Here is a 55,445-nt window from a genome sequence, read left to right as displayed (position 1 = left end):
TACTCACCGTCACCGCGCAACTCGGCAGTGATCCGGGGCCGGCCGTAGGTGCCGTCCCACTCGGCGTGCACGGTCCTGATCCGCTCGGCGAGCGCTGCATCGGCCCGCTCACGCGCGGCGCGGGCCTGACGGCCGGCCCGCCATGTGTAGAAGCTGGAGCGGGCGACCTCCAGCACGTGACACAACCGCTTCACGCCCCAGGCGTGGTGGTGGTCCTCGATGAACGTGAAGCGGTTCACCAGTTCATCTCGGCGGCGAAGAACTTCGTCGCCTTGCGCAGGCTGTCCCGTTCGGTGGCCAGTTTCTGGTTCTCCTTGCCCACGGTCTTCAGCTCCGCGCGCAAGGCCGCTATCTCGGCCTCCAGCTCCTGTTTCGTGGCCTCGCTCACCGAGACGTCCTTCGTGTTGGTGCTCGTCGTGCCGCGCTCACCACAGCGGGCCCGCTCGGCCCGCACCCAGTTACGCAGCGTCTCCCGGCTGACGCCCAGGTCCTTGCCGATGCCCTCGAAGGTGTGGCTCGGGTCCGACGGGTACAGCGCGACGGCGTCCGCCTTGAACTCGGGCGAGTAGACCTTCATCACCATAAGAGATCCCTCCTCCCCGGCCCCTACCGGGCCGGGTTCAGAGGTGTCCACCACTCGGGGACAGGTCCCGTTCTGGGCTGGGGGGCATAGCTGCCAAAGGGTGACCAGGATGCATGCAGAGAGGCAGTGCGCGCGATGACGCGGGCGTGTCGGCTCGCGGGGGACGCAGGCAAACATTGCGTGGCGAGTAAAGTGGATCATGCTGGCTGACTTGTCGTGCCCCTGACTTATCGTCACAATCCCGTATGGCTCCATTCAGCGCGCGTAGATTCGCGCGCCCTCGCGCGCCTCCGACACGGGAGTGCCAATGAAGAGATCGAAGAAGTTACTGCTGCCCGGTGTCGCCAGCCTCGCCCTGCTGTTCGGCGGGGTGGAGAGCGTGGCTCACGGCGTCGGGATCGCTGACGCCGCCCACCACGCGACGGGTGTCGGCTCGTGCACGCTGAAGGGGTACAACCCGGCGACGACCCCCCCGAACGCCAAGAACATGCCGCTCGGCAAGCGTCCGATGACGTACAAGCCGGACGACTTCGACTGCTCCGGCGCGAAGTTCGCCGCGCCCGGCGTGGAGTTCGCGAAGTTCCCGCAGCCCAAGAACTTCAAGATCACCGACAAGAGCGTCGTGCAGACGGTCGGTGGCCATCAGACGATCATAGGGAAGCCCGCAGCGGCGGTGAACCCGCTGGCGCCGTACTTCCCGCCGTTTCAGCACTTCGTGATCATCTATCGCGAGAATCACACCTTCGACGACTACCTCGGCGACTGCGCGACAACGATCGCCGCCGGCTGCAACGGCCAGGTGGAGAGCACCAACCACATGAGCTCCGTTCCGGACCTGCACCAGCTGGCAAAGACTTACTCGCTGTCCGACTCGTACAGCACCGGCGTCCAGCCGCCGTCCGGCCCCAACCACTGGTTCCTGTTCTCGGGGCAGTCCTCGTCCAGCAGCCAGCAGCAGTCCTACCCGTCGAACGGCACCCAGTTCGACCGGTTCCTGCAGAGCGACCAGGGCCCCACGGACGAGGGCACCAGTGCCTGCACCGCTCCGTCCGGCACCAGCAGCGGCACCAGCCCGTACTCGATGATCGTGAACGGTGACATCTACTGGATGCTCAACAGTGGCAGCGGCTACTGGAAGAACCCGGCCGACGGCAAGATCGAGGTCCTGCCGCCCAACCGTCCGGGCACGACCATCCCCGAAGAGCTGCACACCAACGAGTACACCTGCAACAACCAGAGCATCCCCGACAGCACCGTCTCCGGCGACTACCTCAAATTCGTCAACCAGTACGGGATGCCGGCCTACAACTACGTCGAACTCTTCAATGACCACCCCGGCACGTACCAGGACATCGCCGGGAACGACACCGCGACGAACAACATCGTCAGCTCCATCATGAGCAACCCGACGTACAAGAACAACACGCTGATCGTCGTCACCGAGGACGACACCCAGAACGGCAGCAACGGCCCGGACCACGTCAGCAACACCTACCGCGTGCCACTGCTCGTCATCGGGAACCCGGCCTACGTCAAGCAACACTACGTCTCGCACGTGGCGTATACGACGGCCAACGTCCTCGCGGCGATGGAGCGCACGATGGAGAACGTGCACTCCGGCGTCATCGACCCGAACAACAACCTGGGCGCGTCCACGTTCCCGATGACGACCGCGGACCAGGCCGCGCTCGGCGACCCGCTGGAGGACTTCTGGGTCCAGGGTGCGACCCCCCTGTCCGCGAGCGCCAAGGGCTCGCCGACCACCGGCAACGCGCCGCTGACGGAGAACTTCACCGGCTCGGCGACCGGCGGCACGGCCCCGTACACATACAGCTGGAACTTCGGTGACGGGTCGACCAGCATGTCGCAGAACCCGAGCCACACCTACAGCACCGCGGGCACCTACACAGCGACACTGACCGTCACCGACAGCGCCTCGCCCGCCAACACCGCGACCTCGCAGGTGACGACCACGGTCAGCGCCGTCGGCAACCCGCTGGCCGCAAGTGCCTCGGCCACCCCGACGTCCGGCCAGGTGCCACTGAACGTCGCCTTCACCGGCACGGCCACCGGCGGCACTCCGGCGTACAGCTACAGCTGGAACTTCGGTGACGGGGCGACCAGCACGTCGCAGAACCCGAGCCACACCTACAGCACCGCGGGCACCTACACAGCGACACTGACCGTCACCGACAGCGCCTCGCCCGCCAACACGGCATCCTCGACGGTGACCGTCACAGCCGACCCGATTGCCGCGACGCCACCGGGTGCGCCCACCGGCCTGACGGGGACCGCAGGGACCGGACAGGTCTCGCTCAGCTGGACGCCACCGGCCAGCACCGGCGGCGAGAACATCACCTCGTACAAGGTCTACCGCGGCACCTCCAGCGGCACCGAGTCGCTGCTGACCAGCGGCGGCTGCAGCGGACTGGGCGCGGTGACCTCGTGCACCGACACCGGGCTCACCACCGGGCAGACCTACTACTACAGGGTCACCGCGGTGAACGGCGTGGGCGAGGGGGCACAGAGCAACGAGGCGTCCGCCACCCCCACCGGAAGCACCGGGTGCCAGGCGAAGCAGCTGCTCGGCAACCCCGGCTTCGAGAACGGCAGCTCCAACCCGGCTCCGTGGACCGCGTCCTCCGGCGTGATCAACAACTCCTCCTCCGAGCCGCCGCACTCCGGCAGCTGGGACACGTGGCTGGACGGCTACGGGACCACCCACACCGACACCCTGTCGCAGACGGTGACTCTGCCGAAGGGCTGCACCTCGGAGCAGCTGAGCTTCTGGCTGCACGTGGACACGGCGGAGACTTCAACCACAACTGCCTACGACACGCTCAAGGTGCAGGTGCTCAACAGCTCCGGCACGGTGCTGGGCACCCTGCACACCTACTCCAATCTCGACCGCATCACCGGATTCGCGCAGCACACCTTCGACCTCTCCCCCTACGCGGGACAGACGGTCACGCTCAAGTTCACCGGCGCGGAGGACTACGAGTACCAGACCTCCTTCGTGCTCGACGACACCGCGATCAACGTGCAGTGACCAGCGCCACTCGGTAACGGCCCCCGTTCCCCCAGCGGGACGGGGGCCCACTCGCTCGCCAGCTGAGGAAGGAACGGATGGACACGACGATCGCAGTGAGGGGACACGGCATCACCAAGGTCTTCGGTGACGTCGTCGCGCTCGACCATGTCGATGTAAGCGTCGCGCAGGGTCAGATTTACGGCCTGGTCGGCCCGAACGGTGCCGGAAAGACCACGCTGCTGGGCCTGATGCTGGGCCTGGCCGTCACCGACGAGGGGGATCTGGAGATCCTCGGCACTTCAGTGGGCCGTGGGCTGCCGGCGCCTGACGGTGTCTCCGGATTCGTCGACGGACCCGGCCTCTACCCCACTCTCACCGCGAAGCAGAACCTCGCGACGCTGCTTTCGCTGCAGCCTGATGACTCGCTCGCCGGTGATGTCGGCGATGCTCTGGAACAGGTCGGACTCACCGAGGCCGGCGATCAAAAGGTCCGCGGCTTCTCCCTGGGCATGCGCCAACGACTGGGACTGGCCGCGGCCTTGCTGACCAAACCGCGCCTGCTCGTGCTCGACGAGCCGTCCAACGGCCTGGACCCGGCGGGCAAGAGGCAGGTGCACCAGGTCCTGCGACGGCTCACGGCCCAGGGCGTCACGGTCGTCCTGTCCAGCCATCGGATGGACGATCTGGAGGCGCTGTGTTCCGAGGTCACCATCCTGGCCAAGGGGCATGTGGTGTTCTCCGGCCCGCCCAAGAAACTCACCGATGACAACCACGAACTCGACTACCGGCTGCGCGCCCTGGATCCGTCCGCCGCGCACGCTGTCGCGGCCGCAACGCCCGGCGTTCGCGTCGTCCAGGACTCCGACGGCGTGGCGCGACCGGACAACGACGTGATCGTCGTACGCGCGCGAACGGCTGCTCTGGACGAACTCCTGGCGCGGATCGTGCGCGCGAACATCCCCGTGCGCGAACTCGCGCCCGTCGTCTCGCCGCTGGAAGCAGCCTTTCTCTCCCTGACGGACCAGCTCGCCCTCACCGGGCAGGAGACCGACCAATGACCACGCCCCTCGCCGACGCCCCCGCCGCCGGAGCCGGCGCCGCGCTGAAGCCCGGGACGGCCGGCAGACGCCCGGTTCCGGTGGTCCGGATCCTGCGGATGGAGCTGGTCAAGCAATTCTCCGCCTGGCGGGTGCGCCTGCTGGTGCTGCTGTGCTGGCTCGGTCCAGGCCTGCTGGTGTTCGCGATCGACCAGCAGAACACCCTGCCGTCCGATACCCTCTTCGGCCGGTGGATGCACGCCACCGGCTGGGCCGGACCGTTGGTGGTGCTCGGCGTCGCCGGCACATGGGCCCTGCCGCTGGTCACGTCCGTGGTCGCCGGCGACGTCTTCGCCTGCGAGGACCGGCTGGGCACCTGGCGCCACCTGATCATCGCCGTCCGCTCGCACCGGCGGATCTTCGCAGCCAAGGCGATCGCCAGCGTCACCGTGATCGGACTGCTGGTAGCCGGCCTGGCCGTCTCCAGCATGCTCGGCGGACTGCTCGCGGAGGGGAACCAGCCGCTGGTCGGCCTGGACGGCCACCTGCTCACCGGCGAAGACGCGGCCGGCAAGGTCCTGCTGGCGTGGGTCTGCGTACTGGCGCCGACACTCGCCCTGGCCGCCATCGGGCTGCTCGGGTCGGTGGCCCTGGGCCGATCCCCGATGGGCCTGCTGCTGCCCGTGATCGCCGCCCTCGGGATGCAGACAGCGCAGATGCTGCCGCTGCCGGTCACGGTGCGCCTGGCACTGCCCAGTTACGCCTTCATCTCCTGGAACGGCCTGTTCACCGATCCCCAGCAGCTGGGGCCGTTGCTGATCGGCATCGGGGTCAGCCTGGTGTGGGCGGTCGTGGCGACGGCACTGGCCTGTCTGCTGTTCCTGCGCCGGGACTTCACCAACCTCAACAACGACGGCGCCGGACGCAGGGCGCTGACCTTGGGTGTCCTCCCACTGGCGGGCGTGCTGGCCGCGACGGTCGGTGCCGTCGCCGTCGGGACCGGGGCGGGCGGCTCCGGCATCACCCAGGACAAGGTGCAACGCTCGGTGGCCACGGTCTTCTCCCACCTCTACCCGTCCCAGCAAGAACAGATGCACCAGCCGGCGGTCACCGCAGCGCAACTGCAGACCACAGCGGCCTGCGACAAGAGCGAGGGGCTCGGAGCGCAGGCAGGGCCGGGGAACGACTGGCGCTGCACCGTCTCCTGGAACGTCCCCGGTTACAACGTCACCGCCCAGGCCATCTACCAGGTCGATGTCACCCCCACCGGGCGCTACATCGCCGACGGGGACGGACCGGTGCAGGTGAACGGGTACTTCCTGATCATCAATGCCGGCAAGCCGACCCCCAACCCCCTGTGGCAGTTCGACGGCAACGTCGACCTGATCTCCGATCACTGAGTCAACTGGTCACCGAGCCAGCCGGGCGCGAGAGCCCACCGGGTCTCGCGACCCAGCCGGCCCGCTTCCACCGCCGCGACGGCAGGCTCGGTACCGCGTCCGGCGCGCAGCAGCGAGGCGGCGGGGTTCGGCACCAGCGAGATCAGGCCCGGGTCCCAGTTGCCGATGGCCCGCCGCCCTACTGATCTCTTCGGATTGGTGGCGGCTGGTGGGTGAGTGTGAGTCCGGTGCCGGCCAGGCAGCCGTCGATCAGGTCGGGGCGGAGTTGGATGTGGCGTAGGCCCCGCCGGAGGGTGCGTTCGAGGTGTTCGTCGTCGGTGAAGGCGGTGTTGGCCAGCGGGCCGCGCCGTAACAGCGACCAGTCGCCCTCGACCGGGTTCAAGCCCGGTGCGTATGAGGGCAGTTGGATGATGGTGAGCCAGTCGTGCGCGGCCGCGTAGTCGCGCATTCCGGCGGCCCGATGGGTGTTGAGATTGTCCCAGATCAGCACGATGGGTGCCTGGAGCTGGTGAGCTGTCCAGGATCTCGGGCTGTTCCAAGGCCGCGAAGTGCCCGCCCTTGTCGGCCTCGCCGTAGTGGATCAGATTGCTGTAGGTGTCTTCGATCCAGCTACGCGGCACGCGTGGGATGTCCCTCGGGAAGACGGTCACCGCGACCGGAAGCGTCACCCGCTACCGAGTGCTGCTGGCGCTGCGCCGTGGCGAGTACGGCGAGGCGATCCACAGCCTGCTCGGGCCAGTCGATGAGCTCCTCGCCGACCTCGTGAAACGAGGCCAGGACACCGACGTGTTCGCACAGCACCTGCCGGCGGGCAGTCTGAGTCAGGTTGCCTACGGCGTCGTGTTCGCCATCGCGGACAGCGACCTGTCCAACGGGACCCTCGGCGCCCAAGCAGCGACGATCACCAGCCTGCTGATGCTGGGAGTTCCCGAGACGCACGCAATCGCCCTCGTGGGCGACCAGCCCTGACCCGCAACACGCAGAATAATGACTAATTAGATTAGGCTGGCGGGAGAAGTCAGCGACGCAACGCAGCGCGCCCGGCCAGGTTCACGACCGCAGGGATCTCGGTTCCCACGTGGGCGCCCACCGAAGTGGCAGGCAACACCATGCGGTGGACTGTGGGATGAACCCGGCGAGACGCCACAGGTCTGCAGCCACCAGGTACAACGATCTCGCGGTCCGCTACGGAGCGACCGCGCTGCTCGCAGCCATCACAACAAATGGCTGAGAGCAGCACTTTCGCAACGAACCTAGAAGACTGCGAGAGGATTGGCCGGGAGCCCGGTCGCGCCGTGCACGGGAATCGTGCCAAGCGCGAACAGGAAACTGTATCGCCCGATTTCGGCGCATACCCGCGCCAGCTCACCCACGTTGACGCAGTCGATCAATGGCATTCCAAGCTCGGCCAGGGCGATGTTGTGCAGGACGGGCGATCCGCCTGACGGTCCAGGGAGCTTGTCGCCGATGTCGCCGGCGTACAGGCACACTTCACGTTCCGCCATCCACTCGACGGCGCTCAGCGAGGTGGTGGGCAGGGGGCCGAAAGGATCGTCGGCTGCGACCCATCCCCCGCGCACAACCAGCGCATCACCGGACTCGACCCGCACTCCCTGTCGCTCCTCGGCCGCCGCGAGGTCGTCCGCGGTCACGACATGGTTCTCCGCGAGCCGCTCTCCCGGCGCCAGGTCGAGAAATACCCCCCGGGTCACGATTCCGTCGACGAACGCTGACGATGAACTCCGGCTGACCGTCGCCCCGGCAGTTGCCTCGGCGACTGAAACACCGGGGTAGACGGTGCCGTCGACCGGTATGTGCGCCAACGCGTCGATGTGCGTCGAACGCGCATGGTGGACGTTGATCAGCAACACATCGGTCAACGCCGGGGCGGGCGAACCGGTGAACGTCATCGTTTGCAGTACTGCGGCCGGCATGCTGTGCTCGGCGAAGGCGACCGGCGCGGCTATGGGTACCGGTGTGATCGGGTGAGCCAAGGAGACAACACGACCCGTCATGGCTTCGGCCACGCCGCGGACACGCGCAGCGGCCGTGATGAAATTCAGGGTGCCTCGGTCGTCGTCGGCGCCCCAGCGGCCCCGGTTGGTCAGCGGCCTCTCTCCTTGCGGCCGGGCAACTTCGTTTGTGTCCATCTTTCCTCACAGTTCAGAGTTGACTTCGTAGAGGTGCTGGCTCAGTGCGGCTCAGCCGACCTCGTGAATGTCGGGGACATCACTTGGCCCACCGGACAGTGGTCTGTCTTCCCGCTCCAGGCAGGCACGCTTGGTGCCGTGTCAAGGAGTCGACCCCGAGTTCGGCCTGCGAGTTCACGCGCGGGCAGATCACGTCGTCCTGCTGCTTGTCAGCCCGCAGCCAAGAGTCGCCGGACCCAGGCCCTTCGGGTCGCCGATGCGGTCTGCGAGAGCGCAGCTTGTGGCGCGATGCCGTCGAACCCGTGGAAACCGCCCGGCCAGACGTGCAGCTCGGTCTGGACGCCGGCCTGCAGCAGCCGAGCGGCGTAATCAATGTCCTCGTCGCGAAAGGTCTCGACAGAGCCGACGTCGATGAAGGAGCTGGGCAAGCCGGTCAGGTCGGTCGCCCTCGCGGGCGCCGTGTAGATGCTGACGTCACTGCCACCTCTGCGTTCGCCGAGCAACGCGTTCCATCCGGTCATGTTGCTGGTGGTGTCCCAGAGGCCCTCGCCGTCCAGTTCCTGGCTGCTCGGTGTGAGGAACCGGTCGTCGAGCATCGGGCACATGAGCAACTGACCCAACAGCTTAGGGCCACCGCGGTCGCGTGCGAGAAGCGCCACGCCAGCCGCGAGCCCGCCGCCGGCGCTCGCTCCGGTGACCACGATGCGGTTCGGGTCACCGCCTATCTCCGTGGCGAGTCTATGGGTCCCCAGCAGACCCGCGTAGCAGTCCTCGATCGGCGCCGGGTCGGGGTGCTCCGGTGCCAGGCGGTACTCCACCGACACCACGATGGCGCCGATGTCGACGGCCCAGTCCAGCACGCCGCCGGCTACGGTGCGGTTGGTGCCGATGATCAAGCCGCCGCCGTGCATGTAGTAGAGGATGGGCGCTCCTGCCGCCAGACCCACCGGCTTGAGGACGAGGAGCGAAACCTCCGGAGCACTCTCCGGGCCGGGTACGGACAAGTTCTGCAGTTGGACCGTCCCGTTGCGCGTCAGGAGCTCGTCCGGGACCGCGAACATGGGCTTGGTCCGCAGTTCCTCGATGTCCTCGGGGGTAATGGTCGGTGATAGGTGCTCGTGTACCACCGTCAGCACTGCGGCGAGCTCAGGGTCGAGCGGCGGGTGCGTCCTGGCCATCGGCGATTCCTCGGTTCAGGGGGCGGTGATCTTGTCGGAGAGAGGGGCGATGATGGTGTCGGCAACCCAGCGTGCGACGCCGGTCGGGTAGGGCGCGCCTAGGCCGAGCACGATGTGGCTGAACCCGCCATCGAGCGCCGCGCGGATGGTGTGGCGGGTGTGCTGAGGCCGATCGTAGGAGACGGGCAGGACGATGGATCGGGTGATCTCAGCCGGGTTACGGCCAGTCTCCTCGCACAGCCGGTCGAGCGTGGCGCTACGTTCGATCGCCTTGTCGATGCTGCCGCCGGGCATGTTCCACCCGTCCGCATGCTCGGCAACCACGCGCAGCGTCCGGGTGGCCTGGCCGCCGACCAGGATCAGGGGGCGGGATGCTGGACGGGTTTGGGACTACAGAACGCACCCGTCAGCTGGTGGTACTCGCCGTGGAAGTCGAATGGTGCGGTTTCGGTCCAAAGTCTGCGGATGATCGTGCACGCCTCGGCGAAGCTTCCGACCGCGTGGGCGGCATCGTGGAAGGGAAGGCCGTGAGCTGCGTACTCACGCCGGGCCAACGGCACGTCGGTGCGAGAACCCGCGCCGATACCGAACTCGAGCCTGCCGCCGGAGACGGCGTCGACAGTGGCGGAGATCTTGGCCAGCATGGCCGGTGGGCGGAACCTGTTGCTGGTGACCATCACCCCGAGCCGCAACCGCTCGGTTTGGGCCGCGAGAGCGGACAGCAGTGTCCAGCCCTCGAAGGTGGGCCCGTTCGGGTCGCCACCGAGCGGCATGAGGTGGTCGAACAGCCAGGCATGCTCGATTTGAGGGATGCCGTCCGCCTCGTGCCAGACCCGCAGGATGTCGTCGTAGGCGACCTGCGCCGGGGCGGTCATGATTCCGAAACTGGATTTACCGGCCAGTGCTTCGAGTCGATGCTTCCCAGCGGGTCGGCGGCCGCAGCCAGAGTCCGACGGGCGGTAGGCCACGCGTCGTTGTCCAGGCCCAGCGCGGTACGCAGATACGCCAGGGTGGCGTGCTGGACGAGCGCGACACGCTCGGAGCTTTCGTCGGTGGTGCGCGTGTCGTTGGCTCCCTGGATGCCGCCGAGTCCGTGTTCCGCGCCGAACAGGGTCAGCAGATCGGTGGCGCCCGGGCTGAGGCGGTAGCCGTCGGTGAACCAGTCCGGACCACGCACCGTGAGCGGGGACTGGTCCGCGTCGCCGGCGACCATAAGACTGGGTGTCTTCAGCTCGGCGAAATCAGGGTTCATGAACGGGAAGTACCGGGTGGCGAGCGGGCTCAGGTCGGCGCTGCCGGTACCGGGCAGGCACAGCAGCACGGCCGCGCTGACTCGCGGGTCGGCCATGCTCTCACCGGGAGTGCCGTCGGCGTCGACGACCCGTGCGCCCGCCAGGGTGCTGGCGGTCTGTGCGCCCCAGGAGTGTCCGGCGACCGCGATGCGGTCGTGGTCGATGCGGTCGGCCAGCCCGGGCACGGCGGCTTCGATGGTGTCGAGCTGGTCGAGGACGTGAGTGAGGTCGTCGGTGCGGATGCGCCAGATGAGCGGGGTGCGCGGGTCGTCGGGGGCGAGGCCGAGGGAGTCGAGATGTGTTGGCTGGATGACGACTAAGCCGCGGGCGGCCCAGAAGCCGACCAGTGGTGCGTAATCGTCCATGGTCAGGGTCATGCCGTGCGAGAGGACGACGACGGGCAGGTTGTGGCCGGCCGTGGGCGCTGTGACCCGTACCTGCACGTCCTGGCCGCGGTCCGGAGCGGGCAGCGCGATCGGGCTGACAGAGATGACTGAGGCGGTGAAGGCGTTGCCGCCGTCGACTGACGTGGTGCCGCTCATGTGGTGGATGCCTTTCTCAATATGCCCAGTGGGCTCGTGCGGCGCGGCGTCTGGCATCATTGAAAAAGTGGAGCGCCGCTCCGGATCAAAATACGGAGCAACGCTCCGTTTTGCAAGTAGGAGGTGTTCACGATGTCCACAGCCGACAGTCCGCCAGCAACTGCAGGTCGCAAGCGAGCAGACGTCCGCCGAAACGAGCAGAAGCTCCTGGACGCAGCTGCGGCCGTGTTCGTCCGTATGGGGGTCCACGCTCCCGTACGGGAGATCGCAGCAGAATCAGGCCTCGGCATGGGCACCATCTACCGCCACTTCCCCACCCGGGCGGACTTGGTGGTCGCGGTCTTCCGGCACCAGGTTGACGCACTCGCCGCAGCTGCCCACGCGGCGCAGACTGCCGATGCCCCCTACGAACTCCTGCGGCAGTGGGTCCATCAATTCGCCGACTTCCTCGTCACCAAACACGGCCTCGCCGAGGCGCTGCACTCGGACCGAGCCGGATTCGAGAGCCTGCACAACGAGTTCGTCGAACGCCTGCTGCCCGTGCTCGACCAACTGCTGAAAGCGTCCGCCTCCGCTGGCTACACACGCGCCGACGTACGGGCCTACGACTTCATGCTCGCCATCGGCAACCTGTGCATCGGAATCGAAACCTTCCCCGACTACCAGGCCCGCCACATGATCGACCTGATGCTCGCCGGCCTTGCCCAGCCCGCCCCGGCACCGACAGGCAATGAGGTGAGGTCAGCAACTCGGCCTTGACGTGCTCCCTGCCTAAAAGAGGTCATCTCACTTAGCATGACATTCACTTGGAAAAACCAAGTATCACGGTTACGCTGCCGCTCCATGATCACTAGCGGTGGAAACGACGGGTACGAGTTCTCTACAGACCCGGATCGCCTCGACGTGGAACTAGTGCACCGTTGGCTCTCGACGGACGCGTTCTGGGCCCTGGGGCGTTCCCGGGAAACCGTCGAAGAGTCGGTGCGCGGGTCGCTGAACTTCGCCATCTACGACGCCAGCGGCGACCAGGCTGCCTACGCTCGCGTGGTCACCGACCGTGCCACCTTCGCTTGGCTTTGCGACGTTTACGTTGCCCCCGCCCACCGCGGCAAGGGACTCGGGACGTGGCTTGCGACAGCGGTTCGCGACCACCTTGCTCCCTATCGGCTCAAGCGCGTCCTCCTGTCGACCCTCGACGCGCACGAGATCTACGCGAAGGCCGGTTTCGCCCCGGTACCGCACCCGGAGAACTTCATGATTCTGAACGCCGAGGGGTGAAGGGAGCGGACAGCCTGCGGTAGCAGATGAGGGTGCAGGCGATGCTGGTGAAGGCCAGGAAGTGGGCGGCCTGCGGAAGGCCCAGTAGTCGTCGAGGTCGCCGTTGCTGGTCACGGCGCGGAGTTTGAGGACGGCTTCGGCGCCGTGCAAGCCCCAGCGGGCGCCGGTGATGTCGAGGCGGTGATCACTAGCCGTGAGTGTCGGGCAGGCGCCGCGGGGCTCCGCGGCCAGCCGTCCCTGCAGCGTAGGTGCCCCGCCGACGGGGGAAAGGCGGGGCAGGATCAGTGTCGCAGCCCAAGCCCCGCCCCGCGCGGTATTCGCCGCACCCGTGCTTCTCAATGGCTGAGTCCGTGCGCTCGATCAGCCGTCTTGCTGCCGTCCGAGGATGGCGGCGAGCTGGTCACGCTGCTGCTCTTCCTCGGCCACGACCTCGGCGAGGATCTCCCGGTCGATGTAGCCGTCGACGGCCTCCATCACCAGGCGCTTGAGTTCGGCCGGGTCCAGTGCCTCGACCTCCCACTGCACGGGACGACCGACGTCGAAGCCGTAGTGGCGGGCGAATCCGGGCCAACGCGGATCGTCCCGTTTCCCCTCGGCCGGCGGCAGCTGATACTCGCGAACCTGCCCGTCTGTCGGCAGGACTCCGCTCCACCCGTTCCCAGCAGCCGGTGCGCTGTACCCAGTCGCGTTCGATGTCGGAACCGCTGGCGTCGAAGTCGCCGATGTTTCTCCGGGGCGCCGCGAGCGTGCGGTTGGAGTTCACGCAGCTCAGAAGCAGTCGAGACGACCATAGCGGGTGCAACACGTGTGGTGCACGCAAGCTCGCCGGACGTTCAGTCTCAGAGTCGCCACTAGCGAAGGTCGCGGCCGGTATGGCACATCGGTTGCGGTTGATGCCAAGCCCATGATCATGGACCTGATGCCAGTTGCGGACGAGCTTGTCGCATCTCGGTGTTCGGCATGGGTATGGCCGCGATCTCCGCGGAGACGGTCTCCTCGCGGACCGGAGCGGCGCGCTCCCTGATTCCCCCGCGTCGCGGCCTCGCAGACCGCGCGGCGTTGGTTCGGGGCGAGATTCTCTCGACGACGGTTCACATGGCGGCATGGATGCCCGCCGGCCTCTTCCTTGGACGCCTGACCCCACGCCGCACGGTCTTCGTCGTTGGCAGCTGTCGCGCTGTGCGAACAGTACCGCGTCACCACGCGCGGCCGATCTGGAAAGGAGAGGTCGGCGCCGGTCAGGCCGTGGCGTTGACGTCGGCCCAGTGGACGGCGTGTCCGGGGTGGCCGTGCTCGCCATGGGCGGCTGTGATGTGGCCGATGATGTCCATCCCGCGGCCGTGCTCGTCGGGGGTGCCGCTGGCGGCCCAGTCGCCCTCCCTGTCGGCGGGGCCTCCGTCGGAGACCTCGATGTGCACCCGGCGGGTGTCCGCGTCGCGGTTCAGCGCGAGGTTCAGTGGGGGCTGGGCGTGCTCGACGGCGTTGGTGACGAGTTCGGAAACGGTCAGCAGCACTGAGTCGGCCGCCTCCTGGGGGACACCCCACCACGTCAGGAGCCTTTGGGTGATCCTGCGGGCCTCTCCGGCGGCTTCCGGGCGGTGCGCGAGGGGCCAGGCACCGCCCGTTGCCTGTCGCGACCTCCGGGTGACGCCCCGCTGCAGGGGGATGGTGGGCGCGTAGGTGCAGGTCATGATCATCACCTCTTCCGGCGCCACGGTGACGCCCGGGACTCCAGGCTCCTAACGGCCTGTATCCACTTATACCATCTCTCTATATAGTTTGCCTATATAGAGAGATGGTATATATCTCGAGCCGAGGATCTTGACCTGGTGGACGACGAGATTGCAGCTGGCCGGTAATCGGTATCGCACGCCGTCTCTGGGTCACCGAGGGCACCGGCGAGAAACACGTGCGCAGCATCCTCGGCAAAGTGGGCCTGTCCGAGACCGACGATAACCACCGGCGGGTACGAGCCGTCCTGACCTTCCTGCAGGCCCCCTGATCCCGCGCCGAACAGGACGCGGTCCGGCGACACCTCCGCGGTGCGGGGGAACGCATGGACATGGCAGCTGCCCGCCAGGCCGCGGGGCGCCCGGAACCGGATCAGCATGTCGGCCGCTGTCCCTTCTGACGGCCCGACCCGTCCAGCGGCCACTGGCTCCCCGGTGCCTAGGTCACAGTGGCAGTGCAGGGCGCTCGTCCCGGTCGGTCGTCGACTACCCCGCCTGCTGAGGTCGTCGCGAGGGGGCTGGTGGAGGTTGCCGTGGGTGTGGGCTCGCCGCGGTTGCGGATCAGGGAGGTGGCCGCGGCGGCGAGGGCCATGGCGATGGCCAGGGTGAAGACGACGACCAGGCCGTCGTGGAAGGGCCGGGAGATCAGGTGGGGGAAGAATTCCCGCCCGGTCAGGATCGCCGTGTTGGCTCGAGGGAGGTGGTCGAGGATGGCCGGGCCGAGGAGCTGCCGGACGGGGTTGTAGCCGAGGAAGGCCGAGAACAGGACCCCCACCGGCGGCAGCGTGGCGACGGCGTGAGCGGCTGGGGCGGGCACGTGCTGGGCGGTGAGGCCGGAGCTGAGGGTGTGCGGCAGTGAGCCGGCGAGTCCGGCGACCATCAGGGAGAAGAAGACCCCCATGGACAGCACCGTGCCGGCGTTCTGGAAGGTGGCGCGCATACCGGAGGCGGCGCCGCGGGCGTCCGGCGGAACGCTGGACATGATGATCGAGGTGTTCGGTGCTGCGAACAGCCCGTTGCCGAGGCCGTTGACCAGGACCAGGGCGGCGAAGAGGCCGTAGGGGAAGTCGGTGGGCAGGAGGAGGAGCCCGGCGAGGGAGGCGGCCATCACGACGCATCCGGCGACGGCGAACGGCCGCGCGCCCCATCTGTCCGACAGGGCTCCGGATACCGGTCCGGCCGCGAGGAAGCCGATAGTGAGGGGCAGCAGGTAGATGCCGGCCCACAGCGGGGTGCGGGCGTAGTCGTAGCCGTGGAGCGGCAGCCAGATGCCCTGCAGCCAGATGATGAGCATGAACTGCAGTCCGCCGCGGGCGATCGCGCCCAGCAGGGTGGCCGCGTTGCCGCCGGCGAAGGCGGCGTCGCGGAACAGCCGCAGGGTGAACATCGGTTCGGCGACGTGCGCTTCCACGATGCAGAAGACGGCCAGGGTGAGCGTGCCGCCGACGAGACCGGCGAGCACCCAGGGGTCGGTCCAGCCCATGGTGTGTCCGCCGTACGGCTGGATGCCGTAGGTGATGGCAGCCAGCAGTGCGGTCAGGCCGGCGCCGAAGGTGAGGTTGCCCCACCAGTCGATGCGTCCCGGAGTACGCGTGCCCGTCTCGTGCAGCGACTTGTACGCCCACACGGTGCCGATCAGCCCGATCGGCACGTTGGCCCAGAAGATGGAGCGCCAGTTCCACTCCACGAGCGCGCCGCCGAGGACCAGGCCGATGAACGTGCCGGCGATGCCGGCGACCATGCTCACGCCGAGGGCCATGCCGCGCTGCCGGGCGGGGAAGGCGTCGGTGAAGATGGCGGTCGAGTTGGCCATCAGCATCGCACCGCCGACGGCCTGCACGATCCGCCACCCGATCAGCCACAGTGCACCGGCCGAGCCGTGCAGCGGGTCGACCGAGAGGATCACCGAGGTGACGGTGAAGATGACGAATCCCGCGTTGTAGATGCGTACCCGGCCCCGCATGTCGCCGAGTCGGCCGAGGGTGACGACCAGCACGGCAGTGACCAGCAGGTAGCCCATCAGCATCCACAGCAGGTAGCTGACGTTACCCGGCCGGAGCGGGTCGAGACGGATGCCGGTGAAGATCCCGGGGAGCGAGATCAGCACGATCGAGCCGTTGATGGTTGCGATCATCAAGCCGAGCGTGGTGTTGGTCAGCTCCACCCATTTGTAGCGGGGGTGGTCGGCGCTGATCCAGGCACGGCGACCGCGGGGACGGACGCCGGGGGCGGTACCACCCGTAGGGCGGGGGTCTGGTCGGTGGTCACCGGCTGCCTTCCCTCCTTGTTTCCTGGGGGGACGAGCGAGTCAGTTCACGGTTGCCGGGCTGAGCGCGGGTGTGGCCGCGAAAGCCGTCCAGGGAGCGCGGTCGACGACCAGGCGGCGCAGCGTGCGCACCTGGCGCGGAGCGTTCCAGCCGAGTACGCCGACCACCCTCCCGTGGTGCCCGTAGGCGGCGGCGAAGTGGCCGTCCGCCGGGTCGCTGTAGACGATCCGCATCTCCGAGTCCGGCGGGAAGATCCCGAACGCCTGGATCCTGGTGTCGTACTGGTCGGTCCAGAAGTAGGGCACGGGAGCGAACGGAGTCGCGTCGCCGAGCAGGTTGCCGGCCACGGCCATGGCCTGTTCGGTGGCGTTCGTCTTGTGCTCCAGTCTCATGCGGGTGCCGAAGTGCGGGTTGACCCACGAGGCGACGTCGCCGGCCGCGTAGATGCCGGGTGCCGCCTCGCACATTTCGTCGCACTCCACACCGTCCCTCAAGCGCAGCCCCGAACCCGACAGCCAGCCGGTCGCCGGCGTGGAACCGAGGGCCAGGACGACTACGTCGGCCGGCAGCGTGGTGCCGTCGCCGAGGTCCACCCCGGTCACCCGGCCGCCCACTCCGTGCAGTCTGCGCACCCCCACCCCGCAGCGAAGGCGGGTTCCGTGGTCGCGGTGCAGGTCGGCGACGAGCTCGCCCACGCGGTCCCCGAACGGACGTCGCACTGGGACAGGTTCCGGCTCGACCACGGTCACCTCCAGGCCCATGACCCTGGCCGCTGCGGCGACTTCGGTGCCGAGAAATCCGGCGCCCACTACGACCACCCGGGGCCCGGCGAGCAGCGCGGCCCGCAGGGCCAGGGCGTCGTCGAGGGTGTGCAGGACATGGACTCCGGCCAGATCACTGTCGGGCAGGCGCCGCGGGGCCACACCGGTGGCGATGACCAGCCCGTCGAAGCCGGCGCTCTCGCCGTTGTCCATGTGCACCCGGCGGCCCGGGACGTCGAGGGCCGCGGCGCGCTGTCCGAGTCGCAGATCGGCCTTCAGCCGGTCGAGATCCCGCAGGGTGCGCAGGGTGGCCCGTTCAGGCTCCCAGGCGCCGGTGAGGATTTGCTTGGACAGTGGCGGACGGTCGTACGGCGGACGGGACTCGTCGCCTATCAGGGTGAGTTCACCGTTCCAGCCGCGGCGGCGGAGGGTCTCGGCCGCGGTCAGGCCGGCGGCTGAGGCTCCTACGATGACGATCCTCTTCACGCCTCCGCCCCCTGTTCCTCTGCTCCCTCTTGTTTCACCCAGATCGCCTGGGCCGGGCAGAGGGCGACGGCCTGCCGGACATCGTCCGCCAGGCTGTCAGGCGGCTTCTCGGTGAGGAGTACGACGATGCCGTCCTCCTCGCGCTGGTCGAACACCTCCGGTGCGCTCAGCACGCACTGCCCGGAGGCCACGCACTTGTTCTGGTCGACGATCACCTTCATCGGATCCTCCTTTCACGGGGCGGCACTTGGCCGCGGTCACCAGGTGACGGGCAGTTCGTAGACGCCATAGACGTTCCCGTCGTGCTTGAATGGGATCTCGTCGGGATCCACAGCGAGCTTCAACGTGGGGATGCGGCGGTACAGGGTGCCGTAGACGACCTGCAGCTCCACCCGGGCCAACGGCTGGCCCAGGCACTGGTGGACGCCGAAGCCGAAGGCCACGTGGTGGCGGGGGTTGCTGCCGATGTCCAGCCGGTCGGGGTCGTGGAAGGCTGCAGGATCGCGGTTGGCGACGTCGCTGGAGAGGACGACGCCCTCGCCGGTGCGGATGGTCACGCCGCCGATCTCGATGTCCGCCAGGGCCACTCGGCGGCGTCCGCTGTGCACGATGGTGAGGTAGCGCAGGAGCTCTTCGACCGCCGAGCCGAGCGTCTTCGGATCGTCGCTCTCGCGCAGCCGGTCAAGCTGGTCCGGGTTCTGCAGCAGGGCCAGGGTGCCCAGCGCGATCATGTTCGCAGTGGTCTCGTGCCCGGCGGTCAGCAGCAGCATCCCCATGCTGGCCGCTTCACGCCGGGAGAGCTCACCGGCCCGGACCCGCTCGGCCAGCGTGGAGAGCACGTCGTCGGCCGGGTGGGCGAGTTTGACGCCGATCTGCCGGTCCAGGTACTCGAGCAGCTGCTGTGTGGCCACCCGCGCCTGCTCCACGGTGCTGGTGGTCTTGATCAGGATCTTGCTGTTGGCCTGGAAGAAGTCGTGGTCGGCATACGGGACGCCGAGCAGCTCGCAGATCACCAGCGACGGCACCGGCAACGCGAACTCCTGGACCAGGTCCACCGGCTTGGGCCTGGCGAGCATGGCGTCGATCAGGCCGTCGACGATCTTCTGAATGGCAGGCCGCAGCGTCTCCACCTGCCTGATGGAAAAGGCCGCGGTCACCATCCGGCGAAGCCGGGCGTGCTCCGGATCATCCATGTTGATAAAGGTCCGCGACTGCCTCCGACGCTCCTTTTGGGCCGGGCTCAGATGGGGGTAATGCGGGAGGTCGCTCTCCGAGCTGATCCGCGAATCGGCCAGCAGAGCCCGTACGTCGTCGTAGCGGGTGACCAGCCACGGGGTGCTGCCGTCCCACAGCCGCACCCGGCTGATCGGGGCCTGGTCCTGCAGGGTGTGCAGGGCCGGCGGCGGATCGAAGGGGCAGCGGGCAGCCCGGGCCATGGGGTAGTCCGGTACCTGCGCCGACGGCGCATCGGTGCCGGGTGCCGAGAAGGTGCTCATGGTCTCCGCCCTTTCCGTAGTCGGATATGGGGGCAGTGCGGGGACCGGGCTCCGCCGCGCGGGGCGCGACGGAGCAGCGGGGACGGTCCCGCCTGCGGGAGGAGACACCGAAGAGTGCAGCCAGGAGGCTCAGGAGGGTGATTCGCCGCCGGAAACGCGAGGTTGCGAGGCGGATCGGACCATCCGCCGCACGATGGGCAGAGCCGTGCGCATGGCCTCGCCCAGCGCCCGCACGTCCTGTTCGGGCAACGCGTCCAGCATGTCGCCGACTCGGGCACACTGCGCGCGCCGGCGCTCGGCCATCAGCTCTCGCCCGGCTTCCGTGATGGCAACCAGGCGGACCCGCCCGTCCTCGGGATGGGTCACTCGAGTGGCCAGGCCCTGGTCTTCCAGCCGTTGTACCAGGGCTGTCATCGACGGTTGGGCGATGCCTTCCGCCGCTGCCAGCGCGGTCAGCCGGATCGGTCCTTCCTGCTCCAGTCGGCTGAGCGCCGCGGCGGTGGTCAGACTCATGTTCTGCCGCTCGGACAGAAGGTGCCTGACCATCCCGGTGGCCAGCTCGCTCAGCGCCGCCGCCACCTCCTGGTGACTCTCTTCAGGTGTCTCATCCATGCCCTATTTATATCCTACATCTATATTTTGTATCCATATAGAAGAGTGATGTAAATGCGGCCGGACGCGTCGCCGGTCTCCGACCAGAACACGGCAGGTGGCCTGCGCCGGGAGATCAATGGCCCCTGCGGCGACCAACTGCTGATCTGCCCCCGGCGACGGCAACCTCCAAATCATCGAGCCCGCACGCAATGTGACCGGCGCGTACGCGGCGCTCGCCGATGACCTAGCCGAGGACGCCCACCCGGTTCCCGACTTCGCGCACGCACTGTGCCTGCACCGGCCGCCATAACAGCGGCCGGCGGAATTCCCCGTGGACGGCCAGTTACGAGTCCCCGCCGGGCGGCCAGTTGGACCCGCCGGCTGCCGGTCTGATTGTTCTGCGTAGCCAGCATCGGAGGCATCAGGAGCAGCCGGTAGCCCTCTCCGTGTCAGGCCACAGCCGGTGACCGCCCGTGCGGGCAACCCGGGACGCCGTGTCGGTACCGTCCGAATGGCCCGGCTAGTTGCTCGCGCGGAAGATGGGCCAGCCGACCTCGGTGACCAACTCGTCCTCGACGGTCACATCGACGGGGCTGCGCAGATAGAACTCGCGCAGCGGGCCGTCAACACTGATCTCGTGGCGCGCGGCATGGGTGCCCAGGTCGCCGTAGGTGAGATCTATGGTCTGCAGGGTCCCGTGGTGAACCGCGACCGCGAGTTCCGCGCCGGGCACGACCACGGCGTCGATCCGGCCGACCGGGCGAACCTCACCGTCGAACGGGACGAACACCAGCGCCTGCCCGTGCTCGTCCTCAAGCAGCTCATTCGCGAAGAGACCGCCCATCGGGCCGGTGGTGCGCAGTCCGCGGGCGGTGGTGAAGCCGTGCAGCTCGCCCAGCGCCCCCTGCCACCAGCCCGCGAGGTCCTGGCGGTGGATGACCTCGCGGATGCCGATGGCCGCCTGGTCACGGACCGTGCGGTATTCGATGGTCGACCCGTGCACGGGCCGGGCCAGTAGGTCGCGCAGCGATTCGACGGCGCTCTGCGCCTGCGCGAGCCGGTTCTCCAGGCGCGCGAGATGCGCGGCGATCAGCTGGTTGCGGGTGCTCACGTCCTCGGCGGCCAGCACCGCCTTCACGTCCGCCACCGGCATGTCCAGGTTCCGCAGGCGCACGATCACCTGAGCGGTGGGCACCTGGTCCGGGGAGTAGTACCGATAGCCGGTTACCGGGTCCACATCGGCCGGCGTGAGCAGCGCGACGTCGTGGTAGTGCCGCAGCGTCTTGACGCTCAGATGGGTCGCGCGGGAGAACTCGCCGACCGTCATGCCCGTGTGCATGGCACCAGTGTCAACCCTCCCCCAACTGGAGGGTCCAGCGGACGATCTCCGGTTGACCCTCCCGTGCAGGTAGGCCCCAGGGTCGGCGGTAGGCGCCGCACAGCGCCGAGGCCTTACGAGGAGACTTCCCATGAACACCAATACCCAGGCCACAGCTCTGCCCGATGTTGTCGCCGCCTATATCGAGGCGGTCAACGCCTTCGACGCGGACGCCGTCCTGGCGACCTTCGCCGACGACGCCGTGGTCAACGACGCGAGCCGCGAGTTCGCCGATCCCGCCTCGATCCGAGCCTGGCTGGACCGCGAGATCGTCGGTGACAAGGTCACGATGAAGGTCACGGAGTTCGCGCGTCACGGCAACCTGATGGTTGTGCGGGCGCGCTACGACGGCGAATACGACAAGACGAACCTGCCCGACGAACTGGTGCTCACCAATTACCTCACGGTCGCCGACGGCAAGATCACCTCGCTGGTCATCGTGCACAACCAGCCCTCTCCCTACTGAGGGCGGCTCCCCGGCGATGGCTGACCTGGCTGCCCCCGCCTCCGCGCGGTGCTCGGGCCGCGCGCTCGCCGGTACCGGGCCGAGTCCGTCGCCATTCGTGGAAGGAACATTCCATGAGCACACTGGTCACTGCCGAGCTGTTCGCCCAAACCGGCCGCGGCGACGACGTCGCGAAGCTGCTGTTGGACATCCTGGGCGAGAGCCTTGAACACGAGGGCTGCGAAGACATCCGCATCCTGCGCGACCAGAACGACCCCGACCACGTGACCGGCCTGACCCAATGGACCGAGGCACACAACTACACCGACTACCTCACCTGGCGCACGGAGCACGGCTTCACCGCTACCTTCGAGGCCATGCTCACCCGCCCGCTGGTGATCCACTACTACGACGAGATCCACCAAGGCCAGGGCATCGCAGCTCGCTGAGAGCCCCCACTCGGGATGAGACTTGCCCCGCTGCGTTACGCCAGCACCGGGAGCTCGACCCACGGCTACTCTGCGTGATCGCAGGGAATCTCAACTGGCAACTAACACCGCCACTGACCGACCCGAGCCACCCCGCAGTCCGCTGCCGCGCCCGAACGCGGTGCAGACGTGGCTCGCCGCGTCAGCACTCGCGCTCATCCCCCACCGTCGTCTCGTACGCGCGCAGAGTGCCGCAGAGTGCCGACGAAGAGGTGGCGATCGCACCCGCCACGGAGCGGCCGACGTGAATCGGGCATGTCCACGCGTCGACCGCCCGGAAGGAGCCACGCGAGCCGGCTCGAAGGCCTCCTGCCACGTCGCCGGACGGCTTCCCGATGGGCGACGTCAAGCAGCAGCCGAAGACGTGAGGGGCCCGCCTTCCGGCCTGCGGCCCCCTATGCGACCATCGCGCTGACCTGCCGTTGAGTTGGCAGCCAGGTGTCAAGGCTGGTCATCGTCTAGCGGCCTCCGGCGGCCCCGAGACCCGCCCGCTCTCACTATCCGACGACAGGTTCCAGGATGAATACCGGGAACTGCCGCGTGGTCTTCTTCTGCATCTCGGCGTATCTCGGAAAGACAGCGACCGCGCGTCGCCACCACTCGGCCCTCTCCTCGCCTGTGGCCTCATGGGCCGTCATGTCCTGCTTCACGGGGCCGTCCTGGAGTTCGACGTGCGGATCGGCCTTGATGTTGAAGTACCACAGCGGATGTTTGGGGGATCCGCCCAACGAGCCGACTACCGCATAGCGCCCGTCGCACTCGACGCGCATCACCGGCGCCTTGCGGATCTTGCCGCTCCTGGCGCCCCGGGTGGTCATCACCACCACGGCCCACCCCGTGTCCCACAGCGTCGTCCCCCTTGTGCCGCAGGAGTCCTCGTACACCTCCACCTGCTCGCGCACCCACTGCGTCGTGCTGGGTTCATATGCGCCCTCGAGAGGCATGGCATCCGTCCCCTCGTCGTCGGGATGTCCTCACCCCGAATAGAACGCCGGTACGGGCATCAGATATTCCAGACATGGGCGACCTCGCAGGCGGGCCTCCCGCCCGCGCGCCGGGCCCGGCCTGTCACCCGTCTTCTGAGACCATCGCTCCGAGAACCCACTGAAGCTCGTCGTCACCTCGGGCAAGAACCAACGGCAAGCACCCCCGGTCGCCACGACCTGCCCCATCCTCGCCGATGACGGCACAGTCCAGCTCACTCTGTGAGCGTGACCTTCCGGCCCGCGCGCGCCGCCTCTCGGATCCGCTCCAGCATGCGGTGTCGCCGTACGGCGTGCCGGAAGCCGGGAACGCCGACCTCGCCCGGCGCGAGGCTCCCGGTGATCTGGTCACGCAGAAGGGCGTACTCGTGGGCGACGTTGCAGGCGGGTTCGGCGGATCGCTCGGTCCATTGTGTCAGCGACCGCTGATAGCGGGCGGGAACCGGAAGTTCGGCCAAGGTGCCGTCCTCTCCCCGGGCGCCGTACAGCCGCAGCCCCCCGTACCACCACTGAGCCTGGTCGGACTTGACGACGAGATCGCCGTCCGTTCCGTTGATCTCCCAGTGAAACGCGGTGGCACGGGACGTCCCACCGCGGATGTGCAGCGCAGCCACGGCCCCCGACTCCAGCACCCCCGTGACAGCGATCTGGTCTTCTGCGCTCTTGGCCGCGACCGCCCCGCTCGTGCCGTGGACGACCTCCGGGCGCAGGTTCTCGATATGAGCCGACACCTCGCCGAACTCCCCGAGCACCATGGTCAGCGCGTCGACCGAGTGCCCGAAGGGGATCGACAGCAGCGTGGCGCCGCTCGAGACGTCCAGCACGTACGCATAGTTGTCGTCGTACGTGGCGCCCCCGATCCAGCCCGACCCGAGCATGCTCGTCGACAGCACCCGCCCCACATATCCGTCGGCGACCAAGTCCCGCAGATACCGAAGCGGCGGAGCCGACCGGGCCTGCAGACCGACAGCCGTAAGCATCCCCCTGCGATCGGCGAGGTCGGCCAGTTCCTCGGCCTGCGCGAGGTCGGCACCGAGCGGCCACTCGCTGAACACCATCTTCCCCGCTTCCAGCGCGGGGCGGATGAGCTCCAAGTGGTGCGGAACCTTCACCGTCACCACCACGAGATCGACCTCCTCACTGCGGGCCAGTTCCTCCGCGCTGCCGAAAGCCAACGGCACCGCGTACTTCTCGCCGGCCGCACGCGCCGACTCGGCGCTGCTGGCACTCAGCGCCCGCAACTCGTAACCGTCGAGCCCGGCCAGCGCCGGCACATGAGCGGTGGCCGCCCAACCGCCGCTCGCGCTCAGCCCTACGACACCGACGCGGATCGGCTCCCGATGAGGGGGAATGGACGTCATATGCACCCCAGGGTTCGCAACCGCCTGCTCTCTCACCTCAAAACGGCCCATAGCCATGACGGACACGCTCAGAGCATCACGTTCAGCCACATGCCGATCGGTTCGCCATTCGTCAAGAGCACCACAACTCAACCGAACGGACCGGCGCCAGCCCCGCCGAAGTGAGGACGGCCCCAGTCCTAGCGGTGGTTTGTTGACGGCGGGTTCGTCCGGGAGTAGGTCCTCCGGTGGAGGGGTCAACTACGCTCTGGGGAGCCCGAGATGACGAAGAGGCTGCCGTGCCCGCCGACACCTGGTCCACTGGAAGCGTACGCTGTCCGGTTCGATGACCTCTTCTCCACGCTGGCTCAGCGCCGGGGGTTTCGCGAGTACCTGGCCGGGCTGCTGCTGCCGCGGGACCGCAACAAGACACTGACCTGCCTGGCAGGTACGGAACCCGTGGTCGGCGCCCAGCACGTGGTAGTCCAGCGGCTGCAGTTCTTCCTCTCCGAGTCGACCTGGGACCAGGACACGGTCAACGTTCGACGGCTGGAACTGCTATTGGCCGACCCGGCCACCGCCCCGCACCCGGGCGGGGTGCTGGTCGTCGACGACTCCGGAGACCGCAAGGACGGTAGCGCGACCGCGCACGTGGGCAAGCAGTACCTCGGCTCGGTCGGGAAGATCGACCGCGGCGTGGTCACCGTGACCACGTGCTGGGCGGACGAGCGCGTCCACTACCCACTGCACGCCGTCCCCTACCCCCCCCGCCCACCACTTCCCGCACGGCAGGAGTGAGCCCCAGTTCCGTACGAAGCTACAGATCGGGGTGTAGTCCTGGCCCGTCAGGCTGCAGAGGCAGGGGTGTCTTTCAGGGCGGTGGCAGCCGATTGTGCCTACAGCGACCACGACCGCTTCCGCCGCGAACTGTCCCGCGCTCACCTGCCGTTCGTGATGGCCCTCAAACGAGGCCACGGCAGCTGGCAGTACAAAGACGCCTTCCGGCCGGTGGATGCGGCCCCCGAACTGGCCTGGTGGGGTCCTGAGCAGCCCGGCGACTGGCAGCCGGTCACCCGCGCTTTCCGCGATGGCCCCACCACCTGGTGGGCCGCCGATGCTTCCTTGGGCTGGTGGGGACCCAACGGCGCGATCCGGCTGGTCGTGGCCACCACCGACCCGGCCACCCTGCCCGAGAACTCCACCTGGTACCTGGCCACCAACATGCCCCGCCCCGGCTCACCCCGCGAGCAGCGCAGCCGGCACCCGGCCGCCAACCTCACCGAAGTGGTGAGGATCTACGGGCTGCGGCACTGGGTCGAGCAGAGATACAAACAAGTCAAGGACGAGCTCGGCTGGGCCGACTTCCAAGTCCGCTCCGACACTGCGATCCGCCGCCACCAGTCCCTCGTGAACTGCGCGTTCAGCTTCTGCTGGAACACCTGGTTCGCTCCACCCCCGCCCTCTCCAACCCAGCAGCCACTCGGGCCTGACACCCTGCCAGGCCCGTTAGAGAGGGGAAGAACCCGAGTCCCAGCAGCCCCGGCCCGCCTGCTGGCCCCAGGCACTCCGGGCCGTCCGTGGCTGGCCGACGCCCTGGTCCACGCTGCAACGCTACTGGCGAGCATGGTCGGCGAAGCCCCCGCCCGCAGCACTCCGGGAACTGATCAACACCGTCGGCAGCGGCAGACCTCTTGACCTCTACTGCCCGAGCGAACAAACCACCGTTAGTCACTCGTTGGAGCGGCGTCGGACGCGTACGGAACTTTGTGTAAGTCCTCGGATTTCACTTGGTGTTGAGCCGGTCCTCGAAGAAGAGTGAGAACTGGTTCAGTGCCTTCTTCCAGTGTGCCGCGACGTGGTTGACATCGCGTGCTCTGGGGGTGATCTGCTCGCGGACGGCGAGGTAGAGCACCTTCAGCGCGGCTTGTTCCGAGGGGAAGTGGCCGCGGTTGCGGGTGGCCTTCCGCAGCCGTGCGTTGATCGATTCGATCAGGTTCGTCGAGTAGACGACCTTCCTTATCTCCGGCGGGAAGGCGAGGTAGGGGGTGAATTCGCTCCACGCGGCCTGCCAGGTCCTCACGATCGCGGGATACCTCTGGCCCAGCTCGCCCGCGGCGAAGTCGGCGAGGGCCTGCTCGGCCGCCTGCTCGGTCGGGGCGGCATAGATGGCCTTCAGCTCCGAGACGAGCTTGGTGTGGTGCTGCTTGGAGGCGAACCTCAGCGAGGCACGGATCAAGTGGATCACACATGTCTGGACGGTGGCTTTGGGCCAGGTCGCGGTGACCGCGTCGGGCAGGCCCTTCAGCCCGTCGCAGGCCACGATGCACACGTCCTCGACGCCGCGGTTGCGGAGCTCGGACAACACGGTCATCCAGGTCGTGGCGCCTTCGCCCTCGTCGCCGGCCCACAGGCCGAGCACGTCCTTGCAGCCGTCCATGTCCACCCCGACGGCCAGGTAGACCGGCCGGGAGGCCACGGACCCGGAGCGGATCTTCACCCACAGCGCGTCGATGTAGATGATCGGCCAGACGGCGTCCAGCGGTCTGTTCTGCCATGCGTCGAGCTCGTCGGTGACGGCGTCGGTGACCTTGCTGACCAGGTCCGGTGAGACCTGGACGCCGTACAGGCCGGCCAGGTGCGAGCGGATGTCGCGCACCGACATGCCGCGGGCATACAGCGACAGGACCTGCTCGTTGAAGCCCGCAAGTCGCCTGGCGTGCTTGGGTACCAGCTGAGGCGCGAAGGACCCGTCACGATCCCTCGGAACGGCCAGCGTGACCGCGCCGGCATCGGTCAGCACCGTCTTCAGCGATGTGCCGTTGCGGCTGTTGCCCGAGCCGCGGCCCGCGGGATCGTGCTTCTCGTATCCGAGGTGATCGGTCATCTCCGCGTCCAGGGCCCGCTCCAGCACGGCCCGGGTCACCTCTGTCAGCAGCCCGCCGTCACCCAGCAGGGCTGCGCCCGAGGCGTCGGCGCGGTCCAGCAGCCGCTCGACGACCTCATCCACGAGCTTGTCCTCGGCCGGTTCGACGGCCGGGATCTCGTTGTCGTTCATGTCCGTCCGTCCCGGCTGGCCAAAGGCCCCAGGTCAGAGCCCTGACCAGCCTGTCACATCACGGACTTACACGATCTTTCAGACACGCCCGCGGCGTCGGCGGCGCCGGGTGGTGGCGAGCATTCCGAGGAGCATGAGCAGGCCGCCTGCTGCGATCAGGATGTGTTGTGTGCTGAGCAGGCCGGTGCTCCAGCCGGCGGCCGTGTCGTCGCGTGGTGCGGGGGCGTCTTTGCGGGGTGTGGTGGAGGGGCTGCCGCCTTGCGGGCGGTCGCGGTCTTCGCCGTCGTTGTCGTTGTGGTCGTTGCAGTGGGCTTCGGGGAAGGGGAAGGCGCGTTTGTGGTTGTCGTAGGTGTTCACGAGGAAGAGCGGGTGCACTCTGAAGAAGTCCTTGATGGCGAATGCGTACTGGGCGGTGGTGGTGCTGGGGTAGTTCACGTTCAGGTACTTTGCGACGGTGAAGCTACCCAAGGGTTGCTCCGGTGACCAAGGGGTGGATTTCGGCGTGCCCTGGAGGACGAGGGCTTCCGGTCCGCGCCGGCCGTTGGTCAGGAACGCTCTGAGGGTCGGGGAGATGAGGACAACGCGGCGGTGGCTGTGGCAGTCCCGCCAGGGGTTGCGGTGGTCGTGGCCGCCGTCTCCATCACGCACCCGCAGGGAGGCGGGCGTGTGCCGTAGGGGTGCGAGCGCGGCGGCGCCGGCCGGTGGGGACGCGAGAGCGATGGCCGCGCCCGCCAGTGGTGCTGAAACCCAGGGGCGATGGTTCATCCCGTGACCTCCATGAGTGGCGGACGCAGGCGGCCACCTGCTGGCCTAAATGTCCGAATCCTGGAAGAACGTATGAGAAATCAGCTCGTCATATGACGAACGTCTTCAGGTGCCGTACTACTTGTCACTCAACCGCAGCAGTCCCGGACGGAAGGGTCGGGTTGTGGGCGGCTTCGGCCGGGTGGGGTATCGGCCCGCCGAATTGAGCATGTCTGCGCATACATACAGGACACCCCTGGTGGTTGCTGCAGGCGACAACACTCGCACTGTGTCACATATCGCACGAATTAGGTTAATCTCGCCGTGAATCGAGGAAGTGCCAGGCTGCTGTACCCAAGTGCAGTAACAGTGCGGAGTGCACCATGACTGAACGCATCACCACCTTGCTCACGGACCTGCCCGCGTTCAAACAGCGCCTGGGCCGCACCGGGGTATGGCTCGCGTCGTTGTCCACGGTGACGGCGGACGAGGAGCGGCGTGCCGTCGCCGCCATCGAGGACCTCGGCTACGGGACGCTGTGGATCGACGAGCCCCCCACGGGGAAGGAGGCGCTGACCCATGCGGCCCTGCTGCTGTCCGCAAGCCGGCGCCTGATGGTCGCCACCGGGATCGCCACCATCTACGGACGCGACGCAACAGCGGCGGCCAACGGCGCCAGAACCCTGCACGAGGCATGGCAGGGCCGTTTCGTGCTCGGCCTCGGCGTCAGCCACCGGCCTCTCGTCCGCGGCCGCGGACACGACTCCAGCACACCGCTGTCCGACATGCGCGCCTACCTGGACGCGATGGACGCCACGCCCTTCGACGCATCGATCTTTGAGCCGGTGCCCCGCGTGCTCGCCGCGTTGCGCCCGAAGATGCTGAAGCTCGCCGCCACCCGGGCCCAGGGCGTTCTCCCGTACTTCGTCACACCCGAACACACCCGCCGGGCCCGCGCAACCCTCGGCCCCGACCCGCTGCTCGCCCCCGAGCAGGCCGTGGTGGTCGACACCGACCCCGAGCGGGCGCGCGCCACCACCCGCGCCTACGCGGCCGTCTATCTACGCCTGCCTAACTACCTCAACAACCTGCGCGAACTGGGCTTCACGGACGCCGACTTCGACGACGGAGGGAGCGACAAACTCATCGACGCGGTCGTACCCTGGGGCACCCCGGAGACGCTGGCCGAGCGCATCCGGGAGCACTACCAGGCCGGCGCCGACCATGTCGCCGTGCAGCCCATCGCCGACACCCTGCAGCAGCAACTGCAAGACCTGCGCCTCCTCGCCCCCGCCCTGATGCCCAGCTGAACCCGCGGGGCAGCCGCTCACCGGGGGCAGCCCTCACGCGGATTTTCCCCATCGGCGAAGACCGAGGACCTCCGCGCTCAGCCATCTGAAGTGCGCGACCTGGCAGGGGAAGACCCCGACGATCCGGCCGGGGCGCTGGATGGTGACGAACTCGTCGAGGGGCAGGTCGCTCTTCTTCCACCGCTCCGTGCAACCGGTGCACATTCCCTTCTGGTGGGCGTAAGGACATCTTGTCGCAGCCAGCCACGAGGCACTCCTCACCGCTGAACTGGGGGTGCGAGCGAGGCAGCACCAGAACCCGGACGTGAGGATCCCAGCTGAGCAGCTGCAGGAACTCCGGTTGGACGGCGCCCATGAGCCCTGTGGTGACCGTGTCTTCTTCAGCCCCGTGTTGGGGCGTTGCGACTGCCAGGTTCACCGGGCCTCCCCCTCAGTCAGGCGGGGCGAAGCCACGCGGTCAACGGCCGCGCGCAGGCGAGTTCGGTCCGGATGAAGGTAGGGACGGGGTGAGGCCGGGTGCTTCTGGCCCAGCAGGGCCTGAACCTCATCCAGCGTCCCGCCAGCATCCACGACGTTGCTGGCCATCGCATGCCGGCACATCCGCGGCTCAACCTGACGGCCCAGCCTCGCCCGTCCCGACAGCGACTCGCACAGCTCTCCGATCGCGCCGGTGGCCACCGGCGAGCCATAGGGCGGGCGGAAGAGGTTGACCAGCAAGAAGTCGCTTCCGCCCTCCCCAAGGATCTCGTAACGCTCCACCGCGTACTGGTCTGCGGCCTGCACCACCAGGAAGTCCACCGGCATCACCCACGACTTCCTCGACTTCGACCAGGCGCCATTCACGTTCTGCCGCCGGATCACGTGCAGATGGGGCCCCTCGACATCGCACCCCAGCGAGCGCGAGTCCATCGGCAGGTGGACATCACAGCGGTGCAGCCCCGCGACCTGTCCCGGACGCAACCCCACCCGGGACAGGAGCAGCACGATCAGCCTGTCCCGGGCTGACCGACAGGCCCGCAGCATCGCCACGACTTCCTCGTCGCTGGCCCGGTCCACTTCCGCCTCCGGCTCCTGCAGCCGGTGACGAGCCCGCAGCCGATACCGCATCCCACCGCTCTCGCCCTGTGCCTCCACCGGCAAGTCGCGGTCATCCCCCAGCTCGTAGAGCTGCTCAAGGACCCAGGCTGGCGCGACCTTGTTGACCACCGCGTGGAGCAGGAACATCCGTACCGCGGTCAGCACCTTGTTGATTCGCGCGTCCCCGCGGACCGGCTTTCCTCCCGGCCCTGGGACCACGGCGTGGCGCTGGCCACCGTTGCCCGGCGCCCACCGCAGCCACACCATGAACAGCCCCATATCCCGGGCCGCGGTCGACCAGTCCCGCCCTGTGCCCGCGCACCAGCGCAGGAACAAGGTCACCGCCCCGGCGTACGCCTTCGTTGTCGTCTCTGCCCGGCCCCGCGCCAGGCGTACCTCCCTCAGGAATCGGTCCGCCTCCTCGACGACCTCCAGCTCGTCGTCCACCACGGTCCAGTACCGGGTCCCCGACGGCATCAAGACAAGAAAAGTTTCGTACATTCGTTCCCATGTTCCATGTGTCGATCGCAACGATCCACTACAAGTGCCACACCCCCGAGAACCGTCGTAATACACCAAACGACAGCAGGAGGCGCAATGTCATACCACAGCCACCAAAACCCCAGAGAACCCGACGATCTCCTCGTCGCCCAGCAGGACCTCACGCAGGTGCGGGCCGCCCTCGCAGACCTGATCAAGAATCTGCCGTACCCCGTCAAGCCGATGGAAGCCTGGCAGCGGCCCGACGGCTACTGGCAGAGCACGCCCCGGTCCTACCCGGACTCGCCGGGCTGGTCGGAGCACGAGCAGAAGGAAGTCACGACGCTGCGGGAGCGGGAGCGAGACCTCGCCGCCTCGATCGTCACGCACGCGTTCTGGGAACACATCGCCCTGACCGACCTGCCCGAAGCCCGCTCCCAGCTGAAGCACACCCGCCGTGGGGACGGCGAGGGCCGGGAGGCACAGTAGCCGTGGCGGAAACCCCGTCCAGGCTGCCCATCTCGGTCGCCCTCCCGCGGAGAACAGACCATCACCGGTGGGCTCGGCGCGGGCAGCCCTCCGCCGACGGGTGCAAGTAGCGCCGCATCATCTGCGGTCATGGTGCCGGGACTTGGCCACGGCGTCGGCGTGCTCGCCCCGCCGCGCCGAGGGCGCCGAGCCCGGGATGTTTCCATTCGTGCAGGTCCCAGCCCACCCCCGTGCCTCCACTGGCAGCTCACCCGGGGCTCGGTCACAGGCCCTCGCGGAGGCGGACGAACCGTACGGTGCGGTGCCGCGTGGTGCCCACCTCGACTTCGACGAGCACCGCTGTGGTGACCCGATGCCCTCCGCCGGGCAGCGCTTCCCCGATGCCGCCGGAGAGCGCCCTGCCGACCGTGGCGCGCTGCCCGCTGTCCAACTGTGCCGTCTGGGCGAGGGTGCCGTCGGGGAGACGGACGACGAGGCAGGCGGGCCGGGCCGGGGCGCCCGCGATCGCCACGATCTCCGTGTCCACGGTGTCCACGTGCCACTGGTAAAGGGCCGTTATTCAAAAGCTGCGCTATTCCTAGGACCACGCCTTGTCCATGGGCGGTCACTGACCGAATCCTTTTTGTCCGGCCGCCGGCATGCTGCCCGCCTTCTGGAGGCTCGTCCGGAACGCTCGACCCCCGCTGCACCTTGCCGTGGGTGGCGTATAACGCGGGGTACAGCGGGGGCGGTCGATCCGTCATCGCTTCGCCAGAGACCGCGGACTGCGCTCGATCGGGTACTCAGAGCGTGCACGCGACGGCTGCGACGGCCATGGAATCGGCGGGGCGTGATACGGCAGAGGGAGTGCAGGGCCAAAGGATCTGTTCAGCCAGTTGCAAGACTGGGCACGGTCGAGTGCGTCTCCAGTTGCAGTGTCCCTGTTCGGGTTCTTTACTAGTAGGTACAAATCTATCTAAACCATGCGGTCCGTGAGGTGGCGTGAAGGCGGACGGGCATGGATCGCCGCGTGTCGGTGCGCTGTGCTCTCTGCAGGTCTCCGGGTGAGCTACATCGAGGAAGAAGCCGGCATCCTGGGACAGCTTGATGGCAAGGTCGGTTTGTGACTGCTCGACCGGGATCGGTCTGGCTATAGCCCGGTTCGTCGCCGAGGGCTCCACTGTCCACCTCACGGGCCGGAGCAGAACCGAGCTGGATGCACCAGTGGAGTCTCTCGGGGACCGGGCCGTCGGTATCCGAAGCGATGTCTCGAATTTCAAGAAGCGACGGCGGCAAAGCTAGGAAGTCGTGTCCCATGCTCGCGATTTACCTCACGCAGTTCGGGGAGCCGGAGAAGAGACTGAAGGTGGTGGACGTGCCCGAGCCCCCGGCTCCCACCGCCGGACAGGCGCTGGTCCAGGTCGAGTATGCCCCGCTTGACCACCATGACCTTCTCTTGGCGCAAGGTGTCTACCCCGTACGCCCTGAGCTGCCGACAGCCATCGGAAACGAGGGCGTCGGGACGGTCGTGTCGGTAGGGCCCGGCGTCATCGAGGTCTGCCCCGGCGAGAGGGTCCTGCTTCCCTTCGGCGTCTTTTCCTGGTCCGAGCGGGTCGTGGCCGAGGCAGCAGACCTGACCGTGGTGGACAAGTCCATCAGTCTTGAACAGGCAGCGATGCTCACCATCAATCCCGTCAGCGCGGGGCTCCTGGTCGGCCTGCGGGACCTCCCGGCCGACTCCTGGGTGGTGCAGAACGCGGCCAACAGCGGGGTGGGCCGGTCGGTCATCGTGTTCGCCAAGGAACGAGGGCTGCGCACGATCAACATCGTGCGCCGCGCGGAACTCGTGAGCGAACTCCATAACCTCGGTGCCGACATCGTGGTTGTCGACTCGGCGGACGCCAGCGCGCGCGTGCGGGAAGCCATCGGATCCGATCCCGTGCTGCTCGGCCTTGACGGTGTCAGCGGTGCGGCGACCGCACTATTGCTGGACGTACTGACCGACGGCGCCCTGCTGGCGATCTACGGGTATCTGAGCGGCCGGCCGTTCACGCCCGATCCTGACGTACTGGGGACGAAGAACATCACCACGACGGAATTCTGGATGTACCAGGACGAGTTCCTTCCCCGGCTTCCGGCTCTGAACGCGGAGTCCGCGCGGCTGGTCTCCGAGGGAAGACTCGTCCTGCCCTCCGCGCCCGTCTACAAGGCGGAGGATTTTCCCGAGGCGCTCGCGTACTTCCGGGAGAACGGCAAGGTCCTGCTGGACTTCAACCCGCATCGCGCGTAGGCGCAGCCGCACCTGCTGCCGAAGCCGGGACCATCCCGGCAGGAAGCAGTCGGAGCCGATCACATAGCCGCTGCCGGCGCGCCGGCACGATCCCCGGCACACGATCAAGGAGGTGCAGCATGGCTGCACAGAGCACCATCGGCATTCTCGGCGCGGGAGAGATCGGCCGGGCCGTCGCCGACAAGGCCATCCGTCACGGGCACGAGGTACTCATCGGCAACAGCCGGGGCCCGGAGACACTCAAGGCGGTCGTGGAGCAGCTGGGACCGAAGGCCCACGCGGTGACGGCCGAGGAGGCGGCGCAGCCGGACCTCGTCTTCCTCGCGGTGCCGTTCTCCGCAGTGCCGGACCTGACCGGCCTTGCCGACTGGTCCGGGAAGATCGTCGTCGACACGACGAACCAGTTCGCCGCGGCCAACCCCTGGCGGGGCCGCTACGACGTCGGCGACCTCACGGGCAGCGAATGGGTCGCCCAGCGCCTGCCCGGCGCGCGGATCGTGAAGGCGTTCAACACCCTGTTCGCCGCGTTCATCGCCGCGGACCCCCAGCACGAGGAAGGCCGTCAGGTGGTCTTCTACGCGGGCGACGACGCCGACGCGAAGGCGGCCGTGGCCGGCTTGCTAGGCGAATTTGGATTCGCCGCCCTGGACCTCGGCGGGCTACGGGAGGGAGGCCGGCTGATGCAGCTGGACGGCCCGCTTAGCGCGAAGCACCTGCTGCTCCAGGACGCCGGCTGACGCCCCGGCCAAGCCCCATACACACCAGCGCACAGGAGGAGAATCATGAACCGTCGTGTCGTCTGGACCCGTAGCGGGGCGCCCGCCGACGTCCTGACCGTCATCGAGGAGCCCGAGCCGGAAGCACCCGTGCACGGTCAGGTCCTCATCCGTGCCACGGCCTTCCCGGTTCACCCTGGTGATCTCCTGGGCCTCGATGCCTTCCCCGCGACGGCTGCAGGGCCGGTACCGATCGGCGTGGAAGGGACCGGCTTGGTGGAGGCCATCGGCCCGGATACGCGCGTGGCTCCGGGCGTCGAGGTTGGCGGCCGTGTAACAGCCTTTCCCCTGCCGGGTGGATGGTCACAGTGGATCCTGGCGAACGCTGAGACGGTCGTCCCCGTGCCTGATGAGCTGTCGGACGAGGTCGCCGCGCAGATGCTGACGAACCCACTGACCGCGGTGATGCTGCGCCGTGAGGCGGAGCAGCACGTGGCCTTGGGATACGACGGCTATCTGGTGCAGGCCGCCGCCGGCTCGTCGGTCGGGCGGCTGGTAACCGGCGTGATGCAGTACCACAACGTGGGCCTGGTCAACGTCGTCCGCAGTGACCGCGGTGCCGCCGAGCTGCGCAAGCGGTTCCCGGACGTCCCGGTCGTTGCCACGGAGAATCCGGGCTGGGCCGACGAGGTCCGCAAGGCAGCCGGCGGCCGCCCGCTCAGTGTGGCCTTCGACCCTGTCGGCGGAAAGCTGACGGAAAGCCTTCTGGACCTGTTGGCGCCGGGCGGCAGACTGATCATTTACGGGGAACTCGCCGACGAGCTGATCTCGGTGCATGCGTCGACACTGCTGCACCGCGCGCTGACAGTGCGGGGCGCGACCCTCGGCCGGTGGCTGTTGGAGGCATCCGCCGAGAGGCGGGCATCGGACGCGGTCGCCGCGACACTGATCGCGCTGGCGTTCCAAAACCAGTTCGACGTGGCCGCTACGTACGACCTCGGCGAGCTGGCCACCGCCGTGAAGCACGCGCTGCAGCCCGGCAAGGTCGGCACCGTCCTCATCCGCCCTTAGAGGTCGTCTCGATTGGTGCGTGTGACCTGGGGCGATGGCTCTGTGGCCCTGGTCTGCCGAGCTGCCATGATCATCTCGTCGTGTTCCATGGTGGGAGGCAAGAGATGGCGATACTGCTGCCCGATGGGCTGGCTACGCCGGCGCTCGTGGTCGATTCGGATGTGCTGGAAGGCAACATCTCGCGGATGGCTGAGGCTTCGCGGGCTCAAGGGTTTGCCCTGCGTCCGCACGCCAAGGCCCACAAGTGCGCGCAGATCGGGGACCTTCAGCTTCAGGCCGGCGCGCGCGGGCTGTCGGTGGCCACGATCGGCGAAGCCGAGGCATTTGCCCGGGTCGGCGTGGACGACCTGTTCATCGCGTACCCCGTGTGGCTCGATGCCGACAAGGCTCAGCGGCTGCGCCGATTGGCTGACCGCGTTGCTCTGAGAGTCGGCGTGGAGTCGGTCGAAGGCGCGCAGCGGCTGGGGAACGCCGTGCGCGGCAGCGACCGGCCCGTCGAGGTACCTGTCGAGGTCGACAGCGGGAGCCGTCGCACAGGAGTGCAGCCCCAAGTGGCTGGTGAGGTGGGGAAGGCGGCCGCCGATACGGGACTCAATGTTGCCGGTGTATTCACGTTCCCGGGACACGGCTACGGTCACGACGCGCAGGCACGTGAGCGCGCCGCACGAGACGAGGAGCGCACGCTGGGCCAGGCTGCACAGGTCCTGCGGGATCTCGGGCTCGGCGTCCGTGTGGTCAGCGGCGGGTCGACGCCGACGGCGGGGCAGTGGCAGCCGGGCGCAGTGAACGAGTTGCGGCCAGGTGTCTACGTCTTCAATGACGCCACCCAGCTGGCCATCGGCACCTGTGGGGTGGAGGACCTGGCGCTGGTCGCTGCGGCAACGGTGATCAGCGTTCCCGCCCCGGACCGCTTCGTGCTGGACGTCGGCAGCAAAGTCCTCGGCTCCGACCGGTCGCCTTGGGTGACGGGCCACGGCTACCTGCCCCAGTTCCCGCAGGGATCCATCACCGGGTTGTGGGAGCACCACGCCGTGGTCCGCCTTCCCGAAGGCGTAAGGGGGCCATGCCCTGGGGCGGTGGTCTCTGTCGTCCCCAACCACATCTGCACGCCGGTAAATCTCGCCGATGAGCTGCTGGTCGTCCGAGACCGCCAGGTGATCGACCGCTGGCAGGTCACGGCACGAGGGGCCAATACCTGAGCTTCACTTCAGGCGGGAGAGACGGCGGTAGCAGATCAAAGTTGCGGCTATCCCGGCGAAGGCAAGGAAGTGTTCGGCCTTGCGCTCGTAGCGACGGTGGAGTCGGCGGCACCCGGCCAGCCAGGCCACCGTCCGCTCCACGGTCCAACGGTGGCGGCCCAGCCGCTGCGATGACTCGATCCCCTTGCGCGCGATACGCGGGACGATGTTCCGGCCGCGGAGCCAGCGTCGCAGGTGGTCGTAGTCGTACCCCTTGTCGGCGTGGAGCTTGGCAGGCCGCCGCCGGCGCGGTCCACGGCGGGAGCGGATCGGCGGGATACCCCTAACCAGGGGTTCCAGTCCCTGACTGTCATGGGTGTTCGTGGCAGAGATGCCGATCGAGAGGGGCAGACCGGACCGCTCAGTGATCAAGTGGATCTTCGAGCCCTTCTTGCCGCGATCTACGGGATTCGGACCCGTCAGATCCCCCCTTTCGCCGCCATTGCCACGTAGTTAACCCTCGGACAGATCTGTCAACGGCCCAGGGAGTGGCGGGTCGTGGTGGATCCATGAAGTGGCGAGCCTGTAGGTGCCGTGATCGGGTTTGTGAAGGAGTCCTTCTCTGGCCCACCGGCTCAACTGGGCACAAAGGCTGTGGAAGTTGGGATATTCAAGCGCGTTCGCGATTTCGCGGACGCGCCAGGTCCGGTGTGGGTCGGTGCGCAAGAGCTGAAGCGTGCGGTCTTTCGTGCCCGTCCTGGCCAGCGCGGTGGTGGGAGTCCGGGCAGCGGCCCCCGTGCCTTTTGATGGGAGGTGCGTGTCGGTGGGGCTGTGGATGCTGATCGCCAGGTGGGTGATGTTCTGGCTGGTCAACGGCCGACACTCGGTCGGGCTCAAGGGGTAGCGAGAGAGCGGGCACTTCACCCTGCGCGCACTCATGCGTGGGCGGCGCCTGGGAAGCAGGGCTGTCAGGACGGCGTTCGTGAGGACGCTGGTCGTATCGGCGGCCCGGTCGGCGGGCAGGACCCCGGAGGCGGTGATCAGCTGGTTGCGGGCGGCCTGGAGGGCAACGGTGAAGCTCGCCCGGTCCGGGTCTGTTCCCGGGGCGGATTCCGTGGCGTCCACCATGGCCCTGCGCAGTACCTGGTAGAGCGTGAGAAGTACCCAGAGCTCCTGTTCGAGTCCGGACGGATCGCAAGAACGCAGCACTCGGCCGGTGAGCAGGGTGTGGCGCAGGGCGTAGAAGGCCGATTCGACTTCCCAGCGTTCGTGATAGAGACGCGCCAGGGCGTCGGCGGGGTCGGTGCGGTGGTTGAGCAGTGTGGTGGCCAGCCAGTAGTGGTCGCCGATGTGCTTCCCGTCGCTGGTGGTAGCGGTGATGTGAGCTTCGATGATGCGGAGCTTGAGACCGTTGAAGCGGGTCAGGAACGACCCATCGGGCAGGGTGGCCAGTACGGCCGGACGGCGGCGCGGGTTGAGACGGACCAGGAGCTGGGCGCCGGTGTCGGATACGGAGGTGAGGAACGCATCCGCGTCAAAGCCGCGGTCGGCGAGCAGCAGCATTCTCGGCGTCAACAGCGGCAGTAGCCGCGTGGCATAGGCCATCTCGCCCGTGGTCGATGGTCCGAAGACCGCCCCGAGCAGGCCACGGGTGCCTGTCTCACACAGGGCCAGCAGGCGCAGGGCCGGATAGCCGGCCATGCCCCGGTGGCGGCGGATCTTGTCGAGAAGACCGCGGATCTGCGGCTGGTCGGGGGCCTTGAGAGAGCTGCAGCCGTCGAAGGCGACGGTCCGCCACCGCCGGTAGCACACGCCGGGTGTCGTGGGCTGGGCCACGGGCCCGGCCATCACCTCGAACAGCTCCTTCAGCGGAGCTGGCCCCAGACTGCGGCGAAGATCCCGAAGACTCTTCTCCGAGGGGCGTTGAAGAGGAAGTCCTTGCAGGCCAGCGGTGAGTTTGTCCCACACTCGGGCGTACCCCAGGGAAGGGAACAAGCCCAGCGCCAGGAGGAAGTACACCCCGACCCGTGAAGGGAGCTGACGCAGCCGCTTTTGGACTTTACGTGTTCGCGCCAGCACGTCATCGACCAGCTCGAAGGGCACGTACGGGGTCAACTCGCCCAGGTGGCCAGGTGCATAGACACCTCCGGCCACGGTCACAGTACGGGTCAGCATGGTGGTGGCAGACTGGCAGGACACGGGACCTCTCGTATCAGGAAGACCTTGACCGGTTTCCCTGCTCTATCAGAGGTCCCGTTCGTCACAAATCCGCCATTCTCGCTTCTGAAGACGCGAGTTGACGGATCAGGCCGAGGGTTAACTACGTGGCATTGGCCCTGAAAAGGGGGGCCTGACAGGTCCGAATCCAGTAGATCGAGGCAAGTACGGTTCGAAGATCCACTTGATCACCGAGCGGACCGGATTGCCCATCTCCATCGGCATCTCCGGCGCCAACCTGCACGACAGCCAGGCCCTCGAACCGCTCGTTCGCGGCATCCCGCCCATCCGCTCCCGTCGCGGTCCGCGCCGACGACGGCCGGCCAAGCTCCACGGCGACAAGGGCTACGACTACGACCACCTGCGCCGATGGTTACGCCAGCGCGGCATCCGGCACCGCATCGCCCGCAAAGGCATCGAGTCCTCCCAGCGCCTGGGACGCCACCGCTGGACCATCGAACGCACCATGGCCTGGCTCGCCGGATGCCGCCGCCTGCACCGCCGCTATGAACGCAAGGCCGTCCACTTCTTGGCCTTCACCAGCATCGCCTGCACCCTGATCTGCTACCGCAGACTCACCAAATGAGATGACCTCTAAGACACCGTTTCTTATGGTGCGTCTGAGCACGCGTGCTGGAGGGCCGCGAAGGCCGCGTTGGCGGAGTCAGCAGGGAACAGTCGCAGGACGGTGGCTCGGTTCGGCGTCGTGATGACGTAGTGCCGCGCCAGGTAGGAGAGATCTCCCCAGCTTTCTCGGGCATGGGCGCGCATCAGGACATGGCCGCATCTCGTGCAGGTGATCCAGGGGACGAGGACGAGACCGGCCAGGTCCTGTTCGGCCACACCTGTTGCCTCATGGACGGTGCTTCCGTGGCCTTCGATCAGCTTCAGGTGGTCCGGTGTGCCGTCATCACGGCACTGAAGGATCTGGGGTGTGAGGGTCTCCCGCTCGCCCCAGGTCTCTGCGAGTACGGAGATCTGGGCCCTGGCCATCTCGCTGATCGGCACCTGGTGGCCGAGGATGCCGGAGACGAGCAGGCCAAGCCCTGCCTCCTGTTCTCCGATGTCCCAGCAGTCTTTGACTTCCTGGGCTTCGGCCTTCGGCAGCAAGGCGGCAAGCCGGTTCCAGATGACGGCATCGTCGGTCACCTGGCAGACGCTACCGGCCGGCGCTGACGCCCAGACGCCGCAGGCAGATGAGCATGACCGCGATTGCAGTGAAGCCATTGTCGCTGACCAAGCCGGGCAAGCGGCCGACGGCGCCGGACTTCGTGCGCCGGGACTTCACCGCCGAGGAGCCCGACCTCGTCTGGTGCGGCGATCTCACGGAGATCGACACGAGCGAGGGCAAGCTGTACTTGGCGACGGTCATCGATCTTTTCTCCCGCCGCTTGCTGGGCTACGCCATGGGCGAGCGGCATGATGCGGAGCTGGTGGTGGCGTCGCTCAATATGGCCGCGGCCACCCGCGGCGGCGACGTATGCGGCGTGATCATGCACACGGGCAGGGGCAGCGAGTACACCTCTCGGCGCTTTCGGCGGGCGTGCCGCAAACTCGGCGTGACCCAGTCCATGGGCCGGGTCGGGTCATGTTTCGACAACGCAGTGAGCGAGGCGTTCAACAGCGTGCTGAAGGTCGAGTACGTCCACCGGCATGCCTTCCGCACCCACACCGAGGCCCGCATCAAGATCGCCACCTGGATCACCGACTTCTATAACGCCAGGCGGCTGCACAGCGTGTGCGGGTTCAAGAGCCCGATCGACTACGAACGTGACTACCGAGCCACCCTCGCGGAGGGACTGGCTGCATAGATCGTCTCCACGCTGCGAGGGGATTGACAAGACCCCTGGTCGGGCGGGAGCACCGATGCGAGGTAGCCCTGGACCACGCATCCTGCACCGTGATCCGATGGCGTGATGACATCGTTCTGGACGGGCAAACGGGTACGCCTGCGCGGCATCGAGCCCGACGACTGGACCGCGTTCATGCGCTTCGCTGAGGACGAGGAGGGATTGGGAGACCTGCTGAACCCACCGCGTTCCGCAGAGAGCCTGTGCGCCTGGTCGATGGAGCAGGCCGCCGCCAAGTCCGACGGCGACTGCTTCCAACTCGCCATCGAAGCCGTCGACACAGGGGAACTGGTCGGTGCCGTCGGCTCACACCAGGCCGACCCACGTGCGGGCTGGTTCGAGTACGGGGTCACGATCGGTGCCGATCACCGGCGCAAAGGCTACGCGGCAGAGGCCGTGGTGCTGTTGCTGCGCTTCATGTTCGCTGAGCGGCGCTATCACAAGTGCGAAGCACGGATCTTCGCGCACAACGAGGCATCGCTGGTGCTTCATCGTCGACTGGGTTTTGCCGAGGAGGGCCGCCTCCGCGATCGCGTGTTCCTCGCTGGCCGGCACCACGATCTCGTCGTGATGGGCATCCTCGCCGGCGAGTTCAACCGACTCCACTCGATGAGCGGGGCGTGAACTGGTCAAGCGGTCCAAGGTACAGCAGCTGCCGGAGCTGCTGCCGGGCATCGCGGAACTGATCGTCTTCCCCGTGACCGCGTTGTCCGACGACACCCGACGCCTGCGCCGACTCCTTCGTCCTGGACGAGGTCGGCATAATCTACCTGATAGCGATCCGCGCGTGGGCCACACACGCCCCCGCGGCCGCCGCGCCGGGGATCGCCCGCACCATCGCACACTTCGTCAGCCAGATCCTCACCGACGCACCGACGGACGTCGTGCGGGCTCTGCAGGTGCTACGCGATGAGCAGACGGAGCGAGCCCGCGCGGTGGTGGACATCGTGGTGGCTCTGCACCGGTGACCGCACCAACGTGCGGGTGGGTGCGCACCACGATGCGCACAGCCGTCCGTCAGTGCGCATCCACTCGGTGGGCCGTGCGTACCAGTGAGCCTCCGTCAACTTGAAGACGCATGTCAAAGGGCTGGCGTGACGGTCGCCCCAGGTTCTCACGCTGGTCGGAGGCGGTAGTCTCCGGACCGCCGGTGTCAGGACCAGGCGATCTCGCCATGGCGGTCGATGAAGCGTCCGGTGCCGGCGCCGGGCTCTTCGGTGGCGAGGGCGACGATCGCGTCCGTGCCCTCGGTGAGGGTCTGGGAGCCGCTGTGACCGTTTATGTCGGTCGCGGTGTAGCCGGGGTCGGCGGCGTTGACGCGAATGCCCTTGAGCCCCTTGGCGTACTGCGTGGTCAACATCGTCAGCGCCGCCTTCGAGGAGGCGTACAGCGGCATGACGACGTGCGACTCGGACCGGCCGGGGTCGTGGGTGAAGGCGAGGGAGCCCATGCCGCTGCTGACGTTGATGATCACGGGGTCGTCCGAACGGCGCAGCAGCGGCAGGAACGCGGTGGTGGTGCGGACCACGCCGATGACGTTGACGTCGAGGACGGCGCGGGCATCCGCGGCGGTGAGGTCGCCGGGATCACCGAAGGGACCCTGGACCCCCGCGTTGTTGATCAGGACATCGACCCTGCCCTCGTGCTCGGCGACGTCCGCGGCGGCGGCGGCCACAGACGCGTCGTCGGTCACGTCGACGGGGACGAAGCGTGCGCCCAGCGCGGCGGCGACTTCCTCACCCCGCTCACGGTCGCGGGCTCCCAGGAGAACGGTGTGACCGCACGCGATGAGGCGGCGGGCGGTCTCGCGGCCGATGCCCTTGTTGGCTCCGGTGATGAAAGTGATCGTCATGCCTTCGATGGTTGCCTGGACGAGGGAGCCGGACCAGGGACGCTTCGACGGTGGGAAGACCAGTACCACCCTCGCGCCCCCGCGTGTGATCGGGGATGCAGGAGGATGAAGAGCATGACGACGACACCCCCCGGGGCCGGGCTGGGCGCCGCGATCCGCACGTGGCGGAACCGGCTTCCCCCGTCAGCCGCCGGGCTGCCGGTCGTCCGCAAGCGTCGGGCCGTCGGGCTGCGGCGCGAGGAACTGGCCGACCTGGCCGGAGTGTCGGTCGACTACGTCGTGCGCCTGGAGCAGGGGCGGGCCACGACACCCTCGGCGTCGGTGGTGGCGTCCCTGGCACGCGCCCTCCAGTTGTCCACCGCCGAGCGGGACCACCTCTACCGGCTGGCCCAGATCGTCCCGCCGGCGGACGGCACGATCAGCGATCATCTCCCGCCCGGTATGCAACGAGTGCTCGTCCGCCTCGGAGACGTACCGGTGGCCGTGTTCGCGGCGGACTGGCAACTGGTGTGGTGGAACCACGGGTGGGCCGTCCTGCTGGGCGACCCCTTGGCCTCGCCGCCGCGGATGCGCAACTTCGCCCGCGACAGGTTCCCGGTGGGCGCCGATCACACCCCCCTCGCGCTGTGGCCGGTCACCGATACGGACCCCGACACCACCGACGCCGCCCTCGTCTCCGACCTGCGCCGCGCCACCGGCCGCTTCCCCCGGGACAGTCGCCTGGCCGCGCTGGTGCGCGACCTGAACGCAGGCAACGAGCGGTTCGCCGAGCTGTGGGCGAAGGGAGAGGTGACCTCGAACCGCGAGGTCCGCAAGACGGTCGATCACCCGTCGGTGGGCCCGGTCACGGTGGACTGCGATGTCCTGACCGACGGCGACACCGAGCTCAAGATCGTCATCATGACCGCCGCGCCGGGCAGCGAGGACGAGACCAAACTCCAGCTCAGCACCGTCGTCGGCCCACCGGCCAGCACGCGCAACTGATCCGCCCCGCGCGTCGGCCGGCCGGCGGCTCACGGTCCCCTGTCAATCGCTTCGCGTCGTGGGGAACCTTTCAAGCGGCCAACTCCACGGAAGGGGTCGGCAGTGGGGCACGGCACGACGAGACGCCCTTGGCCAATCGCCGGACCCGTCGAACACGGCCTGAACCTCGTCGCATCGCCGGTGCGCACCACTACATCGGGTGCACTCAGTAGCCGGCCTCCCGGCCGCGGTGCGGTCCGGGCTCCTGCGGGCGGTGCGCCTGCTGGTCGTCCTCGCGCACCGAGTGCACTTCGTCGGCACCGTCCCGGTCGGCGAAGCGGCCCATGGTGGCGCGGGCCCGGTCGGCCGCCGCGGTGAAGACGTCCCGGAGGTGGCGCAGCCGCTTGGCCGTGGGATCGAGGGCTTCCACGTCGGTACGGGACTCCCGCAGGGCCCGCAGCGCCGTCATGTCGACCGCCTCCTGCCGGCCGGCCTCCGGCTCCGGGTCGCCGTGCCCGGGGCGGCGGCCGAGGGCGCGAGCAGCTGCTCGGGCATCGCCGCCTGCTGGTGCGCGACGACGTCGTCCTCCCGGCCCCGCACGCCGGCGTCGGTGATGGTGCGCAGCTTCTCCCGCACCGCCGCGCCGGCGAGGACAGCCCGGTCGTAGCTCAGCGGGAGGCGGGGGATCTCCCACTCCCCCGCTGTCTGGTCCGGGGTCCGGGGCGCAGCCGGCGCGCTGGGATCGGCCGGGGGCTGCCGGTCCGGGTCAGGCGCGGGGGTCGGTGGGCGGCGCCGGGCAGGGAGGTCGGACAGCGCCCACCGTGCGGTGTAGAGGCGGTAGCCGGTCTCCAGGCCGCGCACGGTCTTCGGCTCGCTGATGTCCAGGCAGTGGGTGGAGATGGCAGCGGCCACGATCTGGTCGTCCAGGCCGGGGTCGCGGCGTCGGCCGCGCAGAACAAGGGCGAGGTGGCGGCGGGCTTCGGCGAGCAGGTGCCGGCGGTGGAACCGGCCGCCGTCGTTCATCACGAACACCGTCGCGGTGACGTCGACGGCCGCCAGGGCGACGTCGACCACGGCGGCGACCCGGGACCGGATCTCCGCAGCCGCAGCACGGGCGTACTCGAGTGGGGAGGTGATGACGTCGACGGCCACCCCGGAGGTGAGGATCGCGCTCACCTTCCACCACACGCGCAGCTGCGCGAGCAGCCGGGCCTTCTGCTTCGGCGGGCGCGTCATCTTCGCGGCGACCCCGTTCAGCTTGGCGCGGGCCCGCTCGGAGACCACGGGCAGGAAGTTGGGCTCGCCGTCGTCGTCGACGGCGGTGACGTACTCACGCTCCAGCTCTGCCAGGCAGGCGGCGATCTGGTCGCTGCGCCGGGATGTCCAGCGGATCAGCCCGTGCGGCACCCCGGCAATCTCCATCACCGGCCGGCGCCCCGGCGTGACGGTGCGCGGCTCGGTCGCCAGCCCCAGCACCTCGCAGACCTCCGCGGCCACGATCTCGTTGTAGAGCGCGGACGCGGCGACGGTGTTCTCGTGCAGCGCCAGGGTGTGGATCGAGCCCCACTTCCCGTCCAAGCGCTGCCCCTTCACGGACAGAAGCAGATGCTCATGGAGCAAGGGCATCCCCGACCGTGCCTCGTAGTGGCGGAATCGGGCGGCGACCAGACCGCCGGGCGGCCGTACCCGGTAGATGCCGTTCTTGCCGTACCGGATCACCGCCACCTCGTCCTCGATCCACTCCAGTACCCGCTCGATCGCACGCTCGTGCGCGGCCTCGATCACCCGCCGGGTCTTGTCATCCCCCAGCGCCCACTACGACTTCCCGGCCGAGCACTGGATCCACCTGCGGACCACCAATCCGATCGAGTCGACCTTCGCCACCATCCGCCTGCGGACCAAGGTCACCAAAGGAGCGGGCAGCCGGGCTGCCGCCCTCGCGATGGTCTTCAAGCTGGTCGAGTCCGCCCAGAACCGGTGGCGCGCAGTCAACGCACCCCACCTCGTTGCCCTGGTCCGGGCCGGCGCCCGCTTCGAACGCGGCCGGCTCGTCGAACGCCCGGAAACCCTCGCAGCATGACGAGCCTCGACTGATCCACGGGACCTGTCCGACAATTGCCCCTGCCGGACTCCCTCAACAGACAGGCGAGCAATCGTGGGCGAATCGCACCCGCTCCTGACGTTCTTCATGGCCGCCGCCGACGGTTGCTTCCCGCCTGCCGACGGCCGGGTGACGATGTTACCGCCCCTGCCTGGGGGACTTGAGTGCTCGGTCGCCTTCACCGGCCACGCTGTCGTCGCCACCGCCCTGACCAGCCAGGCCGTATACGCCCAAGGACCGGATGGCTTCGGTGCGTCGCTCTCGCCGGACTTCCTGCGTCACCTGGCCGGCTCGAAGGGCTGGATCGACGTCACCGACGCGACACTCACGGCCCGCGGCACGGGCGGCCCGCCGCGCCTGGCAGAGCTGTCCGGTGCGGATGACCATCCACGCGTCCGCCATGCCCGGGAGCTGCGGAAGAACGTCAAGGTCTACGGTGACGAACGCGGCCTCATCACCCTGGCCGACGGTCTCGCCGGGCGGCGCGAACTGAGTATCGAACTCCACAACGTCCAGGACAGCAGCCAAGGACACGGACGGTCACTCCTCACCGACGCCCTTTCCCTTGTTCCGGAAACCGAACCGGTCTTCGCCGCCGTATCCCCCGGCAATGCCCGCTCCCTACGCGCCTTCCTCGCCTGCGGGTTCACACCCATAAGCAGCGAGGTCCTGCTGCGTCCCGAGCGGGAATAGCCAGACGCATGCCATGAACAGGACCCCAGACCGCTCGCCTTCGCCAACGATCCACAAGTATTGATGCGATGAAGGGGCGAAGCCCCGCCCTCCGCGGGTGGCCTGGGTAGACGCCAGTCACCCACTACGTGACGGCGAAGGAGCCCCAGGTGAGCGAGTACGACGGACACCAGTACGTCGGTGTCGACCTGCACCGCAGGCGGTCCGTGATCGTGCGTCAGACCGACGACGGTGTCCAACTGAGCGCAGTACGCATCCTCAACGATCCCGTGGCACTCGGTCTGCAGATCGAGAAGGCCGGGCCCGATCCCGACGTGGTCCTGGAGGCCACCTACGGCTGGTACTGGGCAGCCGATGTCCTGCAGGCCGCCGGGGCACGGGTCCATCTGGCCCACCCACTGGGCGTGAAAGGCTTCGCGTACCGGCGCGTGAAGAACGACATCCGCGACGCTGCGGACTTGGCAGACCTGCTGCCGATGGGGCGGCTGCCGGAAGCCTGGATCGCGCCACCGCAGGTTCGTGAGCTGCGCGAACTGGTTCGCTACCGGGCCAAGCTGGTCGCACTGCGGTCCGGGCTGAAGTCCCAGGTGCATGCCGTGCTGGCCAAGGCCGGCGTACTGATCCCGGCATCCGACCTGTTCGGCATCGACGGCCGAGCCCGACTGGAGCAGACCGCGCTGGCCGGCCCGTATGCCCAGCGCGTCGCGTCGTTACTCAAGCTGATCGACGGACTCGATGCTGAGGAAGCCCTGTTCAACGGTCGCATCGCGGAGCGGCTTCGTGACCACACGGGCTATCGGGCCATCCAGCAGCTGCCCGGCATCGGCACCACCCTTGCGGCCGTGCTTGTGGCTGAGATCGGCGACGTGCACCGGTTCGCCTCCGCCGACCGGCTGTGCTCGTGGGCGGGGCTGACCCCGCGGCACTACGAGTCCGACACCGTCGTCCGCCGCGGGTACGTCACCAAACAGGGCAGCAAGCTGGTGCGCTGGGCCGTGGTAGAAGCGATCCAGCGCAAGACCACCCCCAAGACCACCGAGGACCGGCCCGGATCGAGGCCCGCCGCGGCAGGAACATCGCCAAGATCGCCGCGGCACGCAAGCTGCTCACACTGGTCTACGACGGGCTGTGCGACGGACAGATCCGCGCCCTGGCCCACCAGGCAGCGTGAGCACCTCGGACGCGGCAGGCGCGCGGTCGGGCAATTGTCTGACCCCCTGCACGGCGTGGTCGCGGTTTTGATCGACCCCGCCTGTCGCACGTCGCACCGCTCCATGCGGCCCCGCGCCACGAAGGAATGACCGGCAGCCGAGCACGGCCCTGCCGTCACCCCATCAAGGGCTGGAGAACAACGACCCCCACGACCGCACATCCGGCGAGCAGCCCCATCCCACCCGCCGTCACCATTCCACCGACGGCGAGCCGATCAACGCTGCCCAGAACCACCGACAACCATCGGAAACCCCTGCTTGACACACTCCGCCCCTTCACGGATGACAATTACTCTGTTCGTCAAGCGCGTCCCCCCTGACGGACACCGAGTTGCGGCCGGGGAACGCGCGATCGACGGCGAACCTCTTCGGACTGCCGATGTTCTACCAGTACGGGGTGGGCTCAGCGGGGTTCGGGGCCTGGCGGAGCTGGCTGTGCACGTCATGCCCACCAACTGGGTACTCGGGAACGAGTACGAGGGCTTTCCACTGATGTACAACTGGCGCATCCTGCCCGACTCGCCTCCCGAAGGCTTCGCCGACGAGTGCGGGGGCATCGACGGTGCGGTCGCGCACTGGGAGGGCTCATCGGCCGTGCGCGAGCGTCTGGAGGCCATCGGCCGGTCTTCGTCCAGCCTGGTGCTCTTCCTGGAACACGCCCCGCAGGCACTCGCCGACTGGCTGCACGGCCACCGGACCCGGCTGTCCGGCGCTGTTGGCCTGCGCGTGCTCGCGCTGACCGATCCGGCGGTGTTGCACGAGCGGCACTGGGTTCTGCGCGTGCGGGCTGCCCCCGAAGCCGCTGCGGAGGTCGCCGAAGCCCTGGCCAGGCGTTCCGACACCAGCTGGATCAGTCTGTGTTCGGTAACGGGGGGGACAGAGATCGTCGCGTCAGCCTGCGGTGACGGTGTCGAGTCGCCGCTCTTCGAGGCGCTGCCGCGTACCCGGCACATCCTCGATGTGCGGGCGCACGAGGTGCTGCCCGTCTTCTATGGCGGTGCCGGTCAGCCGTTCACCAAGCAGGGGCCGCTCACGGAGACCCAGGCAACCCGACTTGCGCGACACGTTCCTCCCGCGGTCGGACCGCCGCCGAAGGTGGATGGGACCAGCCGCCGCATGCTCGAGGTGCTGCGAGCCGACGGACGAGCGCCGATCGACGAACTGACGGCCGCCACGACCGCATCGGCGAGCACTGTCCGCCGTCGGCTGCACGAGTTGCGGGCCGGCGGCGTCCTGCACTTCGACGTCGATGTCGACCTCGCCGTCTTCGACGTGCCGGTGCGCACCATGCTGTGGCTCACCATCGGGATCGACGAACTCCCCGCCGCGGGCACCGCGCTCGCCGCCAGACCCGAGGTGGCGTTCGCAGCCGGGGTCACCGGGACCAGCAACCTGTTCGCGAGCGTCTCGACACGGGACACATCCGCGCTGTGGCAATTCCTGACGTCAGTCCTGGGGCGGCTGCCCGGCGTGCGGGACGTCGAGACGGTGACGGCCTTGTGCCCGGTCAAGGGCGCCGTCGCCTTCTTCCCCCGTTCGCCGACGCGCGCATCGCGGCGTACGCAGCCCCGAGCCGGGTCACCGCGCGGACCCGCCGCACGGTGACCCGGTGCTTCAGCCGGCCGAGTCGGACAGCGGGTGGCACGCGACGAACTCGCTGACGACGCGAGCCATCAACACGGGTCCTCCAGCGGCATGGCGTGGGTGGAGGCGGCTCTGGCCCGGTGGGGCGTGCCGAGCCGGTCGCCCCCGCCTCCGACGACGAGCAGAGACGGCGCCCGAACGGCGTTCATCTGCGGCGCACCGAACTCCCACGCGGCGAATGCGGCCGATTCCCGGGTGAAGAAGTAACGGCTGCATTCGACGGCATCGGCGAGCCCCTGCTCTCCGAGCCGGTCCGCGAACAGGCGGCGCACGCCCGGCCCGCACACTCCGGTGAGAAAGGCGTAGAACGCCGCTTCCCATGCACCGGTCGTGGCCGCGGCGATCGCGGTCGCCGTTGCCGGACTCGCGGGCTCGTCGTCCGCCCGGGGCAGCGCGGGCTCCAGGAGGATCAGCGAGACGACCAGGTCCGGGCGGGCGTAGGCCAGGTGCAGTGCGATGTCGGCCCCGGCGGAGTGGCCCACCAAGTGGGCGCGCGGCAGCCCCAACTCCGCCAGAACCTCTGCGCAGTGGGCGGCCTGCGCGGGCACTCCAGCGCCGCTCGTGCGCTCCTCGCTGCGGCCGTAGCCGACACGGTGGATGACGATGCGTCGGAAATTTGTCATCTCGCGCGCCATGGGCGTGAGCCAGTCGGCGCACAGCGAACCGTGCAAGAACACCACGGGTTCGCCCTCGGCGACGTCGTCGAAGACGATGGAGGCATCAGGTAGTTCGAGTCTCATCGCGCGACCTGCCTCAAGCGCGGGCCGGGGCGCACAGCCCGTCGATGAAGCCGCTCACCTCGGTGAAGAACCTCACCGGCTGCTCCAGTTCGATGAGCTCGCCCGCGTCCTCGAAGACGGTCAGCCTCGCGCCCGGGATGCCGTGCATGAGCTCCTCCGACAGCGGAAGCGGCGTGCAGAAGTTGTGCTCGCCGCACAGCACCAGTGTCGGCTGGGTGATCTCGCCGAGCCGTGAGAACGTATCGTGTGCCGCGATCATGTCGATCCGCGCCAGGCCGATCCGCCGGTCGTCGGGGTGGGCTGGGAGCGCGGCTGCGCGGTCGATCCACTCCACGACGGCCTCAGGGTGCTCACGGGTGTACCGCGGGCCGAACAGGAACAGCGAGTAGGCGGACAGCAGTTCGTGCCTGTCCCACTCGGCGGCGAGCCTGTGCCGCACCTCGAACTCACGCCTGGTGAAGGCGTCAAAGCGTGCAAACGTGGAACTCAACGTCAGCGAGCGCACAAGCCGCGGATGTTCCAGCGCCATGTACTGCGCGATGGCGCCGCCCGTCGACGCACCAACGACATGGACCGGGCCGACGCCGAGTTCCTCGACGAGCGAAGCCGTGTCGGCCGCGAGCTGCAGAGTGGTGTAGCCGTCGAGAGCCCGGGTTGAACGCCCCGGGCCCCGCTGATCCGGCAGAATCACGTGGTACTTCTCGGTGAAGCGGGCGATCTGTGTCCCCCAGCTCGCGCCCACCCCACCCAGACCGGAGACAAGCAGGACCGGCGGGGCCTCCGGGTCCCCGTGGGTCTCGTAGTGAGAGAAATACCTTGCAGGTTCAGGGTGCTCATGCTGCTGTCCCTCGCGACTCGCGTGCTGTTCCTTCGACACGAGGCAAGCACTGGTCCACCGGTATGCCACCCTTGGACCGTCAGTTTGAGCGACATCCGACAGCTACTTGCCATCGACGGGCGAAAATCGACACACCCTCCGCCGACCGGCGAAGCTGGCGTCGCTCGATCTCGCCCATGCCCTGTACTGCCGTACGCCTGTGGTGGAGCACGACTGCGCCGCCTTCCGCCTCGGTCTGCTCCAACTCACCTGCAACATCGACTGCTTGAGCCGACCCAAAACCTCATGCCGGCATTCGTCCACGGGAACGGGGTCGAGCCCGTTTCATATCCGCGCGGTGTGCGGAGGGCCGTTCGGATGGTCGCCTTCATCGCGGCTGATGTGCTTGATGGCGGCGCGCCGTTCGCCCGCGATGCGTTCGGCCTCGTCGTGCTCGGCGGGCAGGACGAGGGCGCGGGCCGGTTCGGTGAGGATGCCGGCGCCGTGCCGGACGACGCCGAGGTCCCGCACACGGCGGCTGGGCCATACGTCGGCCACCTGGACTGTCCCGGCCTGGCGCACGGCGAGGGACACGGCCCCGGGTTCCTGGATCAGGTGTTCCTGGGAAAAGCTCTCCCGTCTGGCTGGGCCGGGCTGTAGCCCTCGAAGCCCAGCCCGACGTGGCGGATGGCCTGGCGGCTCATCCGGAGGTCTCGGAACGCGTGCGAAGCAGTACGGGACCTGTCTTTCCGTACGCCTCAGTCAGTCGCGTGGGCGGGAGGCGGCGGGCTCGCCCGCAGGCTGTACTTCCTCGGTTGCAGCCCAGGTGGCAAGGAGTTGCAGGGCGTCGTGGTCGGGGGTGCCGGGGGCGGCGCTGCAGGCGGTGAGGGTCAGCCCGGGCTGCGCGGGCAGTTCCATGGCCTCGAAGTCAAGGGTGAGTGTACCGACGGCTGGATGGTGGAAGGATTTGCGGCCGGTGTGGTGCAGGCGCACGTTGTGTTTGGCCCAGGCGGTGCGGAATTCCTCACTGCGGGTGACGAGTTCGCCGATGAGTCCAGTCAGTTCGGCGTCGTGCGGGGCGCGTCCGGCTTCGGTGCGCAGCAGGGCGACGGTGGTGTTGACGGACTCCTCCCAGTGAGGGAAGAAGTCGCGGCCTTGCGGCAGGAGGAACTGCGAGCGGGCGATGTTGACCGTCCGGGCGGTGGGGTCGGGGAACAGGGGGCGTAGAGGGCGCGGCCGAGAGCGTTGGTGGCCAGGATGTCCAGGCGGCCGTTGCGGATGAAGGCCGGTGAGTCGGTCATGGAGCGCAGGACCCGCAGGACGCTGTCCGGGAGCGGGCCGCGGGGCCGCCTGGTGCGGCGGGTGAGGCGTTTGACGTCGTCGGTCTCCCGCAGGGCGTCTGACATGTCGTCCGAGCGTTTCACGATCTGCCGCGTGATCTGCAGTTTCTCCTTCGCCAAGGTGGGGGCGGCTTCACCGTCACCTTTCGCACCCTGACGGCAGAGCACCGATCGACCCGCCGGCACCTCGCCCACGGGCTGATAACGCGCGCCTTCCGGTTCCTTCATTTTCGGATGAGGTCAAGTCGGGATTTTCTCCTCGGATTGTTCGAGAACCAACCGGGAACCAACCGAGCAATCGACCACCGGCACAGGGTGGTACTGCTGGTCCTATCTACGCGTCTGGCGGTGGTCGCCTCTGGAAGCGGATCATCATTCGTGGGAGGCGACCCCGCCGAAGGTCGCCGACCACGGCCGTCCGGGCCCTGGGTCCAGCATGGGCAGGGCACACCACCCGACCGGCAGGCCACCCGACCTCGTCTCGCACCGGAGAAGTGATGGCTGACACCGCGAGATCCGCACGAATCACGGCCAGCTGGGCGGGGGTTTTGCCGGGGCCGCCGCGGTATTGCTGCTGCACACTGTCGGAACACGCTCGGGCGCCGGCCGAGTGCATCCGGTGATGTACCTGGCCGATCATGACCGCTATCTGCTCTTCGCATCAAAGGCCGGCTCCGACCGTAATCCGGACCCGTACTACAACCTGCTCGCGTATCCCGAGGTCCGCATCGAGGTGGGCGACGACGTGGTCGCCGTACGGGCCCTGGAGTTGAGTGGCGCCGAGCGCGACGCCGCGTTCACGGAGCAGGCCCGCCGTCATCCCGGTTTCGCCGGATACCAGCGCAAGACGCATCGGGTGATCTCTGCCGTCACGCTCATCTCCACGGGTGGTGAGGGCGGCCCAGCACCCGCCGACCGCACAGAACGGACATCGTCGTGAGCATGGCCTACCTCGCGCAGCCTGATCAGCAGCAGAAGCTCGAATGGCTCGACGGCGGTCAGTTCGCCGTGCTCCTGGACAGCTCGGCCACCGACGGACAGCTGACCGTCGGACGGTTCAGCGTCGCCAAGGGGGAGGCGCCTCCGTACCACGTGCACACCCGTGAGGACGAGATCTTCATGCTGATCAAGGGCACCGCGCTGCTGTGGTCGGACGACCAGGAGATGGAACTGTCGGAGGGCGGCATCGTCTACCTGCCCAAGAACGTCCCCCACGGCTACCGGATCACCTCCGACACCGCAGACCTGCTGATGATCTGCACCCCCGGCGGCATCGAAGGCATGTTCCGGCACGCCGGGCGCGACATATCGACCGCACGGCCCGAGGGGTTCGAGATAACCGAAGACCGGATGGCCGAGGCCGCCGACATGTACGGCCAGATCATCCTCGGCCCGCCGCGCTGAGTGCCGGCCCACCCACCGCTGCACCCATCCCGAACGAACCGCACGAAAGGCACAGCCATGTCCGGGCAGCAACGCCGCGACCTCGACGAGATGCTTCGGCATGCTCCGCTCGACGTCGGAGGCGACGTGGCCGAAGCACGCGCCGTCTTCCACGAGATGATGACCTCGATTCCACTGCCTCCCGATGTCACGACCACCCCCGGGCAGCTCGGCGGCATCCCCGTCGTCACCGTCGACACTCCCGGAAGCGATCCGGCCGACGTGCTGCTGTACTTCCACGGCGGCGCGTATGCCATCGGCTCGGCGTCTGACGCGGCGGGTCTGGCCGCCGATGTGTCCCGGCGCTGCGGCGCCCGTGCCGTCTGCATCGACTACCGGCTGGCTCCCGAGAACCCGTTTCCCGCGGCCGTCGACGACGCCGTGGCCGCGTACGGCGCGCTGCTCGACCAGGGCATCCCCAGCGACCGGATCGCCTTTGTCGGTGAGTCCGCGGGCGGCGGTCTGACCGTCGCGACGCTGGTCGCCCTCAGGGACGCGGGCCTGCCGCGGCCCTCGTCCGCCACGGTGTTCTCGCCCTGGGCCGACCTCACGGTGTCCGGCGCCAGCGCGACCGGCAAGGCCCACCTCGACCCCGCACTGACCCCGCAGGCCCTGCGCACCCGCGCCCGCGACTACCTCGGCCGGACGGCCGGCACCGAGCCACTGGCCAGTCCTGTCTTCGCCGACCTGACGGGCCTGCCACCGCTGCTCGTTCAGGTGGGCTCGCACGAGATCCTGCTGGACGACGCCGTAAGACTGGCCGCCCGCGCCGCCGACCACGACGTTCATGTCGAACTCCAGGTCTGGCCCCAAGTCCCGCACGTCTTCCAGGCGTTCGCCGTGATGCTCGACGAGGCGGGCGAGGCACTGCAGTCCGCCGCCGCCTTCGTCCGGGCCCACTGGGCCACCGCCAAGAGCCCCACCGAGGCCGCGCCGGTCGCCTCGCTCCAGTCGTGACCGCGACCGTCTTCCGCGCTCCGGAAAGGCCTGGAAAGGAACCATTATGGTCGATGTGCATGTGGCGCCCTTCGAGACCGAGGTCCGCACCCGCGCGGGAGATCTCGTCCGCGCCGATGTCTACCTCCCCGCCGACAGCGAGGGGCCGTTCCCGGTCGTTCTCGGCGCCTCCCCGTACCAGAAGGCGCTGCGCCATCTGCCGGCGCACCCGGTGTTCCCGTTCATCGAGTACGGGCCCATCCAGCTCTACCTCGACAACGGCTACGCCTACGTCGTCATGGACGTACCCGGAACCGGCCGCTCCGAGGGCACCTGGGACCCGGTCTCGCGGGGCGAGGGCGAGGCCATCCACGACATGATCGAGCACGTCGCCGCCGAGCCGTGGTCGACCGGTGCGATCGGCATGATCGGCATGTCCCACTACTGCTGGAGCCAGTGGAACGCCGCACGCACCCGCCCGCCGCATCTGAGGACGATCGTCGCCTACGACGGCGCCACCGACATGTACCGCGACTGGATGTACCACGGGGGCATCCCGATCCAGGGCTTCCTGAGCACCTGGCTGTTCGGCTCGGTGCTGGTCCAGCACGAGATCGAGGGCATTGACTTCCGCGTCGGCGGCAAGCAGGACTTCGTCTACGACATCCTCTCCCACCCCCTGGACGACGAGTGGCATCGTCGGCGCTCGCCGTTCTGGGAGTTGCCGCAGATCGACATTCCCGTGTTCTCGATCGGCGTGTGGGGGAAGGCGGCGCTGCACCTGCGTGGC

At 68.2% G+C, this 55,445-nt stretch carries 52 protein-coding genes and 9 pseudogenes (2 of these 61 cut by a window edge); 29 read left to right on the top strand and 32 right to left on the bottom strand.

Annotation, left to right across the window (positions count from 1 at the left end; all coding sequences use genetic code 11):
- A protein-coding gene (locus AC4OXY_RS45805; protein WP_491994747.1) for a helix-turn-helix domain-containing protein crosses the window boundary here: on the bottom strand, positions 1 to 71 show its 5' portion. Its footprint begins 199 nt before the window's first position; 71 of the gene's 270 nt are visible here — the first part of the coding sequence; its start codon is at positions 69 to 71; its stop codon lies beyond the left edge, outside the window.
- A 164-nt stretch (positions 72 to 235) separates the two neighbouring features.
- Positions 236 to 583, bottom strand: a complete 348-nt coding sequence (locus tag AC4OXY_RS45800; protein WP_491992741.1) for a transposase — start codon at positions 581 to 583, stop codon at positions 236 to 238.
- 307 nt (positions 584 to 890) lie between these two features.
- Between AC4OXY_RS45800 and AC4OXY_RS45795 the strand changes: the two genes are divergently transcribed.
- The 3 genes from AC4OXY_RS45795 (at position 891) to AC4OXY_RS45785 (ending at position 6,051) form a co-directional block, all read left to right on the top strand.
- Positions 891 to 3,632, top strand: coding sequence for a PKD domain-containing protein (locus AC4OXY_RS45795; RefSeq protein WP_491992740.1), 2,742 nt, complete (start codon positions 891 to 893; stop codon positions 3,630 to 3,632).
- A 77-nt stretch (positions 3,633 to 3,709) separates the two neighbouring features.
- Positions 3,710 to 4,672: an ABC transporter ATP-binding protein gene (locus AC4OXY_RS45790; RefSeq protein WP_491992739.1), complete on the top strand. Its 963-nt coding sequence runs from the start codon at positions 3,710 to 3,712 to the stop codon at positions 4,670 to 4,672.
- The gene (locus AC4OXY_RS45785; RefSeq protein ID WP_491992738.1) at positions 4,669 to 6,051 is read left to right on the top strand and encodes an ABC transporter permease; all 1,383 of its coding nucleotides are present in this window, start codon (positions 4,669 to 4,671) and stop codon (positions 6,049 to 6,051) included. Before AC4OXY_RS45790 ends, AC4OXY_RS45785 begins: the two co-directional genes overlap by 4 nt.
- A gap of 178 nt (positions 6,052 to 6,229) precedes the next feature.
- Here the strand turns inward: AC4OXY_RS45785 and AC4OXY_RS45780 are convergent.
- Positions 6,230 to 6,559 (bottom strand): annotated as a pseudogene (locus tag AC4OXY_RS45780) (transposase); the annotation flags it as partial.
- 86 nt (positions 6,560 to 6,645) lie between these two features.
- On the opposite strand from AC4OXY_RS45780, the gene AC4OXY_RS45775 reads away from it, so the two are divergent.
- Positions 6,646 to 7,020, top strand: a complete 375-nt coding sequence (locus AC4OXY_RS45775; RefSeq protein ID WP_491992737.1) for a hypothetical protein — start codon at positions 6,646 to 6,648, stop codon at positions 7,018 to 7,020.
- Positions 7,021 to 7,304: 284 nt separating this feature from the next.
- Here the strand turns inward: AC4OXY_RS45775 and AC4OXY_RS45770 are convergent, their stop codons facing one another.
- From AC4OXY_RS45770 to AC4OXY_RS45755, 4 genes and pseudogenes are all read right to left on the bottom strand, one after another.
- Positions 7,305 to 8,201 carry a cyclase family protein gene (locus tag AC4OXY_RS45770; RefSeq protein ID WP_491992736.1) on the bottom strand — a complete coding sequence of 299 codons (897 nt, stop codon included), beginning with the start codon at positions 8,199 to 8,201 and terminating at the stop codon, positions 7,305 to 7,307.
- A 209-nt stretch (positions 8,202 to 8,410) separates the two neighbouring features.
- Complete coding sequence (locus AC4OXY_RS45765; protein WP_491992735.1) at positions 8,411 to 9,379, bottom strand: alpha/beta hydrolase; 969 nt, start codon at positions 9,377 to 9,379, stop codon at positions 8,411 to 8,413.
- 15 nt (positions 9,380 to 9,394) lie between these two features.
- Positions 9,395 to 10,254 (bottom strand): annotated as a pseudogene (locus AC4OXY_RS45760) (LLM class flavin-dependent oxidoreductase).
- Positions 10,251 to 11,213 carry an alpha/beta hydrolase family protein gene (locus AC4OXY_RS45755; protein ID WP_491992734.1) on the bottom strand — a complete coding sequence of 321 codons (963 nt, stop codon included), beginning with the start codon at positions 11,211 to 11,213 and terminating at the stop codon, positions 10,251 to 10,253. The pseudogene AC4OXY_RS45760 and the gene AC4OXY_RS45755 overlap by 4 nt, the downstream one beginning before the upstream one ends.
- Positions 11,214 to 11,345: 132 nt before the next feature.
- On the opposite strand from AC4OXY_RS45755, the gene AC4OXY_RS45750 reads away from it, so the two are divergent.
- The gene (locus AC4OXY_RS45750) at positions 11,346 to 11,972 is read left to right on the top strand and encodes a TetR/AcrR family transcriptional regulator (RefSeq protein ID WP_491992733.1); all 627 of its coding nucleotides are present in this window, start codon (positions 11,346 to 11,348) and stop codon (positions 11,970 to 11,972) included.
- A gap of 84 nt (positions 11,973 to 12,056) precedes the next feature.
- The gene (locus AC4OXY_RS45745; RefSeq protein ID WP_491992732.1) at positions 12,057 to 12,491 is read left to right on the top strand and encodes a GNAT family N-acetyltransferase; all 435 of its coding nucleotides are present in this window, start codon (positions 12,057 to 12,059) and stop codon (positions 12,489 to 12,491) included.
- 360 nt (positions 12,492 to 12,851) lie between these two features.
- Here the strand turns inward: AC4OXY_RS45745 and AC4OXY_RS45740 are convergent, their stop codons facing one another.
- Positions 12,852 to 13,016 (bottom strand): hypothetical protein, encoded by a 165-nt coding sequence (locus AC4OXY_RS45740; RefSeq protein ID WP_491992731.1) that lies wholly within the window; start codon positions 13,014 to 13,016, stop codon positions 12,852 to 12,854.
- Between the two features lie 713 nt (positions 13,017 to 13,729).
- Entirely contained in the window at positions 13,730 to 14,182 is a 453-nt protein-coding gene (locus AC4OXY_RS45735) for an ATP-binding protein (RefSeq protein ID WP_491992730.1), read from the bottom strand.
- A gap of 170 nt (positions 14,183 to 14,352) precedes the next feature.
- Here AC4OXY_RS45735 and AC4OXY_RS45730 point away from each other — a divergent pair.
- A pseudogene (locus AC4OXY_RS45730) lies at positions 14,353 to 14,493 on the top strand (DNA-binding response regulator); the annotation flags it as partial.
- Positions 14,494 to 14,660: 167 nt separating this feature from the next.
- On the opposite strand, the gene AC4OXY_RS45725 reads toward AC4OXY_RS45730, so the two are convergent.
- The 6 genes from AC4OXY_RS45725 to AC4OXY_RS45700 form a co-directional block, all read right to left on the bottom strand.
- A complete protein-coding gene (locus tag AC4OXY_RS45725; RefSeq protein ID WP_491994746.1) occupies positions 14,661 to 16,415 on the bottom strand; it encodes an MFS transporter in 1,755 nt (584 codons plus the stop codon).
- A gap of 114 nt (positions 16,416 to 16,529) precedes the next feature.
- Positions 16,530 to 17,735 (bottom strand): NAD(P)/FAD-dependent oxidoreductase, encoded by a 1,206-nt coding sequence (locus AC4OXY_RS45720; protein WP_491992729.1) that lies wholly within the window; start codon positions 17,733 to 17,735, stop codon positions 16,530 to 16,532.
- Positions 17,732 to 17,956, bottom strand: coding sequence for a ferredoxin (locus AC4OXY_RS45715; protein ID WP_491992728.1), 225 nt, complete (start codon positions 17,954 to 17,956; stop codon positions 17,732 to 17,734). Before AC4OXY_RS45715 ends, AC4OXY_RS45720 begins: the two co-directional genes overlap by 4 nt.
- 36 nt (positions 17,957 to 17,992) lie before the next feature.
- The gene (locus AC4OXY_RS45710; protein ID WP_491992727.1) at positions 17,993 to 19,231 is read right to left on the bottom strand and encodes a cytochrome P450; all 1,239 of its coding nucleotides are present in this window, start codon (positions 19,229 to 19,231) and stop codon (positions 17,993 to 17,995) included.
- 129 nt (positions 19,232 to 19,360) lie between these two features.
- Positions 19,361 to 19,843, bottom strand: coding sequence for a MarR family winged helix-turn-helix transcriptional regulator (locus AC4OXY_RS45705; RefSeq protein ID WP_491992726.1), 483 nt, complete (start codon positions 19,841 to 19,843; stop codon positions 19,361 to 19,363).
- Positions 19,844 to 20,345: 502 nt separating this feature from the next.
- Complete coding sequence (locus AC4OXY_RS45700) at positions 20,346 to 21,164, bottom strand: MerR family transcriptional regulator (RefSeq protein WP_491992725.1); 819 nt, start codon at positions 21,162 to 21,164, stop codon at positions 20,346 to 20,348.
- Positions 21,165 to 21,294: 130 nt separating this feature from the next.
- Here AC4OXY_RS45700 and AC4OXY_RS45695 point away from each other — a divergent pair, with 130 nt between their 5' ends.
- Positions 21,295 to 21,669 (top strand): nuclear transport factor 2 family protein, encoded by a 375-nt coding sequence (locus AC4OXY_RS45695; protein ID WP_356038276.1) that lies wholly within the window; start codon positions 21,295 to 21,297, stop codon positions 21,667 to 21,669.
- Positions 21,670 to 21,782: 113 nt separating this feature from the next.
- On the top strand, positions 21,783 to 22,097 hold the full coding sequence (locus tag AC4OXY_RS45690; RefSeq protein WP_376294920.1) for a putative quinol monooxygenase: 315 nt from the start codon (positions 21,783 to 21,785) through the stop codon (positions 22,095 to 22,097).
- A gap of 536 nt (positions 22,098 to 22,633) precedes the next feature.
- On the opposite strand, the gene AC4OXY_RS45685 is transcribed toward AC4OXY_RS45690, so the two are convergent.
- Together AC4OXY_RS45685 and AC4OXY_RS45680 are read right to left on the bottom strand one after the other, a co-directional pair.
- A complete protein-coding gene (locus tag AC4OXY_RS45685) occupies positions 22,634 to 23,080 on the bottom strand; it encodes a nitroreductase family deazaflavin-dependent oxidoreductase (RefSeq protein ID WP_491992724.1) in 447 nt (148 codons plus the stop codon).
- 254 nt (positions 23,081 to 23,334) lie between these two features.
- A complete protein-coding gene (locus tag AC4OXY_RS45680) occupies positions 23,335 to 24,480 on the bottom strand; it encodes a Gfo/Idh/MocA family oxidoreductase (RefSeq protein ID WP_491992723.1) in 1,146 nt (381 codons plus the stop codon).
- Positions 24,481 to 24,741: 261 nt separating this feature from the next.
- Between AC4OXY_RS45680 and AC4OXY_RS45675 the strand changes: the two are divergent.
- A pseudogene (locus AC4OXY_RS45675) lies at positions 24,742 to 26,154 on the top strand (IS701 family transposase).
- An 88-nt stretch (positions 26,155 to 26,242) separates the two neighbouring features.
- On the opposite strand, the gene AC4OXY_RS45670 reads toward AC4OXY_RS45675, so the two are convergent.
- Together AC4OXY_RS45670 and AC4OXY_RS45665 are read right to left on the bottom strand one after the other, a co-directional pair.
- Positions 26,243 to 27,514, bottom strand: a complete 1,272-nt coding sequence (locus AC4OXY_RS45670) for an IS256 family transposase (protein ID WP_491991204.1) — start codon at positions 27,512 to 27,514, stop codon at positions 26,243 to 26,245.
- Between the two features lie 78 nt (positions 27,515 to 27,592).
- Entirely contained in the window at positions 27,593 to 28,279 is a 687-nt protein-coding gene (locus AC4OXY_RS45665) for a hypothetical protein (RefSeq protein ID WP_491992722.1), read from the bottom strand.
- Positions 28,280 to 28,641: 362 nt separating this feature from the next.
- On the opposite strand from AC4OXY_RS45665, the gene AC4OXY_RS45660 reads away from it, so the two are divergent.
- Complete coding sequence (locus tag AC4OXY_RS45660; protein ID WP_491992721.1) at positions 28,642 to 29,568, top strand: TIGR03620 family F420-dependent LLM class oxidoreductase; 927 nt, start codon at positions 28,642 to 28,644, stop codon at positions 29,566 to 29,568.
- Positions 29,569 to 29,601: 33 nt separating this feature from the next.
- Here the strand turns inward: AC4OXY_RS45660 and AC4OXY_RS45655 are convergent, their stop codons facing one another.
- Entirely contained in the window at positions 29,602 to 29,772 is a 171-nt protein-coding gene (locus tag AC4OXY_RS45655; protein ID WP_356039575.1) for a hypothetical protein, read from the bottom strand.
- Positions 29,773 to 29,982: 210 nt separating this feature from the next.
- On the bottom strand, positions 29,983 to 31,092 hold the full coding sequence (locus tag AC4OXY_RS45650; protein ID WP_356039577.1) for a tyrosine-type recombinase/integrase: 1,110 nt from the start codon (positions 31,090 to 31,092) through the stop codon (positions 29,983 to 29,985).
- Between the two features lie 150 nt (positions 31,093 to 31,242).
- Between AC4OXY_RS45650 and AC4OXY_RS45645 the strand changes: the two genes are divergently transcribed.
- Positions 31,243 to 31,614: a DUF8825 domain-containing protein gene (locus AC4OXY_RS45645; protein ID WP_356039580.1), complete on the top strand. Its 372-nt coding sequence runs from the start codon at positions 31,243 to 31,245 to the stop codon at positions 31,612 to 31,614.
- A 262-nt stretch (positions 31,615 to 31,876) separates the two neighbouring features.
- On the opposite strand, the gene AC4OXY_RS45640 is transcribed toward AC4OXY_RS45645, so the two are convergent.
- Positions 31,877 to 32,149 (bottom strand): hypothetical protein, encoded by a 273-nt coding sequence (locus tag AC4OXY_RS45640; protein WP_491992720.1) that lies wholly within the window; start codon positions 32,147 to 32,149, stop codon positions 31,877 to 31,879.
- Between the two features lie 660 nt (positions 32,150 to 32,809).
- Here AC4OXY_RS45640 and AC4OXY_RS45635 point away from each other — a divergent pair.
- The 4 genes from AC4OXY_RS45635 to AC4OXY_RS45620 all read left to right on the top strand — a co-directional run bounded on the left by AC4OXY_RS45635 (position 32,810) and on the right by AC4OXY_RS45620 (position 36,869).
- Complete coding sequence (locus AC4OXY_RS45635) at positions 32,810 to 33,883, top strand: zinc-dependent alcohol dehydrogenase family protein (RefSeq protein WP_491992719.1); 1,074 nt, start codon at positions 32,810 to 32,812, stop codon at positions 33,881 to 33,883.
- 32 nt (positions 33,884 to 33,915) lie between these two features.
- Positions 33,916 to 34,620: an NADPH-dependent F420 reductase gene (locus AC4OXY_RS45630; protein WP_491994745.1), complete on the top strand. Its 705-nt coding sequence runs from the start codon at positions 33,916 to 33,918 to the stop codon at positions 34,618 to 34,620.
- 129 nt (positions 34,621 to 34,749) lie between these two features.
- On the top strand, positions 34,750 to 35,670 hold the full coding sequence (locus AC4OXY_RS45625) for a zinc-binding dehydrogenase (RefSeq protein WP_356039588.1): 921 nt from the start codon (positions 34,750 to 34,752) through the stop codon (positions 35,668 to 35,670).
- 104 nt (positions 35,671 to 35,774) lie between these two features.
- Complete coding sequence (locus AC4OXY_RS45620) at positions 35,775 to 36,869, top strand: alanine racemase (RefSeq protein WP_491992718.1); 1,095 nt, start codon at positions 35,775 to 35,777, stop codon at positions 36,867 to 36,869.
- A 3-nt stretch (positions 36,870 to 36,872) separates the two neighbouring features.
- Here the strand turns inward: AC4OXY_RS45620 and AC4OXY_RS45615 are convergent.
- Together AC4OXY_RS45615 and AC4OXY_RS45610 are read right to left on the bottom strand one after the other, a co-directional pair.
- Positions 36,873 to 37,337: pseudogene (locus AC4OXY_RS45615) on the bottom strand (IS5 family transposase); the annotation flags it as partial.
- 24 nt (positions 37,338 to 37,361) lie between these two features.
- Entirely contained in the window at positions 37,362 to 39,023 is a 1,662-nt protein-coding gene (locus AC4OXY_RS45610) for an IS4 family transposase (protein ID WP_491992717.1), read from the bottom strand.
- Between the two features lie 163 nt (positions 39,024 to 39,186).
- Here AC4OXY_RS45610 and AC4OXY_RS45605 point away from each other — a divergent pair.
- A pseudogene (locus tag AC4OXY_RS45605) lies at positions 39,187 to 39,651 on the top strand (IS5 family transposase); the annotation flags it as partial.
- A 23-nt stretch (positions 39,652 to 39,674) separates the two neighbouring features.
- Here AC4OXY_RS45605 and AC4OXY_RS45600 read toward each other — a convergent pair.
- The gene (locus tag AC4OXY_RS45600; RefSeq protein ID WP_491992716.1) at positions 39,675 to 40,214 is read right to left on the bottom strand and encodes a hypothetical protein; all 540 of its coding nucleotides are present in this window, start codon (positions 40,212 to 40,214) and stop codon (positions 39,675 to 39,677) included.
- 53 nt (positions 40,215 to 40,267) lie between these two features.
- On the opposite strand from AC4OXY_RS45600, the gene AC4OXY_RS45595 reads away from it, so the two are divergent.
- Positions 40,268 to 40,876 carry an IS3 family transposase gene (locus AC4OXY_RS45595; protein ID WP_491992715.1) on the top strand — a complete coding sequence of 203 codons (609 nt, stop codon included), beginning with the start codon at positions 40,268 to 40,270 and terminating at the stop codon, positions 40,874 to 40,876.
- 105 nt (positions 40,877 to 40,981) lie between these two features.
- Positions 40,982 to 41,539, top strand: coding sequence for a GNAT family N-acetyltransferase (locus AC4OXY_RS45590; protein ID WP_491992714.1), 558 nt, complete (start codon positions 40,982 to 40,984; stop codon positions 41,537 to 41,539).
- Between the two features lie 529 nt (positions 41,540 to 42,068).
- Here the strand turns inward: AC4OXY_RS45590 and AC4OXY_RS45585 are convergent.
- On the bottom strand, positions 42,069 to 42,767 hold the full coding sequence (locus tag AC4OXY_RS45585) for an SDR family NAD(P)-dependent oxidoreductase (protein ID WP_491992713.1): 699 nt from the start codon (positions 42,765 to 42,767) through the stop codon (positions 42,069 to 42,071).
- 105 nt (positions 42,768 to 42,872) lie between these two features.
- Here AC4OXY_RS45585 and AC4OXY_RS45580 point away from each other — a divergent pair, with 105 nt between their 5' ends.
- On the top strand, positions 42,873 to 43,751 hold the full coding sequence (locus AC4OXY_RS45580; protein ID WP_491992712.1) for a helix-turn-helix transcriptional regulator: 879 nt from the start codon (positions 42,873 to 42,875) through the stop codon (positions 43,749 to 43,751).
- A 205-nt stretch (positions 43,752 to 43,956) separates the two neighbouring features.
- Here AC4OXY_RS45580 and AC4OXY_RS45575 read toward each other — a convergent pair whose 3' ends face one another.
- Complete coding sequence (locus tag AC4OXY_RS45575; RefSeq protein ID WP_491992711.1) at positions 43,957 to 44,199, bottom strand: hypothetical protein; 243 nt, start codon at positions 44,197 to 44,199, stop codon at positions 43,957 to 43,959.
- Positions 44,196 to 45,515 (bottom strand): MobF family relaxase, encoded by a 1,320-nt coding sequence (gene mobF, locus AC4OXY_RS45570; protein WP_491992710.1) that lies wholly within the window; start codon positions 45,513 to 45,515, stop codon positions 44,196 to 44,198. The genes AC4OXY_RS45575 and mobF overlap by 4 nt, the downstream gene beginning before the upstream one ends.
- 31 nt (positions 45,516 to 45,546) lie before the next feature.
- Between mobF and AC4OXY_RS45565 the strand changes: the two are divergent.
- The 5 genes and pseudogenes from AC4OXY_RS45565 to AC4OXY_RS45545 form a co-directional block, all read left to right on the top strand.
- Positions 45,547 to 45,810 (top strand): annotated as a pseudogene (locus AC4OXY_RS45565) (IS256 family transposase); the annotation flags it as partial.
- A gap of 75 nt (positions 45,811 to 45,885) precedes the next feature.
- Positions 45,886 to 46,524: a hypothetical protein gene (locus tag AC4OXY_RS45560; protein ID WP_491992709.1), complete on the top strand. Its 639-nt coding sequence runs from the start codon at positions 45,886 to 45,888 to the stop codon at positions 46,522 to 46,524.
- A gap of 149 nt (positions 46,525 to 46,673) precedes the next feature.
- The gene (locus tag AC4OXY_RS45555) at positions 46,674 to 47,825 is read left to right on the top strand and encodes an IS110 family RNA-guided transposase (protein ID WP_491992708.1); all 1,152 of its coding nucleotides are present in this window, start codon (positions 46,674 to 46,676) and stop codon (positions 47,823 to 47,825) included.
- Between the two features lie 204 nt (positions 47,826 to 48,029).
- Positions 48,030 to 48,431 (top strand): annotated as a pseudogene (locus AC4OXY_RS45550) (protein kinase family protein); the annotation flags it as partial.
- Between the two features lie 30 nt (positions 48,432 to 48,461).
- The gene (locus tag AC4OXY_RS45545) at positions 48,462 to 49,340 is read left to right on the top strand and encodes an Lrp/AsnC family transcriptional regulator (protein WP_491994744.1); all 879 of its coding nucleotides are present in this window, start codon (positions 48,462 to 48,464) and stop codon (positions 49,338 to 49,340) included.
- Between the two features lie 68 nt (positions 49,341 to 49,408).
- Here AC4OXY_RS45545 and AC4OXY_RS45540 read toward each other — a convergent pair whose 3' ends face one another.
- The 4 genes and pseudogenes from AC4OXY_RS45540 to AC4OXY_RS45525 all read right to left on the bottom strand — a co-directional run.
- Positions 49,409 to 50,119, bottom strand: a complete 711-nt coding sequence (locus AC4OXY_RS45540; protein ID WP_491992707.1) for an alpha/beta fold hydrolase — start codon at positions 50,117 to 50,119, stop codon at positions 49,409 to 49,411.
- 13 nt (positions 50,120 to 50,132) lie between these two features.
- A complete protein-coding gene (locus tag AC4OXY_RS45535; RefSeq protein ID WP_491992706.1) occupies positions 50,133 to 50,996 on the bottom strand; it encodes an alpha/beta fold hydrolase in 864 nt (287 codons plus the stop codon).
- 285 nt (positions 50,997 to 51,281) lie between these two features.
- Positions 51,282 to 51,530, bottom strand: coding sequence for a hypothetical protein (locus tag AC4OXY_RS45530; RefSeq protein WP_491992705.1), 249 nt, complete (start codon positions 51,528 to 51,530; stop codon positions 51,282 to 51,284).
- Positions 51,531 to 51,698: 168 nt separating this feature from the next.
- A pseudogene (locus AC4OXY_RS45525) lies at positions 51,699 to 52,309 on the bottom strand (MmyB family transcriptional regulator); the annotation flags it as partial.
- 481 nt (positions 52,310 to 52,790) lie between these two features.
- On the opposite strand from AC4OXY_RS45525, the gene AC4OXY_RS45520 reads away from it, so the two are divergent.
- The 4 genes in view from AC4OXY_RS45520 to AC4OXY_RS45505 are tightly spaced (at most 57 nt apart) and all read left to right on the top strand, a layout consistent with a single transcriptional unit that may run on beyond the window.
- On the top strand, positions 52,791 to 53,216 hold the full coding sequence (locus tag AC4OXY_RS45520; RefSeq protein ID WP_362823156.1) for a nitroreductase/quinone reductase family protein: 426 nt from the start codon (positions 52,791 to 52,793) through the stop codon (positions 53,214 to 53,216).
- Positions 53,217 to 53,218: 2 nt separating this feature from the next.
- Complete coding sequence (locus tag AC4OXY_RS45515; RefSeq protein ID WP_491992704.1) at positions 53,219 to 53,680, top strand: cupin domain-containing protein; 462 nt, start codon at positions 53,219 to 53,221, stop codon at positions 53,678 to 53,680.
- Positions 53,681 to 53,737: 57 nt separating this feature from the next.
- Positions 53,738 to 54,676: an alpha/beta hydrolase gene (locus AC4OXY_RS45510; protein ID WP_376295913.1), complete on the top strand. Its 939-nt coding sequence runs from the start codon at positions 53,738 to 53,740 to the stop codon at positions 54,674 to 54,676.
- Between the two features lie 46 nt (positions 54,677 to 54,722).
- Positions 54,723 to 55,445 carry the 5' portion of a CocE/NonD family hydrolase gene (locus AC4OXY_RS45505; protein WP_491992703.1) on the top strand. 903 nt of this gene lie beyond the right edge of the window, so only the first 723 of its 1,626 coding nucleotides appear in the window; it begins with the start codon at positions 54,723 to 54,725; the stop codon falls past the right edge of the window.

The sequence above is a fragment of the Streptomyces sp. HUAS MG56 genome (assembly GCF_058673395.1).
The sequence above is the reverse complement of the archived record's forward strand: the minus strand, read 5'-3'. Positions and strand labels throughout refer to the sequence as shown.

Excerpts from the sequence above, each read along its gene's own strand:
- AC4OXY_RS45705 (WP_491992726.1), bottom strand. The coding sequence starts at position 19,843 with ATGGATGAGACACCTGAAGAGAGTCACCAGGAGGTGGCGGCGGCGCTG.
- AC4OXY_RS45770 (WP_491992736.1), bottom strand. The coding sequence starts at position 8,201 with ATGGACACAAACGAAGTTGCCCGGCCGCAAGGAGAGAGGCCGCTGACC.
- AC4OXY_RS45645 (WP_356039580.1), top strand. The coding sequence starts at position 31,243 with ATGTCATACCACAGCCACCAAAACCCCAGAGAACCCGACGATCTCCTC.
- AC4OXY_RS45745 (WP_491992732.1), top strand. The coding sequence starts at position 12,057 with ATGATCACTAGCGGTGGAAACGACGGGTACGAGTTCTCTACAGACCCG.
- AC4OXY_RS45665 (WP_491992722.1), bottom strand. The coding sequence starts at position 28,279 with ATGAACCATCGCCCCTGGGTTTCAGCACCACTGGCGGGCGCGGCCATC.
- AC4OXY_RS45700 (WP_491992725.1), bottom strand. The coding sequence starts at position 21,164 with ATGCACACGGGCATGACGGTCGGCGAGTTCTCCCGCGCGACCCATCTG.
- AC4OXY_RS45670 (WP_491991204.1), bottom strand. The coding sequence starts at position 27,514 with ATGAACGACAACGAGATCCCGGCCGTCGAACCGGCCGAGGACAAGCTC.
- AC4OXY_RS45690 (WP_376294920.1), top strand. The coding sequence starts at position 21,783 with ATGAGCACACTGGTCACTGCCGAGCTGTTCGCCCAAACCGGCCGCGGC.
- AC4OXY_RS45515 (WP_491992704.1), top strand. The coding sequence starts at position 53,219 with ATGGCCTACCTCGCGCAGCCTGATCAGCAGCAGAAGCTCGAATGGCTC.
- AC4OXY_RS45750 (WP_491992733.1), top strand. The coding sequence starts at position 11,346 with ATGTCCACAGCCGACAGTCCGCCAGCAACTGCAGGTCGCAAGCGAGCA.
- AC4OXY_RS45620 (WP_491992718.1), top strand. The coding sequence starts at position 35,775 with ATGGCGATACTGCTGCCCGATGGGCTGGCTACGCCGGCGCTCGTGGTC.
- AC4OXY_RS45710 (WP_491992727.1), bottom strand. The coding sequence starts at position 19,231 with ATGAGCACCTTCTCGGCACCCGGCACCGATGCGCCGTCGGCGCAGGTA.
- AC4OXY_RS45755 (WP_491992734.1), bottom strand. The coding sequence starts at position 11,213 with ATGAGCGGCACCACGTCAGTCGACGGCGGCAACGCCTTCACCGCCTCA.
- AC4OXY_RS45635 (WP_491992719.1), top strand. The coding sequence starts at position 32,810 with ATGCACCAGTGGAGTCTCTCGGGGACCGGGCCGTCGGTATCCGAAGCG.
- AC4OXY_RS45765 (WP_491992735.1), bottom strand. The coding sequence starts at position 9,379 with ATGGCCAGGACGCACCCGCCGCTCGACCCTGAGCTCGCCGCAGTGCTG.
- AC4OXY_RS45610 (WP_491992717.1), bottom strand. The coding sequence starts at position 39,023 with ATGCTGACCCGTACTGTGACCGTGGCCGGAGGTGTCTATGCACCTGGC.
- AC4OXY_RS45695 (WP_356038276.1), top strand. The coding sequence starts at position 21,295 with ATGAACACCAATACCCAGGCCACAGCTCTGCCCGATGTTGTCGCCGCC.
- AC4OXY_RS45540 (WP_491992707.1), bottom strand. The coding sequence starts at position 50,119 with ATGAGACTCGAACTACCTGATGCCTCCATCGTCTTCGACGACGTCGCC.
- AC4OXY_RS45510 (WP_376295913.1), top strand. The coding sequence starts at position 53,738 with ATGTCCGGGCAGCAACGCCGCGACCTCGACGAGATGCTTCGGCATGCT.
- AC4OXY_RS45575 (WP_491992711.1), bottom strand. The coding sequence starts at position 44,199 with ATGACGGCGCTGCGGGCCCTGCGGGAGTCCCGTACCGACGTGGAAGCC.
- AC4OXY_RS45790 (WP_491992739.1), top strand. The coding sequence starts at position 3,710 with ATGGACACGACGATCGCAGTGAGGGGACACGGCATCACCAAGGTCTTC.
- AC4OXY_RS45660 (WP_491992721.1), top strand. The coding sequence starts at position 28,642 with ATGACTGAACGCATCACCACCTTGCTCACGGACCTGCCCGCGTTCAAA.
- AC4OXY_RS45590 (WP_491992714.1), top strand. The coding sequence starts at position 40,982 with ATGACATCGTTCTGGACGGGCAAACGGGTACGCCTGCGCGGCATCGAG.
- AC4OXY_RS45800 (WP_491992741.1), bottom strand. The coding sequence starts at position 583 with ATGGTGATGAAGGTCTACTCGCCCGAGTTCAAGGCGGACGCCGTCGCG.
- AC4OXY_RS45595 (WP_491992715.1), top strand. The coding sequence starts at position 40,268 with ATGACCGCGATTGCAGTGAAGCCATTGTCGCTGACCAAGCCGGGCAAG.
- AC4OXY_RS45585 (WP_491992713.1), bottom strand. The coding sequence starts at position 42,767 with ATGACGATCACTTTCATCACCGGAGCCAACAAGGGCATCGGCCGCGAG.
- AC4OXY_RS45655 (WP_356039575.1), bottom strand. The coding sequence starts at position 29,772 with ATGTGCACCGGTTGCACGGAGCGGTGGAAGAAGAGCGACCTGCCCCTC.
- AC4OXY_RS45685 (WP_491992724.1), bottom strand. The coding sequence starts at position 23,080 with ATGCCTCTCGAGGGCGCATATGAACCCAGCACGACGCAGTGGGTGCGC.
- AC4OXY_RS45680 (WP_491992723.1), bottom strand. The coding sequence starts at position 24,480 with ATGACGTCCATTCCCCCTCATCGGGAGCCGATCCGCGTCGGTGTCGTA.
- AC4OXY_RS45795 (WP_491992740.1), top strand. The coding sequence starts at position 891 with ATGAAGAGATCGAAGAAGTTACTGCTGCCCGGTGTCGCCAGCCTCGCC.
- AC4OXY_RS45580 (WP_491992712.1), top strand. The coding sequence starts at position 42,873 with ATGAAGAGCATGACGACGACACCCCCCGGGGCCGGGCTGGGCGCCGCG.
- AC4OXY_RS45785 (WP_491992738.1), top strand. The coding sequence starts at position 4,669 with ATGACCACGCCCCTCGCCGACGCCCCCGCCGCCGGAGCCGGCGCCGCG.
- AC4OXY_RS45715 (WP_491992728.1), bottom strand. The coding sequence starts at position 17,956 with ATGAAGGTGATCGTCGACCAGAACAAGTGCGTGGCCTCCGGGCAGTGC.
- AC4OXY_RS45735 (WP_491992730.1), bottom strand. The coding sequence starts at position 14,182 with ATGACCTGCACCTACGCGCCCACCATCCCCCTGCAGCGGGGCGTCACC.